This window comes from Blastococcus atacamensis (assembly GCF_002938425.1).
GTDB classification, from domain to species: domain Bacteria; phylum Actinomycetota; class Actinomycetes; order Mycobacteriales; family Geodermatophilaceae; genus Blastococcus; species Blastococcus atacamensis.
Map to the genome: position 1 here is coordinate 1 of NZ_POQU01000021.1, position 44328 is coordinate 44328.

Annotated in this window: 40 protein-coding genes and 1 pseudogene; 28 read left to right on the forward strand and 13 right to left on the reverse strand. The window is 73.6% G+C overall.

From position 1 onward, the window contains the following. The first annotated feature begins 157 nt into the window (after positions 1–157). The 9 genes from C5508_RS07500 (at position 158) to C5508_RS07540 (ending at position 7659) form a co-directional block, all read left to right on the forward strand. Positions 158–1930 (forward strand): chemotaxis protein CheA, encoded by a 1773-nt coding sequence (locus C5508_RS07500; protein ID WP_232796988.1) that lies wholly within the window; start codon positions 158–160, stop codon positions 1928–1930. Position 1931: 1 nt separating this feature from the next. Beyond that, positions 1932–2393 carry a chemotaxis protein CheW gene (locus C5508_RS07505; RefSeq protein ID WP_104524323.1) on the forward strand — a complete coding sequence of 154 codons (462 nt, stop codon included), beginning with the start codon at positions 1932–1934 and terminating at the stop codon, positions 2391–2393. A 222-nt stretch (positions 2394–2615) separates the two neighbouring features. Beyond that, complete coding sequence (locus tag C5508_RS07510; RefSeq protein WP_104524324.1) at positions 2616–3518, forward strand: hypothetical protein; 903 nt, start codon at positions 2616–2618, stop codon at positions 3516–3518. 405 nt (positions 3519–3923) lie between these two features. Further along, positions 3924–5060: a protein-glutamate methylesterase/protein-glutamine glutaminase gene (locus C5508_RS07515; RefSeq protein ID WP_104524325.1), complete on the forward strand. Its 1137-nt coding sequence runs from the start codon at positions 3924–3926 to the stop codon at positions 5058–5060. Then, on the forward strand, positions 5057–5881 hold the full coding sequence (locus tag C5508_RS07520; RefSeq protein WP_104524326.1) for a CheR family methyltransferase: 825 nt from the start codon (positions 5057–5059) through the stop codon (positions 5879–5881). Before C5508_RS07515 ends, C5508_RS07520 begins: the two co-directional genes overlap by 4 nt. Position 5882: 1 nt before the next feature. After that, positions 5883–6266 carry a response regulator gene (locus C5508_RS07525; protein WP_104524327.1) on the forward strand — a complete coding sequence of 128 codons (384 nt, stop codon included), beginning with the start codon at positions 5883–5885 and terminating at the stop codon, positions 6264–6266. Then, positions 6263–6781, forward strand: a complete 519-nt coding sequence (locus C5508_RS07530; RefSeq protein WP_104524328.1) for a chemotaxis protein CheX — start codon at positions 6263–6265, stop codon at positions 6779–6781. Before C5508_RS07525 ends, C5508_RS07530 begins: the two co-directional genes overlap by 4 nt. A gap of 27 nt (positions 6782–6808) precedes the next feature. Then, positions 6809–7171: a response regulator gene (locus tag C5508_RS07535; protein ID WP_104524329.1), complete on the forward strand. Its 363-nt coding sequence runs from the start codon at positions 6809–6811 to the stop codon at positions 7169–7171. Continuing rightward, the gene (locus C5508_RS07540) at positions 7168–7659 is read left to right on the forward strand and encodes a hypothetical protein (protein WP_104524330.1); all 492 of its coding nucleotides are present in this window, start codon (positions 7168–7170) and stop codon (positions 7657–7659) included. Before C5508_RS07535 ends, C5508_RS07540 begins: the two co-directional genes overlap by 4 nt. 128 nt (positions 7660–7787) lie before the next feature. Here the strand turns inward: C5508_RS07540 and C5508_RS07545 are convergent, their stop codons facing one another. Continuing rightward, on the reverse strand, positions 7788–8246 hold the full coding sequence (locus C5508_RS07545) for an ATP-binding protein (protein ID WP_104524331.1): 459 nt from the start codon (positions 8244–8246) through the stop codon (positions 7788–7790). A gap of 215 nt (positions 8247–8461) precedes the next feature. Here C5508_RS07545 and C5508_RS07550 point away from each other — a divergent pair, with 215 nt between their 5' ends. Next, entirely contained in the window at positions 8462–10225 is a 1764-nt protein-coding gene (locus tag C5508_RS07550) for a SpoIIE family protein phosphatase (protein WP_104524332.1), read from the forward strand. A 25-nt stretch (positions 10226–10250) separates the two neighbouring features. On the opposite strand, the gene C5508_RS07555 is transcribed toward C5508_RS07550, so the two are convergent. Continuing rightward, positions 10251–11000 (reverse strand): ZIP family metal transporter, encoded by a 750-nt coding sequence (locus C5508_RS07555; protein ID WP_104524333.1) that lies wholly within the window; start codon positions 10998–11000, stop codon positions 10251–10253. Positions 11001–11265: 265 nt separating this feature from the next. On the opposite strand from C5508_RS07555, the gene C5508_RS07560 reads away from it, so the two are divergent. After that, positions 11266–11607 carry a hypothetical protein gene (locus tag C5508_RS07560; protein WP_104524334.1) on the forward strand — a complete coding sequence of 114 codons (342 nt, stop codon included), beginning with the start codon at positions 11266–11268 and terminating at the stop codon, positions 11605–11607. Positions 11608–11684: 77 nt separating this feature from the next. On the opposite strand, the gene C5508_RS07565 is transcribed toward C5508_RS07560, so the two are convergent. After that, positions 11685–12890: an ATP-binding protein gene (locus tag C5508_RS07565; RefSeq protein ID WP_104524359.1), complete on the reverse strand. Its 1206-nt coding sequence runs from the start codon at positions 12888–12890 to the stop codon at positions 11685–11687. A 250-nt stretch (positions 12891–13140) separates the two neighbouring features. Here C5508_RS07565 and C5508_RS07570 point away from each other — a divergent pair, with 250 nt between their 5' ends. From C5508_RS07570 to C5508_RS19475, 5 genes are all read left to right on the forward strand, one after another. Further along, entirely contained in the window at positions 13141–13512 is a 372-nt protein-coding gene (locus tag C5508_RS07570) for a phage holin family protein (RefSeq protein ID WP_104524335.1), read from the forward strand. Between the two features lie 71 nt (positions 13513–13583). Continuing rightward, a complete protein-coding gene (locus tag C5508_RS07575; RefSeq protein ID WP_104524336.1) occupies positions 13584–18578 on the forward strand; it encodes an NAD-glutamate dehydrogenase in 4995 nt (1664 codons plus the stop codon). 176 nt (positions 18579–18754) lie between these two features. Beyond that, a complete protein-coding gene (locus C5508_RS07580; protein ID WP_104524337.1) occupies positions 18755–20614 on the forward strand; it encodes a glycoside hydrolase family 15 protein in 1860 nt (619 codons plus the stop codon). Continuing rightward, positions 20611–21981 carry a glucose-6-phosphate dehydrogenase gene (locus tag C5508_RS07585; RefSeq protein ID WP_104524338.1) on the forward strand — a complete coding sequence of 457 codons (1371 nt, stop codon included), beginning with the start codon at positions 20611–20613 and terminating at the stop codon, positions 21979–21981. Before C5508_RS07580 ends, C5508_RS07585 begins: the two co-directional genes overlap by 4 nt. A 44-nt stretch (positions 21982–22025) precedes the next feature. Beyond that, the gene (locus C5508_RS19475) at positions 22026–22202 is read left to right on the forward strand and encodes a hypothetical protein (RefSeq protein ID WP_157944021.1); all 177 of its coding nucleotides are present in this window, start codon (positions 22026–22028) and stop codon (positions 22200–22202) included. Positions 22203–22268: 66 nt separating this feature from the next. Here the strand turns inward: C5508_RS19475 and C5508_RS07590 are convergent, their stop codons facing one another. Next, complete coding sequence (locus C5508_RS07590; protein ID WP_104524339.1) at positions 22269–23687, reverse strand: amidase; 1419 nt, start codon at positions 23685–23687, stop codon at positions 22269–22271. Between the two features lie 63 nt (positions 23688–23750). Between C5508_RS07590 and C5508_RS07595 the strand changes: the two genes are divergently transcribed. Beyond that, entirely contained in the window at positions 23751–25442 is a 1692-nt protein-coding gene (locus C5508_RS07595) for a DEAD/DEAH box helicase (RefSeq protein ID WP_104524340.1), read from the forward strand. 1 nt (position 25443) lies between these two features. On the opposite strand, the gene C5508_RS07600 is transcribed toward C5508_RS07595, so the two are convergent. The 3 genes from C5508_RS07600 to C5508_RS07610 all read right to left on the reverse strand — a co-directional run bounded on the left by C5508_RS07600 (position 25444) and on the right by C5508_RS07610 (position 29804). Continuing rightward, complete coding sequence (locus C5508_RS07600; protein ID WP_104524341.1) at positions 25444–28041, reverse strand: SpoIIE family protein phosphatase; 2598 nt, start codon at positions 28039–28041, stop codon at positions 25444–25446. 138 nt (positions 28042–28179) lie between these two features. After that, positions 28180–28923 carry a peroxide stress protein YaaA gene (yaaA, locus tag C5508_RS07605; protein WP_104524342.1) on the reverse strand — a complete coding sequence of 248 codons (744 nt, stop codon included), beginning with the start codon at positions 28921–28923 and terminating at the stop codon, positions 28180–28182. A gap of 80 nt (positions 28924–29003) precedes the next feature. Then, on the reverse strand, positions 29004–29804 hold the full coding sequence (locus C5508_RS07610; protein ID WP_104524343.1) for an exodeoxyribonuclease III: 801 nt from the start codon (positions 29802–29804) through the stop codon (positions 29004–29006). A 149-nt stretch (positions 29805–29953) separates the two neighbouring features. Between C5508_RS07610 and C5508_RS07615 the strand changes: the two genes are divergently transcribed. The 4 genes from C5508_RS07615 (at position 29954) to C5508_RS07630 (ending at position 32602) form a co-directional block, all read left to right on the forward strand. After that, the gene (locus C5508_RS07615) at positions 29954–31495 is read left to right on the forward strand and encodes an LCP family protein (protein WP_104524360.1); all 1542 of its coding nucleotides are present in this window, start codon (positions 29954–29956) and stop codon (positions 31493–31495) included. 63 nt (positions 31496–31558) lie between these two features. Then, positions 31559–32077, forward strand: coding sequence for a GNAT family N-acetyltransferase (locus C5508_RS07620; RefSeq protein ID WP_104524344.1), 519 nt, complete (start codon positions 31559–31561; stop codon positions 32075–32077). A gap of 45 nt (positions 32078–32122) precedes the next feature. Next, positions 32123–32326, forward strand: coding sequence for a hypothetical protein (locus tag C5508_RS07625; protein ID WP_104524345.1), 204 nt, complete (start codon positions 32123–32125; stop codon positions 32324–32326). Positions 32327–32398: 72 nt separating this feature from the next. Next, positions 32399–32602: a hypothetical protein gene (locus tag C5508_RS07630; protein WP_104524346.1), complete on the forward strand. Its 204-nt coding sequence runs from the start codon at positions 32399–32401 to the stop codon at positions 32600–32602. A gap of 79 nt (positions 32603–32681) precedes the next feature. On the opposite strand, the gene C5508_RS07635 is transcribed toward C5508_RS07630, so the two are convergent. From C5508_RS07635 to C5508_RS07655, 5 genes are all read right to left on the reverse strand, one after another. Next, entirely contained in the window at positions 32682–33893 is a 1212-nt protein-coding gene (locus C5508_RS07635) for an acyl-CoA dehydrogenase family protein (RefSeq protein WP_104524347.1), read from the reverse strand. Between the two features lie 134 nt (positions 33894–34027). Continuing rightward, positions 34028–34465: a DUF4383 domain-containing protein gene (locus tag C5508_RS07640; protein WP_104524348.1), complete on the reverse strand. Its 438-nt coding sequence runs from the start codon at positions 34463–34465 to the stop codon at positions 34028–34030. A 181-nt stretch (positions 34466–34646) separates the two neighbouring features. Beyond that, on the reverse strand, positions 34647–36302 hold the full coding sequence (locus C5508_RS07645; RefSeq protein ID WP_104524349.1) for a carbamoyltransferase family protein: 1656 nt from the start codon (positions 36300–36302) through the stop codon (positions 34647–34649). 176 nt (positions 36303–36478) lie between these two features. Beyond that, positions 36479–38191, reverse strand: a complete 1713-nt coding sequence (locus C5508_RS07650) for a RecQ family ATP-dependent DNA helicase (protein ID WP_104524350.1) — start codon at positions 38189–38191, stop codon at positions 36479–36481. A 294-nt stretch (positions 38192–38485) separates the two neighbouring features. Beyond that, entirely contained in the window at positions 38486–39709 is a 1224-nt protein-coding gene (locus tag C5508_RS07655; protein WP_198597950.1) for a DUF2786 domain-containing protein, read from the reverse strand. An 89-nt stretch (positions 39710–39798) separates the two neighbouring features. Here C5508_RS07655 and C5508_RS07660 point away from each other — a divergent pair, with 89 nt between their 5' ends. The 7 genes and pseudogenes from C5508_RS07660 to C5508_RS07685 all read left to right on the forward strand — a co-directional run bounded on the left by C5508_RS07660 (position 39799) and on the right by C5508_RS07685 (position 43967). Continuing rightward, positions 39799–40191: a TOBE domain-containing protein gene (locus C5508_RS07660; protein ID WP_104524352.1), complete on the forward strand. Its 393-nt coding sequence runs from the start codon at positions 39799–39801 to the stop codon at positions 40189–40191. 52 nt (positions 40192–40243) lie between these two features. Next, complete coding sequence (gene modA / locus C5508_RS07665; protein ID WP_104524353.1) at positions 40244–41011, forward strand: molybdate ABC transporter substrate-binding protein; 768 nt, start codon at positions 40244–40246, stop codon at positions 41009–41011. Positions 41012–41021: 10 nt separating this feature from the next. Continuing rightward, a complete protein-coding gene (locus tag C5508_RS07670) occupies positions 41022–41831 on the forward strand; it encodes an ABC transporter permease (protein WP_104524354.1) in 810 nt (269 codons plus the stop codon). Between the two features lie 59 nt (positions 41832–41890). Further along, a pseudogene (locus C5508_RS20690) lies at positions 41891–42298 on the forward strand (ATP-binding cassette domain-containing protein); the annotation flags it as partial. 120 nt (positions 42299–42418) lie between these two features. Next, on the forward strand, positions 42419–42874 hold the full coding sequence (locus C5508_RS20695; protein ID WP_408607758.1) for a TOBE domain-containing protein: 456 nt from the start codon (positions 42419–42421) through the stop codon (positions 42872–42874). A 107-nt stretch (positions 42875–42981) separates the two neighbouring features. Further along, positions 42982–43560 (forward strand): nucleotidyltransferase family protein, encoded by a 579-nt coding sequence (locus C5508_RS07680; RefSeq protein ID WP_104524356.1) that lies wholly within the window; start codon positions 42982–42984, stop codon positions 43558–43560. Beyond that, positions 43557–43967 (forward strand): molybdenum cofactor biosynthesis protein MoaE, encoded by a 411-nt coding sequence (locus C5508_RS07685; RefSeq protein ID WP_104524357.1) that lies wholly within the window; start codon positions 43557–43559, stop codon positions 43965–43967. The genes C5508_RS07680 and C5508_RS07685 overlap by 4 nt, the downstream gene beginning before the upstream one ends. A 9-nt stretch (positions 43968–43976) precedes the next feature. Here C5508_RS07685 and C5508_RS20265 read toward each other — a convergent pair whose 3' ends face one another. Then, positions 43977–44321, reverse strand: coding sequence for an SMP-30/gluconolactonase/LRE family protein (locus C5508_RS20265; protein WP_104524358.1), 345 nt, complete (start codon positions 44319–44321; stop codon positions 43977–43979). Positions 44322–44328 lie beyond the last annotated feature (7 nt).

A 44328-nucleotide genomic window follows, 5' to 3' on the forward strand; every position in this document is an offset into this window, starting at 1 on the left:
GAACACACCAATAAGTGCTGTCCACTGTTATTGGTGTTGGAGTGGTACTATCTTCGTGTTCTGTTGCATTTTGTGTCAGTGGTTGTTACGTTAGTTTTTGTTTCAATTATACGACAACCACCGAGGTATACACTATCCTCTACGTCGGCACAGTCACATGTGTATAAGACGCAGCGACCACCCCGAGGCGGAGGTCGTGCACCCCGACGCCGCCGGTGGCCAGGGCCGCCGCGCCGTCGCCGACAGCACGATCCGCGTGGACGTGGACCTGCTCGACGAGCTGATGCTGCTCGTCGGTGAGCTGGTCCTCACCCGCAATCAGATCGTCCAGTACGTCGGCCGCTCGAACGACACCGATCTGCTGCGCGCCTCCCAGCGGCTGAACCTCATCGCCAGCGAGCTGCAGGAGGGCGTCATGAAGACGCGCATGCAGCCCATCGACCACATCTGGTCCAAGCTGCCCCGCGTCGTCCGCGACCTCGGCCTCCAGCTCGAGAAGGCGATCCGGCTGGACATGGAGGGCCGGGAGACCGAGCTCGACAAGACCCTGCTCGAGGCCGTCAAGGACCCGTTGACCCACCTCGTCCGCAACTCGGTCGACCACGGCATCGAGGCCCCGGAGGACCGCAAGCGAGCCGGTAAGCCGGCCGAGGGCGTCCTCACCCTCCGCGCCCGGCACGAGAGCGGCCAGGTCGTGGTCGAGGTCGCCGACGACGGCGCCGGCATCGACCCGGTCAAGCTCGGTGCCAAGGCCGTGCAGCGCGGCCTGCTCACCCAGGACGCGCTGGCCCGGATGAGCCCGGCCGACATCCTGCAGCTGATCTTCCTCCCCGGGTTCTCCACGGCCGCCGCGGTCACGAACGTCTCCGGCCGCGGTGTCGGCATGGACGTCGTGAAGACCAACATCGAGTCCATCGGCGGCACCATCGAGGTCGAGTCCGACCCGGGCGTGGGCACCGTCTGCCGGCTGCGCATCCCGCTGACGCTGGCGATCGTCCCGGCGCTCACCGTCGAGTGCGCGACCGACCGCTACGCCATCCCGCAGATCAGCCTGCAGGAGCTGGTCAGCTTGGACGCCGAGAAGGCCGCCAACGCCGTCGAGGAGGTCGGCGGTGCGCAGGTCTACCGCCTCCGCGGCGAGCTGCTGCCCCTCGTGCGCCTCACCGACGTCCTGGGTCTCACCTCCGAGCGGCACGACGGCCACGTGGTCATCGCCGTGCTGCGCTCCGAAGGCCGGCGTTTCGGGCTCGTGGTCGACCGCGTCATCAACACCGAGGAGATCGTCGTCAAGGCGGTCGGTGGCCAGCTCAAGGCGATCGGCCTCTACTCCGGCGCCACGGTGCTCGGTGACGGCACGGTCGCTCTCATCCTCGACGTGCAGGCCCTCGCCCGGCGCGCCCTGCGCACCGAGAGCCTGGACCGCCAGGAGTCCCGCGCATCGGTCAGCGAGGCCGCCGCGGCCGAGACCGAGCGCCAGCGTATGCTGCTGGCCTCCATCGGCGGCGGACGTCGCGTGGCCATCCCGCTCGACACGGTCACCCGCCTCGAGCAGGTGCGCACGGACTCGGTCGAGAAGGTCGGCAACCGGGAGGTCGTGCAGTACCGCGGCGCGATCCTGCCGATCGTCCGCCTCGACCGGCACCTGGGCGCCTACGGCGAGACCGACCACGAGGTCCTCGAGGTCATCGTCTACGCCGACCACGGCCGCAGCGTCGCCATCGTCGTCGAGGAGATCCTCGACATCGTCGACGGCGAGGCCGCCGTCCGCAGCGACATCGACGACATGGGCCTGCTCGGCTCGGCCGTCCTCGGCGACCGGGTGACGGAGCTGCTCGACGTCCGTGCCGCCATCCTCGCCGCCGACCCGGCGTTCTACTCGCACCCTTCCTCGACGCCGGCCGGCGTCTCCGACTCCCTGCTGGAGGTCTGACATGACCGCGCCCGCCCGCACCGCCACGAGCACAGCCCCCGCCACCAGCGGGCAGCTGGCCACCTTCCGGCTCGACGGCGACCTGTACGGCGTGGAGGTGGAGCACGTGCAAGAGGTGCTCCGCAGCCAGCAGCTGACCCGGGTGCCCCTGGCTCCGACCGCCGTCGCCGGGCTGATCAACCTGCGCGGCCAGGTCGTCACCGCGATCGAGCTGCGGGAGCGGCTCGGCCGGCCGCCGCGCCCCGAGGGCACCGACGCCGTCGTCATCGTCGTCCGGCTGCACGGGGAGGCGGTCAGCCTGCTGGTCGACTCCATCGCCGACGTCGTCGACGTGGACGCCGGCGACTTCGAGTCCCCGCCGGACACCCTGGAGGGCCAGGCGCGGGACCTGATCCGCGGCGCCTACAAGCTCGACGGGCACCTGCTGCTCGCGCTCGACGTCCAGAAGGCCGTCAGCGCCTGAAAGGACCCCCCTGCCCCCCACCGCTCGCAGGCTCGCGGTGGGTCCCTGCAAGGGGGCCGGAGCTTGGTCACCTTCCGTGATCGATCAGTAGCACAGCTCACCCGAACACGCGGCCGTCACGCCCTCGCTCTCCTGCGAAGGGGTGACGGCCGCGTGGCTTTTCCGTAGCCGGGGCACCAGCATGGGACGACCGCACGGTCCCGGATAGCTGGAGGCGCCGCCATGCCCTACTCGCTGGTCAGTGCCGCCACGCTCGGGTTCGACCTGGTCCGGCTGCCGGCCGGGCGCGCCGTCGCCGAGGTGCTGCTCACCGGCCTGGGAGCCGACGAGTCCGCCCTCGACCGGCTCGCCACCGTCCACCCGGCGCGCGGCCTGGACGCGGAGCGGCGCGGGGTGCGGGCCGTCCGCGGGCGCCGCGCCCGCGAGATGGCGGCCGGCGTGCCGCATCTGCGCTCGGCCGCCGATGCGGGCCGGGGCGCGGGGGACCGGACCGCCCTCCTCGTCGCCCAGCTGGAGCAGGGCACCATCGGTGACGCCCCCACGCTGGAGCGCCTCCTGCGCGAGGACGTCCTGGGCTCCGAGCACCCGCGGCGCTCCGACGTCGACGTCGACGTCTGGGACGAGGCCACCGAGGTCCTGGCGGACGCGGCCGTCGGCTTCTGGGCCGCCGGAGTGCTGCCGCCCCTCGTGCGGCGCGACCTGACCGCCGCCTTCGACCGCGCGCAGGACGCCGGCCCGCTGGCCACCCCCGCCGGCTGGCAGCTGGGCCCGGCCGAGGCCGACCTCATGACCTTCCTCGACGCGGTGCGCGGCCTCGACGACGCCGGACGCACCCGCTGGCGGCTGGCCGTCGACGAGGGGCGCGCCACGCAGCGGCCCTGGGCGACCGCCATGCACGAGGCATCCTGGGCCGCCCACGTCTCCGGGCGCACCCGGGCGCTCGCCGCCGCCCAGCTGCTCGCCGTCCAGGCCTTCCTCGACGGTGGCTTCGACCTGCGTGACGGCGCGGCCGGCGTCTGGAACGCCGTCGCCGGGTGCGTGCAGGCGGCCGTCATGGCCGACCTCCTCGGCGAGGAGTCAGCCGCGGTGCTGGTCGCCCCGCGGGAGTGGGCCCTGCCGGAGTGAGCGAACCGCTGACGTGATCCACCGCTGACCGGCCCCCGGGGACTTCCCGGGGGCCGTCGGCATTTCCGCAGCCATTTGTCGATCATCGGCGGGCGGTCGTCGAATCGGCGAAAGTCGACAATTATCGACGTCGAAAAGATTGCGTCAGACATTTCGCGTGTCGGCTGAAATCCGCCCTTGCGCCGCCGACAATCTCAGGACACCAGCAGCTCGCTCCCGCATCGTCGCGGTCGTGCGGGCCGGGCCATCCGGAGCGCGCTCTGTCGCGTCCTCCCCTCTCGCCCTCCCGCTCACGCGGGCTCGGGACGAAGGCGGAATCGGACGGGGTCGCGCTCAAGCCGGGCGTGCGGGTGCCGATAGAGAGAACGAGCCTGCCCGTCATCGGGGGCAGGGCCAGGAGGACGTGTGAATCCGATCAGGGTGATGGTGGTCGACGACTCGGTCGTCGTCCGCAAGATCGTCACCGATGTGCTCTCCGAGGACCCCGGGATCGAGGTCGTCGGCACCGCCGTCAACGGCAAGGTGGCCGTCGCCAAGCTCGAGCAGCTCAAGCCGGACCTCATCACGATGGACATCGAGATGCCCGAGATGAACGGGATCGAGGCGGTGCGCGCGATCCGAGGCGGTGCCGGGGGTGGTGTGGCGGGACGAGGACTCGGCCGCATCCCGATCATCATGTTCAGCACGCTGACCGAGCGTGGCGCCACCGCGACCCTGGATGCACTCTCCGCCGGTGCCGACGACTACGTCACCAAGCCGGCCAACGTCGGCAGCGTCGCGCAGTCGATGGAGAGCGTGCGCCAGCAGCTGATCCCGAAGATCAAGGGCCTGCTGGGCCGGCCGGTCACGCCCGTCCGCGGTGCGACTCCGCCGCCCCCGCCGCCGAGGCCCGCGGCGCCGCGCACCGGCCCGGGGAAGAAGGCCGCGGTCCTGGTGATCGGCTCCTCCACCGGAGGGCCCGAGGCCCTCACCCGGGTGATCCCGGCGCTGCCGGGCAACCTGCCCGTGCCCGTCCTGCTGGCCCAGCACATGCCGCCCGTCTTCACCCGCCAGTTCGCCCAGCGCCTCGACCGGCTGAGCCCCCTGCGGGTGGTCGAGGCCGTCGACGGCACCCCGCTGATGCCGGGCACGGTGCACCTCGCCCCCGGCGACCACCACCTGGTCGTGCGCGCCAACGCCCGTGCCGCGTTCACGACGTCGCTCAACCAGAACCCGCCGGAGAACTTCTGCCGGCCCGCGGTCGACCCGCTGTTCCGCTCCGCCGTGGCCGCCTACGACGGCGCAGTCCTCGGCGTCGTGCTCACCGGCATGGGTGCCGACGGCCGCAACGGGTGCGGCGAGATCCGCAACGCCGGCGGGACCGTCGTCGTCCAGGACCAGGCGACCTCTGTCGTGTGGGGGATGCCGGGCGCCGTGGCGCAGGCCGGCTACGCCGACGAGGTCCTGGCGCTCGACCGGATCGCCGAGACCATCCAGAGACACCTCGCCGGCGCCGTGCCCCTCAACTCCGCAACAACCATGGCCGTGGGAGGTCGTCGATGAGCCTGACCGCGACCAGTTTCGACTGGGTCCGTGAACTCGTCCGCAAGGAGAGCGCGATCGTTCTCCAACCGGGCAAGGAGTACCTGGTGGAGGCCCGCCTCCTGCCGATCGCCCGGCAGATGGGTCTGCCCGACGTCACCAAGCTGGTGGAGACCGTGCGCGTGCGCCCGGACGCCGAGAACACGCGGCGGATCGTCGAGGCCCTCACCACCAACGAGACGTCCTGGTTCCGGGACGGTGACCCGTTCACCGCCCTCACCTCGACGGTGGTGCCGGCGCTGCTGGCGGCCCGTGGGGCGAACGAGCGCCTGCAGATCTGGTCGGCGGCGAGCTCCAGCGGCCAGGAGCCGTACACCATCGCGATGCTGCTCGACGACGCGCTGCCCAATGCGGCATCCCGTGTCTCGATCACCGCGACCGACCTCTCCCGGGAGATGGTGCAGCGCACCAAGGCCGGGAGGTTCAGCCAGCTCGAGGTCAACCGGGGCCTGCCCGCACCCATGCTCGTCCGGCACTTCCAGCGGGCCGGCACGGAGTGGGAGGTCTCGCCCACCCTGCGGCGGATGGTCACCGCCAGCGAGTGCAACCTGGCTGCGCCGCTGCCGCGGATGGGCCCGTTCGACGTGGTCTACCTGCGCAACGTGCTCATCTACTTCGACCTGCCGACCAAGCAGTTGATCCTCCGCCGCGTGCGGGACCTCATGCGACCCGACGGCTGGCTCTTCCTCGGCGCCGCCGAGACCACCCTCGGCGTCGACGACTCCTGGGAGCGGGTCGTCATCGGCCGCAGCTCCGCCTACCGCCCACTGAAGGGGGCCTGACATGCGTGCCTTGGTGATCGACGACTCGCGCGCCATGCGCCGGATCGTCACCGGCATCCTCACCAATCTCGGCTACGAGGTCCGCGACGCGGGCCACGGCCGTGAGGGGCTGGACGTCCTGGACGAGGGCTGGGTCCCCGACCTGGCCACGATCGACTGGAACATGCCGGTGATGGACGGGCTGCAGTTCGTCTCCGCCGTCCGTTCCAACCCCGCCTGGCGCCGGATGACGATGATGATGGTGACCTCGGAGAGCGAGCACACCCAGATCGTCCGCGCGCTGGCCGCCGGTGCGCACGAGTACATGATCAAGCCGTTCACCGCCGACGCGTTCCGCGACAAGCTCGCGCTGCTCGGCCTGCTCCCGCAGGAGGTCGCACTGTGACCGCGACGCCCGACACCGGACAGCGCCGCCGCACGAGCGACAGCCGACCGGTCATCACCGACCTGATCGACGAGGACACGATCCTGGCCGTCGCCGGCGACGCGTGGATCTCCCTGGTCGGCGAGGACGAGGTCCTCGTGCCGATCCCCGGCGACCTGCCCTTCGACGTCGTCTCCAGCTGGGTCGACGTCGTCGGTCCCTGGACCGGCAGCGTCGTCCTGACCACCGGTCGGGCCACCGCCGAGGCGCTCTCCCGGGCGCTACTGCGGGAGTCCGCTCCCGAGGTCCTCGAGGACGAGGACGTCGAGGACGCCTTCGGCGAGATCGCCAACGTCGTCGGCGGCAGCATCAAGGCGGCCCTCCCCGGGCCGTCCGCCTTGAGCCTGCCGCAGGTCGGCCACGCCCCGCTGGTGCGCAACCCGGCGGATGTCTGCCGCGTCGAGGTCCTCTGGCGCGGCGAGCCGCTCACCCTCTCCGTGCAGGGCGCGCTCCCGCCGCTGCCGGTTTCCCACTGACCCACTGACCGAGAACGAGGTGCCACTGTGAAGATCCTGATCGCCGACGACAGCCGCGTGATGCGGCAGATCGTCATCCGCACCCTGCGTCAGGCCGGGTACGACGACCACGACATCGTCGAGGCCGAGGACGGCGCCGACGCGCTGGCCAAGGCCGGCTCCGAGAGCCCGGACCTGATCCTGTCCGACTGGAACATGCCGAACATGAGCGGCATCGAGTGCCTCCAGGCGCTGCGCGCCCAGGGCTCGAGCGTGCCGTTCGGCTTCGTGACCTCGGAGGGCTCCGCGGAGATGCGGGAGAAGGCCGCCAACGCCGGCGCGCTGTTCCTCATCGCCAAGCCCTTCACCGCCGACACCTTCAACGAGCACCTGGACGGGGTGATCGCATGACCGCCTCCACCGGGGTGCAGATCCCCGCTTCCAAGGACATCCGCGACATGCTGACCGGCCTGGTCGGCAAGCCGGTCTCCGTCGCCCCCGGCGCGCCGGTCACCCCGACGCCGGAACGGCCGGTCTCCGTGGCCGTCTACGTCGACCCGCAGATGAACGTCAACGCCCTGTGCCTGATGGACCTTGGCGCGTCGGCCTACACCGGCTCCGCCCTGGCCCTGCTGCCCCCCGGCGGCGCGCAGGACGCGGTCGAGGAGGACGGCGAGCTGACCGGCATGCAGGTCGAGGCGCTGTACGAGGTGGTGAACGTGCTCTCCGCGCTGTTCAACACCCCGGGTGCCCCGCACTCCAAGCTGCACAAGCTCTACGCCCCCGGCGAGGAAGTGCCCGGCGATCTGGCCGGCATGCTCTCGGCGTTCAACCGGATCGACCTCGCCATCGAGGTGCCCACGTACGGCAAGGGAGCGCTCTCCTTCGTCGTCCCCTGAGAAAGGACCACCCTTCCCCCCACGCCTCGCACGCTCGGCGCGGGCCCCTGAACGGTGGCCGAACCCACGCCACGACCCCCGTCGCACGCCGCGACGGGGGTCGTGGCGTGTTGCACGTGGAACAGCCCTCAGGCGAGCGCGGCCCGGGACTCGTCGGCCTCGGTGGGCAGGCAGGCCCAGACGTGCTTGCACTCCTCGTCCACGTACCAGCCGTGGGCGACCGACAGGCGGGCGACGAGCTGCAGGCCCATGCCGCCCTGGGCCGGGTCGCGGTCGACGGTCGGCGCGGGCATCGAGCCCGGCGCCCGGTCGCTGACGTCGAGCAGCCAGCCCCCGCTGCCGGCCACCACGGTGGCGACGACGGGACGTTCGCCGTGCCGCAGCGCGTTGGAGGCCAGCTCGTCGAAGGCCAGGATGAGCTGCTCGCTGGAGGGGTCGTCCCCCTCCGGCGGGTAGCCGACGCGGCAGAGCCGTGACCGCAGGGCGGCCCGCGCGGCGGGCAGCTCGGCCAGACCGTGCAGCCGCCAGCGCCACATCTCCCCACGGCCGTCGGGCAGAGGGCGCACCGGCCATGCGAGTCGCACCATGCCTCCCCCTCGGCTCAGACGTCGACGCACCTCGTGGTGCCCCGTCCCGAGGCGTGTCAACCCCCCACTCGGGCGCGAAGGGCTCCACATGTGTCGAGAGTCACCACGTCCCCCGGTGGGGTCGGTCGTGAGTCGCGCATTGCTTTCCGGTGTCCGACCAGCCACGCTTGCTCCTCTGCTGCCGTCAGCGCGGCCGATGGGCTGGGGCTGAGGGCATGCGGCGGACGGACACGGCACCGTTGCGTGGTGACCTGCTGCTCGAGGCGGTCGAGGGCATGGACCGCCCGTTGTTCGTCCTCGACGACGACTGGACCTTCGTGTACGTGAACCCGGCCGGTGCGGGGGTGCTCGACCGCAGGGTCGACGAACTCGTCGGCCACGACATCTGGGTGGAGTTCCCCGAGGCGGTCGGCGGGCCGTTCGAGTCGCTGTACCGGGAGGTGCGGCGGTCGGGCCGCGCGGGCAGCACCGAGGCCTGGTTCGGGCCCCTGGAGAAGTGGTTCCGGGCGGATGCCTTCCTCACCGAGGCCGGCCTGGTGATCAGCTACGACGACGTCACCGAGCGCCGCCGGGCCGAGGACGAGCGCGTGGCCGCCGTCGCCGCCCGCGAGCGCGCGGTCGCGGAGGCAGACCGGGCGGCGCGCGCGGCCGAGGAGGCCGGCCGGCACCTCATGCTGCTGGGCGACATCAACCTGGCGATGACCTCGACGTACGACACCGACGAGGCGGTACAGCGTTTTGCCGAGCTGGTGGTCCCGCTGCTGGCCGACTGGTGCATCGTCAGCGTCATCGACCCCGACGGGACGCGCAGGGACGTCGGGCGCGCGCACCGGGACCCGGCCCTGGTGCCGGATCTGCACCGCTACGCCGACCTGCGGGTGACCACCAACCACGCGAGCGCGCCCGTGCCCCGGATGCTGCGCGACCCGCAGCCGGTCGTCTTCCCGGAACTCACCCCCGCGATCGTCGAGTCGATGGTCCCCGAGCCGGCCGCCCGCGCGGTGCTCGCCCCGCTCCGCCCGGCGGCCGCCGCGGGCTTCCCGCTGCTCGCGCGCGGCGAGCTCATTGGCGGTTTCACGCTGATCAACGGCCCGGAGCGGGGGGCGCACGCGCCGACCGAGCTCCGGACTGCGGAGATCGCCTCACGCCGGGCTGCTCTCGCGCTGGACAACGCCCGGCTGTCCTCGCTCAACCAGCAGGTCGCCGAGCGGTTGCAGCTGAGCCTGCTGTCCCCGCCGGTGCAGCCGGACAACCTCGAGCTGGCGGTCCGCTACCGCCCGGCGACCCAGGGCGTCTCGATCGGTGGTGACTGGTACGACGCCTTCCTGCAGCCCGACGGGCACACCGTGCTGGTGATCGGCGACGTGATGGGGCACGACATCGAGGCCGCCGCGGCGATGGGGCAGATCAAGACCCTGGTCCGCGGTATCGCCTACGACCGCCTGGAGGACCCGGCGGGTCTGCTGAGCCGGGTCGACCACGCGCTCGTCGGGCTCGCGGTGCCGGCCATGGCGACGGCGCTGGTGTGCCGGGTGGAGCAGGACGCGGCCGACCGTGCCGCCGGCGTCCGCCGCCTGCTGTGGGCCTCGGCCGGGCATCCCGACCCGATGCTCCTGCTGCCCGACGGGCGGGTCGAGGACCTGGCCGTGCCCGTCGGACCCCCGCTGGGCATCGGCTGGCCCGGCGACCGCTCCGACGGCGACGCCGTGGTCCCCGACGGCAGCACGCTGCTGCTGTTCACCGACGGCCTGTTCGAACGGCGCGGGCTGCCGCTGGACGACGGGCGCGCCCAGGTCCGTGCGCTGCTGGAGTCCTCGGCCGACCTGTCCCTCACGGACCTGTGTGACCGGCTGCTGGCCGAGATGCTGGGCGAGGGCGTCGAGGACGACGTCGCCGTCCTGGCGGTCCGCGCGCACCCGGTGGACGGGAACCGCCCCGCCGAGGCGGGCCCGGAGCTGCTTCCGCCGTCGGTGGGCTGAGGCCCGCTCCGCGGCGGGCCGGCGCTCACACCCGTTCGAGGGCGAAGGCGACCAGGAACCCCAGACTGGTGATGACACCGGTCCAGACGCGGGTGTGCTCGAACGCCTCCGGGATCATGGTGTCGGCGATCATGGTCAGGATGGCGCCCGCGGCCACGGCGGTGATCAGCGCGACGACCTCGGTCGGCGCCCCGCCCAGCGCCAGGAAACCGACCAGCGCCGAGAGGCCGCTGGCCAGCGCGATGCCGCCCCAGACGCCGAAGACGTAGGCCGCCGACCGGCCGTTGCGCTTCATCCCGGCCGCGGAGGACAGCCCCTCGGGGACGTTCGAGATGACCACCGCGGCGAGCACCGGAGCGCTCACGGAGCCGCCGCCGAGCAGGCCGAGGCCGAGCACCACCGATTCGGGCACTCCGTCGAGCAGCGCACCGGTGGCGATGGCCGCACCGCTGCCGGAGTGCTCGTCCTCCGAGGGCTGCTGCTCGCCCGAGCGCTTGCGGTGCCGCCCGCCCCGCCGGGCGAGGGCGATGTTGGCGCCGAGGTAGGCGAGCGCGCCGCCGGCGAACCCGATCGCGGCCGGGACCAGTCCGCCGGTGTCGGCCGCCTCGGCCATGAGGTCGAAGGCAACGGCGGAGACCAGCACGCCCGACCCGAACGCCATGACGGCGGCGATGACGCCCGGCGGGACCCGCACGAACCAGGCGACGAGCGCGCCCAGCACCAGTGCGCCGCCCCCCAGCAGGCCCCACAGCCCTGCTTCCACCCAGGTCGGCACTGGCACCTCCGTCGTCCCGCGCACCATGAGGCGGCCATCGGGTCCTGCCCGACCGAGAAGAGTGCCAACCGCACGGGGCTGCCGCTCACCGGGAGTCAGCCATCTGCCCCTTCGGGATGAAATCCGCTCCCCGAACGCGGGACACCGCAGTCCTGGCGCTGACTCTGCGTCATGTCCCCCGGCATCCTCGATCGCGAACCACCTGCGCCGAGCGTCGTCGATGACGGGGGACGGCGGGCGCGCGACCAGAGATGAGGACCATCAGATGAGCAACACCGGACGTTCCTTCGCCCGCACGGGCGTCATGATCGCAGTGGCGGCGAGCGCCCTGCTGACCACCGCGCTGCCGGCCTCCGCGGCCCCGGCCGACAAGGTGACGATCTGCCACGCCACGGGCTCGGCCACGAACCCGTACGTGGTCATCACGCCGTCGGCCGCGGGCGTCTACAACGGCCACTACCTCCAGCACGACGACCTCGGCCAGGGCGACATCATCCCGGAGTTCACCTACAAGGGCGTCACCTACGCCGCGAAGAACGGCGGGCAGGCCGCGATCGACAACGGCTGCGTGGCGCCGTCCTACGTGGACGACGACCCCACCTCCTGATAGGGGCGCGCGCCCATGGCGCGCCACCGACGCACTCGGCGGGAGCGGATTCGCTCCCGCCGAGTGCGTTCGTCGTCTCAGTCCGGGTGGCGCAGCAGGTAGCGGCCGAAGTGGGGCACGGTGAACGCGATCTGGCCGCGCTCGGCGGAGTAGACCAGGCCCTTCTTGATCAGCGAGTCGCGGGCGGGGGAGAGCGACGCCGGCTTGCGGCCCAGCGACACCGCCACCTCGGAGGTGGCGACGGCCGCGCCACCGGGCCCGCCGAGCTCGGCCATCGCGTGCATGTACTCGCGCTCGGCCGGCGTCGCCCGGTCGTAGCGGGAGCCGAAGAAGCCGACGGCGAGCTCCGTCTCGGCCACCGGCGCGGCCATCGCCACGTCGGCGGCGGTGATGGGGGAGGAGGCGGCGAGGTCCCAGGTGACCTTGCCGTAGGCCTGCACGAAGTAGGGATAGCCGTCGGCGGCGTCGTAGAGCGCGTCGAGCGCCTCCTGCTCGAACTCCACGCCCTCCCGCTCGGCGGGTGCGATCAGCGCGCGGTCGGCGGCCTCGCGCTCGAGCCGGTCGATGCGGAGGTAGCGGAAGAGCCGCTCGGAGTAGCTCTTCGAGGCGCTGAGGACGGCCGGCAGGTGGGGGAGCCCGGCACCGACGACGATCAGCGGGGCGCCCTGCTGGGAGAGCTCGTGGCAGGCCGCGCAGACGGCGGAGACGTCGTCGGGCTGGATGTCCTGCATCTCGTCGATGAACAGGGCGATCCCGCTGCCGATGTCGGCGGCCACCCCGGCGGCGTCGCTCAGCAGCTCGACCAGGTCGATCTCCATGTCGCCGGAGTCCGCGCGCCCGCTGGCGGCGGGCACGTCGATGCCGGGCTGCCAGCGGTCCCGGACCTTCGCGACCGTGCCTCCATCCCCGCCCGCCCCCCGCAGCGCGAAGGCCTTGACCACGCCGAGGACCTCGGCCACCGATTCCTGGTCGCCGTGCCGGGGGCCCAGTTCTCGCAGCGCCATGTGCAGCGCCGAGCTCACCGGGCGGCGCAGGGACTGGTCCGGGCGGGCCTCGATCTTGCCGGTGCCCCACCCCCGCGAGATGGCCGCGGATCGCAGCTGGTTGAGCAGCACCGTCTTGCCCACCCCGCGCAGCCCGGTGAGCACCAGCGACCGCTCCGGACGCCCGTGCGCGATCCGTTCCAGGACGACGTCGAAAGCCGAGAGCTCGCTGTCCCGGCCGGCCAGCTCGGGGGGCCGCTGACCAGCGCCGGGGGCGTACGGGTTCCGCACGGGGTCCATGTCGACCACCGTATGGGGTTGTCTAGCCGTCGCCGTAGAGATCGATAGAACGGACCGGCGCGTGTCGCCGCAGAGGGTCGACCGGACGCGGAGCCGTGATGCGGCCAGAGGCTCGGCGCGCCCGGTCGAGCCGGGCGGCCCGCGCCGAACGGCGTCGAGTGCTGTCTGGGCACGTCTAGAACTTGCGCTAGAAAGAGTCAGACGGCGTGAGATCCCGCAGCGAGAGGGGAGGCCCCGCTAGCGTCGCCCCATGATCAGGTTCCTGCTCAAGGTCGTCCTGCTCGGAGCGGTCTTCTTCGTCCTCACCAGGTACGACGTGCTGCCGGGGCTCGACGTCGTCGAGAACCCGGACGGGCCGCTCGGCGTATACGGCACCTACCTCTGGATCGCGCTCATCTTCGGCATCGTGAACGCGGTCGTCGGGCCCCTCCTGCGACTGCTCTCCCTGCCGTTCGTGGTTCTCACGCTGGGGCTGTTCCTGCTGGTGATCAACGCGGCGCTGCTCGGCCTGACCGCGGCGCTCACGACCCGACTGGAGATCGACGGCATCGGCACCGCGATCCTCGGTGGCCTGATCCTCGCGGTGGCCGGCTGGGTGGCCGACCAGCTGCTCGACCGCTGATCCCGGCCCGGGCCGGGCGGCTCGCCGCCTCGCCGTGACGGACGTCTCAGCGGGCAGTAGCGTGGCCTCTCATGGCCAGTGACACCGGTGTGTTTCCGGCGACCCCGGAGCGCGACCGGCACGGCGGATCCGCGGGCAGCTCCCTGACCGAGCTGGCCGCCCTGGAGGCCGCCCGCGACGAGAAGCGGCGACTGCTCGACCGGGCGGCGGAGGTCGCCGCCGCCGGACTGGACCCGGCGGGGGCGCTGCCGGCCGGGTGCCGAACCGAGGACCTGCCCGCCTTCCTGCGGCGCTACTACTGGAGCGAGCCGGCCCAGGAGGTCGTGAGGCACCCGCCCGAACACCTGGCCGCCCTGGCGCTCGGCCACCTCGCCCTGGCCGAGGTCCGGCCCCCCGGTGCCGCGACCGTCGACGTGCACCACGCCGGGGAGCGCGCCCGCGCCGTGGTCCGGCTGGTCACCGACGACATGCCGCATCTGGTCGACTCGGTCACCGCGGAGGTGGTCCGCCAGGGCTTCGCGCTGGAGCACATCGTGCACCCGGTGCTCGTGCTCCGGCGCGACCTGCGCGGCCGGATCACCGCTTTCTGCGACAGCGCCGATGCCTCGGCCTGCGGTGTCGACGCGGTCGCCGAGTCGTGGATGGCCGTCGTCCTGGACGGGCCGCTGGACGACGAGGCGGCCGAGGACCTCGTGGCCGGGCTGCGCACCGTGCTCGACGACGTCCGGGCCGTCTGCGAGGACACCGTCCGGCTGCGCGAGCGGGTGCGTGAACTCGCTGCCCGGCTCGACCAGATGTCGCCCGCGCCGTCCGGGGCCACCGACCCCTCCGACGACCCGGCGGAGGCCGCGGCGCTGCTGCGCTGGCTGGCCGACGGGAACTTCCTGCTGCTCGGCGCCCGGGAGGTGGAGCTGTCCGGGGACCCGAAGGCCGGGGTCCGCGCGGTTCCCGGCACGGGCCTGGGCGTGCTGCGCAGCGACACCGACATGACCGGCGGGGGCGCCACCCCGGAGGCCGTCCAGGCCCCCTCGGGCCACCTGGTCAGCGTCACCAAGGCCGACAGCCGCGCCTCCGTGCACCGGCGGGCCTGGCTGGACCTGGTCGCCGTCACCGCTCCGGCCGACCCCTCGGGCATCCGGCGGCAGTACCGCTTCGTCGGGCTGTTCCCGTCGGTCGCCTACTCCAGCAGCGTGCTGGACGTGCCGCTCGTGCGGCGCCGCGTCGCCGAGGTGATCGCCCGCTCCGGCGTGCCGGCCGACAGCCACACCGGCAAGGAGTTGCTCGACGTCCTGGAGACCTATCCCCGCGACGAGCTGATGCAGGTCGGCGCGGACGAGCTCCTGCCGGTGGCGATGGGCGTCCTGCACCTGCAGGAGCGCCGCCAGACCCGGCTGTTCCTGCGCCAGGACCCGACCGGCCGGTTCTGGTCGGCGCTGGTCTACCTCCCGCGCGACCGGTACACCACCGAGGTCCGCCTGACGATGCAGCAGCTGCTGCTCGAGCGCCTCGGCGGCAACAGCATCGAGTTCACCGCTCGCTCGACCGAGTCGGTGCTCGCCCGCCTGCACTTCGTCATCCGCTTGCCGGTCGGCCGTCGGGGCGCACCCCGCCGGGTCGCCGTCGACGTCGACGCGCTGCAGGGGGAGCTCGCCGCGGCGGCCCGTAGCTGGGGCGACGAGCTCTCCGAGGCGCTGGCCGCGCGCTACGGCGCGGACGCGGAGACGGTGTTCGCGCGGGTCGCCGACGCGTTCCCCGCCGCCTACCAGGAGGACTTCCCCGCCGAACGGGCCGTCGAGGACCTCGCACGCCTCGAGGGGCTGGAACCGGGTGGCCTGGCGCTACGGCTCTGGACCCCGGCCGGTGCCGCGCCGGGGGAGCGCCGGCTGTCGGTGTACCGGGTCGGTGAGCGGCTGCTGCTGTCGCGCATCCTGCCGATGCTGCAGAACATGGGCGTCGACGTCGTCGACGAACGGCCCTACGAGCTGGACCGGATCGGCGCTCCGCCCACCTGGATCTACGACTTCGGCGTCGCGGTCCCGCAGCTGGAGCTGCCGCTGCTGCGATCGTTGCCCGAGCGGTTCACCGAGGCCGTCGGGGCGGTCTGGCGCGGGGAGGCCGAGGACGACGGTCTCGGCGCGCTGGTCATGCTGGCCGGGCTCAACTGGCGGCAGGTCGCCGTGGTGCGGGCCTACGTGCAGTGGCTGCGCCAGGCGGGCCTGCCGTTCGGCCAGGCCTACGTCGAGCAGACCCTGGCCGCCCACCCCGGCGTCGTCGCCCGGCTGGTCGCGCTCTTCGAGACCCGGTTCTCCCCGGGACGGGTCAACGGCCGGGAGGGCCGGCAGGCCGACCTGGTGGAGGCGCTGCGCCGCTCCATCGGCGAGGTGGCCTCGCTCGACGCCGACCGGGTGCTGAGCTCGCTGCTCGCGGCGGTGACCGCCACGCAGCGGACCACGTACTACGCCATGTCCACCCCGGCCCGGCCCGCGCTGGCGCTCAAGCTGGACCCGGCCGAGGTGCCCGACCTGCCCGACCCGCGCCCGAAGCACGAGGTGTGGGTGAGCTCGCCGCGCGTCATGGGCGTGCACCTCCGGTTCGGCAAGGTCGCCCGCGGTGGGCTGCGCTGGTCCGACCGCCGCGAGGACCTGCGGACCGAGATCCTGGGCCTGGTCAAGGCGCAGATGGTGAAGAACACCGTGATCGTGCCGACCGGGGCCAAGGGCGGTTTCGTCGTCAAGCGCCCACCGGGCGAGGGCGCCTCGCGCGACGAGGTGCTCGCCGAGGCCCAGGCCTGCTACAAGCTCTTCATCGGCTCGCTGCTGGCGCTCACCGACAACCTGGGAAACGGCGAGGTGGTGCCCCCGGCCAAGGTCGTCCGGCACGACGGCGACGACTCCTACCTGGTGGTCGCCGCCGACAAGGGGACGGCGACCTTCTCCGACCTGGCCAACTCCGTGGCGCTGGAGCGCGGCTTCTGGCTCGGCGACGCCTTCGCCTCCGGCGGCTCGGTGGGCTACGACCACAAGGCCATGGGCATCACCGCCCGCGGCGCCTGGGAGTCGGTGACCCGCCACTTCCGCGAACTCGACCTGGACGTGCAGCGCCAGGACTTCACCGTCGTCGGCGTGGGCGACATGTCCGGCGACGTGTTCGGCAACGGGATGCTGCTGTCCGAGCACATCCGGCTGGTCGCCGCCTTCGACCACCGGCACGTCTTCGTCGACCCGTCGCCGGACGCGGCCGCCTCGTTCCGCGAACGGCAGCGCCTGTTCGCCCTGCCGCGGTCGAGCTGGGAGGACTACGACCCGCGGCTCATCAGCGCCGGCGGCGGGGTGTGGCCGCGCACGGCCAAGGCCATCCCCGTCTCCGAGCAGATGCGCTCGGCCCTGGGCATCGACCGCGGCGGCACGTCGATGAGCCCGATCGAGCTCATGCGGGCGATCCTCCTGGCGCCGGTGGACCTGCTGTTCAACGGCGGCATCGGCACCTACGTCAAGGCCGCCTCGGAGAGCCATCTCGAGGTCGGCGACAAGGCCAACGACGCGCTGCGCGTCGATGGCGGGCAGCTGCGCGTCCGGGTCGTCGGCGAGGGCGGCAACCTGGGGCTCACCCAGCGCGGCCGCATCGATTACGCGCTGGCCGGCGGCAAGGTCAACACCGACGCCATCGACAACTCCGCCGGTGTGGACACCTCCGACCACGAGGTGAACATCAAGATCGCGCTGAACCGGCCGGTCGCCGACGGCGCCATCGACGCCGAGGGGCGTGCGGCGCTGCTGGGCGAGATGACCGACGACGTCGCCGTCGCCGTCCTGACCGACAACCACGCGCAGAACGCGACCCTGGCCGTGGAGACCGTGTCGGCGCGCAGCCTGCTCGACTCCCACGAGCGCTTCATCCGCTCCCTGGAGCGCTCCGGCCGGCTGAACCGCGCGGTGGAGTTCCTGCCCGACGACCGCCGCCTGGCCGAGCGGCGTCGCGACGGGCAGGCGCTCACCAGCCCCGAGCTGTCGGTGCTGCTGGCCTACGCGAAGCTCCAGGCGGGTGATGCGGTGCTGCAGTCGACGCTGCCCGACGACCCGGCGCTGGAGGCGCTGCTGGTCGACTACTTCCCGGCCCCGCTGCGCGAGCGCTTCCCCGACGCGGTCACCGGTCACCCTCTGCGGCGGGAGATCATCGGGACCGTCCTGACCAACCGGGCGGTCAACATCGCCGGTGTCACCGGGCTGTTCCGGCTGGTCGAGGAGACCGGTGTGCCCCTGCCGACCGTGGTCCGGGCGCACGCCGTCGCCCGGGAGGTGTTCGGCATCGACCGGATCTGGGACGCCGTGCGTCCGCTGGACAACCGGGTCCCGGCCGCCGTGCAGGTCGAGGCCCGCACCGAGGCCACGCGGCTGGCCGAGCGGGCCACCCGCTGGTTGCTGCGCCAGCCCGACCTCACCTCCGAGGAACCGCCGCCGCTGGCCGAGGTGACCGGGCGCTTCGCCGACTCCGTCGCCGAGGTGCAGGCGGGGCTGCCCGGCTGGCTGATGGGTCGGGAGGCCGAGGCGTACGCCGCCCGCGCCGCCCGGCTCCGCGAGGCCGGTCTGCCCGATGAGCTCGCCGCCCGGGTGTCGGTGGCCCCGCTGCTGCCGGCGGCGCTCGACCTCGCCGTCGTCGCCGAGCGCACGGGTGCTCCGGTGGCGCTGGCCGGCCAGGTGATGCAGCGGCTGTCCGAACGGCTGGGGCTGGCACCGCTGCGCGACCAGGTGACCGCGCTGCCCCGGGACCGGCGCTGGCCCTCCATGGCGCGGGCCTCGCTGCGCGACGACCTGGCGATGGAGCAGTCGTCGCTGACCGAGGACGTGCTGGGCCTGCGCACGTCGGACGTCGAGTCCCCGGCGGAGCTGGTGACGCGCTGGGAGGAGGGCTGGGACACCGCCCAGCGCCGTGCCGCCGGGCAGCTCGCCGACATCACGTCCGGGGAGCGGCAGGAGCTGGCGGAGCTGCTGGTCGCCGTGCGCACGCTGCGCGGGCTGCGCAAGCGCCGCCAAGCACGCCGCATCGCCCGCCCCACCGAGGAGAAGTAGCGCGCCGGCCGGGGCGCGGTCCCGGCGCCATCGGGTTCCCGCCACCAGGGTCGGCCCACCGTCACGGCCGGCGGTCGGTGCCCGTGAGAGTCATCGAACCGTCATGTCGAGCGGGGTTGGCAGATCCCTCCGTGGGCACGGTCCGGGCGACAGTGACCGCCGACCGAGGGGATGTCGTGCCGCTGCGCCCCCTGACCCGCACCGACGGCTACCTGCCCATCGAGGACCACGGCCTGATCGGTGACGGCGTCACCTGCGCGCTCGTGGCGCGGGACGGCGCCATCCCGTGGCTGTGCCTGCCCACCTTCGACGGCGAGCCCTTCGTCGCCGGGCTGCTGGACGCGGAGCGGGGCGGCACCTTCGCGGTCACCCCGGTCGGGCTGCGGGAGGCGGCCCAGCGGTACCTGCCCGACACCGGGGTCCTGGTCACCGAGCTCCACGCGGCCGACGGCGTCCTGGAGCTGACCGACTGCCTGCCGCTCCGTGCGGGTGCTGACCTGGCCGAGCCGGTGCCGGCCGGGCGCGGCGAGCTCCTGCGCACGGCCCGCGTGCTCTCGGGCACGGTGGAGGTGGACATCCGGCTCGCGCCCAGGGACGGTGTGCAGGTGCGCTCGGAGTTGGGCGCCTGGCGGATCCGCTGGCCGGCCCGCCCCGACCTCGACCTGCTGCTGTGGTGCTCCTCGCCGCTGACGCTCACCGGCGACGGTGCGATCGCCGGGAAGGCCAGGCTGCGGGAGGGGGAGCGGCTCACCGTCACGCTGCAGTGGTCGGGGCAGACGCACACGCGGGCCCGCAGCGAGCCGGAGGCGCTGGTCGACCAGACCGCCGCGTCCTGGCGGGCGTGGGCGGACCGCCTGACCTACTCCGGGCCGCAGGCCGACCTGGTGCGTCGCTCGGCGCTCACCCTCAAGTTGCTCGACCACGTGCCGACCGGCGCGGTGATGGCGGCCGCGACGTCTTCCCTGCCGGAGGGCATCGGCGGGGAGCGGAACTGGGACTACCGGTACACCTGGGTGCGCGATGCCGCGTTCACCGGCTACGCGCTGCGCCGGATCGGCATGGAGGAGGAGTCGCACGCCTTCCTGACCTGGACCCTGCGCAACGTGGAGCGCAGGGGCGGGGTGGACATCATGTACGCCCTGGACGGCGAGCCGCCGGCGACCGAGTGGCTGGACGCCACGCTGTCGGGGTACCGCGGCTCCGGCCCGGTCCGGTGGGGGAACGGGGCGGCGCGGCAGGTGCAGAACGACGTCTACGGCGAACTCCTCGACGTGGCCTACCAGTGGATGCGTGCCGGAGGTGAGGTCAGCGAGCCGTTGTGGCTGGCCCTGCGGACGCTCGCGGAGCAGGCGATCGCGCACTGGCAGACGCCGGACAACGGGATCTGGGAGGTCCGCAGTGCCGGGCGGCCCTTCACCTACTCGGTGGCGATGTGCCACGTCGCCGTCGACCGGGCGCTGCGGATGGCGAACCTGCTGGGCCTGCCGCACCCCCGGGAACGCTGGCAGGCGGAGGCCGACCGCATCCACCGCACGCTGCTCGAGGAGGCGTGGGACCCCGACCGGGGCACGTTCACCGAGCACCTGACCCCGCCCGGCACCGGTGACCGGGGCGGCCTGGACGGCTCGCTGCTGAGTCTGCCGATGCGGCGGATCATCCCGGCCGACGACCCGCGCATGGTCGCCACGACGGAGGCCGTCCGGCGGTACCTCGACGCCGGGGACGGCCTGCTCTACCGCTACCTGCACACCGAGTCGCCGGACGGCCTGGAGGGGACCGAGGGTGCCTTCCTGCTCTGCAGCTTCTGGCTGGTGGACAACTTCGCGGGGCAGGGCAGGCTCGACGAGGCGCAGGCGCTGTACGACTCGCTGTGCGGCCGGGCCACCGAGCTCGGCCTGCTCGCGGAGGAGATCGACCCGGCGACCGGGTCGTTCCTCGGCAACTTCCCACAGGCGTTCAGCCACGTGGGCGTCATCAGCAGCGGCTGGAACCTCGGTCGGGCGCTGGCCGCCCGGGATGGAGCCCGCACCCGATGAACCGATCGTTCGTCGTCCTCGGCGGCACCGGCGACCTCACCGGCCGGCTGCTGCTGCCCGGGCTGGCCGAGCTCGTGGCCGCCGGCGTGCTCGCCGAGCCGGTGACCGTGCTGGCCGTGAGCCAGGAGGACTGGTCCGACGAGGAGTACCGCGACTGGGCCCGCGCACGGCTCTCCGAGCACGCAGGCCACGTGCCCGAGGCGGCCCGCGAGCGGCTGGCCGGGTGGCTGGGCTACCGGCACGGCGACGTCACGGTTCCCGCGGACCTGCGCGCCGCGCTCGAGCGGGCCGGCGGGGTGCCGGTGGTCTACCTGGCGCTGCCGAACACCGTCTTCCTGCCCACGCTCGAGGCTCTGGCGGAGGCCGGGGTGCCCGACGGCGCCGTGATCGCCGTCGAGAAGCCGTTCGGCCGGAACCTGGCCGACGCCCGGCAGCTGAACGAGGTCCTGCACCGGCTGGTACCCGAGGACCGGGTCTTCCGCACCGACCACTTCCTCGCCATGCAGACGGTCCTCAACATCCTCGGGCTGAGGTTCGCCAACCGGGTGTTCGAACCCGTGTGGAACGCGCAGCACCTCGAGCGGGTGGACATCGTGTTCGACGAGACCTTGGGCCTCGAGGGCCGGGCCGGCTACTACGACACCGCCGGCGCGCTACGGGACATGCTGCAGAACCACCTGCTGCAGATGCTGGCGGTGGTGGCGATGGAGCCCCCGGCCGCGCTCGACGCCCGCAGCCTGGCCGCCCGCAAGGCCGACGTGCTGCGGGCGGTCCGCCCGCCGCGGGACATGCGGCGGGACACCGTGCGCGGCCGGTACACCGCGGGCACCGTCGGCGACCGGGAGCTGCCGGACTACACCGCCGAGCAGGGCGTGCAGGCCGACCGCGGCACCGAGACCTACGCCGAGTACACGGTCGAGGTCGACAACTGGCGCTGGGCGGGCGTTCCCTTCCGTCTCCGCTCGGGCAAGGCGCTGGGCGCCGACCGGCACGAGATCGTGCTGCGGTTCAAGCCGGTGCCGCACCTGGCCTTCGACCCCGGGACCGACGGCGGGGGAGCGGAGTCGGACGTGCTGCGGCTGCGGCTGGACCCGGACGGGATCAGCCTGGAGCTCAACCTCAACGGGGCCGGCGATCCCTTCGGCCTGGAGCGTCGCTCGTTGGACGTCGATCTGCCGCCGGCCCGACTGTCCGCCTACGGGTTGCTGCTGGAGGAGCTGCTGGCGGGGAGGGCGGCTCTGTCGATCAGCGACGTCGAGGCCGAGGAGTCGTGGCGGATCGTCGAGCCGATCCTCGCCGCCTGGGCGGCCGGCGAGGTGCCTCTGCTGGAGTATCCGGCCGGTTCCGACGGCCCGGCCTGCGGCTGATGCGCTGCATCGTCCCGTCTACCGGCGTCTCGGTGCAGCGCTAGATGGATGCAGACGGCGGGAGAGGGGGGCCGGAGGTCGTCGCCGTGCTCGGCTCGACGCCGCTGCTCGGGTGCGGATGGGAGACGAACGGCCATCTCGCCGACGCCTTCGACCCGATGGACCTCGGCGGCGTGGAGCCGAGCCTCAGGCGCTCGCACGGGGCACGTCGGCTGCGCTGAGCCGGCCAGGCGGTATGGCGGCGTATCGCTCGGTCTAGCGTCAGGACTAGAGAGTCCCAGATGCGGTCAGAGGAGCGGTCGGCGCTCGCCGAAACGGGTGGCCTGCTCGAAGGCGTGCCCCACCTCGAGCACCCGTCGGTCGGCGCGCGGCGGGCCGACCACCTGCAGCCCCACCGGCAGCCCGTCCGGGGTGAACCCGCCCGGCACCGACAGGGCCGGGCAGCCGGTCGCCGAGACGATGGTGCAGGACCGCATCCACGCCAGGTAGTCCTCCTGCGGCACCCCGGCGATCTCGGTTGGGTACTCCAGCTCCACCGGGAACGGCAGGACCTGCGTCGTCGGGCAGACCAGGACGTCGTAGCGGGAGAAGAACTCGACCATCCGCTCGTAGAGCTTCGTGTGCTGCTGCTCGGCGCGGGCGAGGTCGGCGCCGGTCAACCGCGCGCCGAGCGCGGCGTTCCAGCGGATCGTCTCCTTGACCTGGTCGGGGGAGCGCCGGACCAGATCGGTGAACGCGGCGTCGAAGAGCCAGGCCCGCAGCGTGCCGAACACGTCGTCGGCGCCGTCCAGGTCCGGGCAGGCCTCCTCCACGACCGCGCCGAGGCCCTCGAACACCGGCAGGGACGCCGCCAGCACTGCGGTTATCGCCGGATCGACCGCCACCCGGCCGCCGAGGTCCGGCGCCCAGGCCACCCGCAGCCCGTCCAGCCGCTCGGGCAGCGGAGCGGCGAACCCCGACGGGTCGTCGGACAGCGACAGCGGCGCCCGGGCGTCGGGACCGGCCAGCACCGACAGCTGCAGCGCCACATCGGCGACGGTCCGCCCCAGCGGGCCCTGCACCGACAGCGTCGACCAGCCCATCGGCGTCGGCCAGGTCGGCACCCGGCCGGGGGTGGGCCGCAGCCCGACGACGTTGCAGAACGCCGCGGGATTCCGCAACGAGCCGCCCATGTCGCTGCCCTCGGCCAGCGGCACCAGCCCCGCGGCGAGGGCCGCCGTGGCGCCACCGCTGGACCCGCCCGCCGACAGGCCGTGCCGGTACGGGTTGTGGGTGGCGCCGAACAGCGGGTTCACCGTGTGCGAGCCGGCGGCGAACTCCGGCACGTTGGTCTTGCCGATCCGGATGGCGCCCGCGTCCTTCAGCCGGGCCACCACCAGCTCGTCGCGCAGCGGCACCGTGTCGCGGTGCAGCGGCGAACCCCACGTCGTGCGCATCCCGCCGGTGACGTGGGTGTCCTTGTGCGCCACCGGCAGCCCGTGCAGTGGTCCGAGCGGCTCCCCGGCGGCCTGCGCGGCGTCGGCCGCGTCGGCGGCGGCGCGGGCGCCGTCGGCGTCCAGGGTCACGACGGCGTTCAGCGCGGGATCGAGCCGCTCGATGCGCGCCAGGTGGGCTTCCAGCAGCTCGCGCGCGGACACCTCCCGGCGGCGCACCAGGCCGGCCAGCTCGGTCGCGGGACGCGTGCACAGCTCCTCGACGTCGGTCATCCCTGCAGCGTCGCAGAAGCCCGGGTGCGCGCGACCCGGGAGGCCGGTGAACGATGGAGGGCGATGACCGACGATCGAGCCACCCCCGGCGACACCCCGCACGACGCCAGCTTCGAGACCCTCGGCCTGCGCCCGGAGCTGCTGAACGCGCTGTCGGCCCTCGGCTACGAGGAGCCCACGCCCATCCAGCAGGAGGCGATCCCGCCGCTGACCGCGGGCCGCGACCTGCTCGGCCAGGCAGCCACGGGCACCGGGAAGACGGCGGCGTTCTCCCTGCCGGTGCTCCAGCAGCTGTCCGCCCACCGCCGCGACAAGCCGCCCGTGGCGCTGGTCCTCGTGCCCACCCGCGAGCTCGCCGTCCAGGTGTCCGAGGCACTGCACCGCTACGGCAAGGACCTGGGCGCCCGCGTGCTCCCGGTCTACGGCGGCGCGCCGATCGTGCGGCAGCTCCGCTCGCTGGAGTCCGGCGTCGACGTCGTCGTCGCCACGCCCGGCCGGGCGCTGGACCTGCTCAATCGGGGCGCGCTGCACCTGGGGGAGATCGCCACCGTCGTGCTGGACGAGGCCGACGAGATGCTCGACATGGGCTTCGCCGAGGACCTCGAGGCGATCCTGGACGAGACCCCGGAGCAGCGGCAGACCGTGCTGTTCTCGGCCACCATGCCGCGGCGGCTGGACGCGCTGGCCCGCCGGCACCTGAACGACCCGGTGCGGATCACCATCGCCCGGGAGAAGGCGTCGGCGGGGGAGTCCCCCCGGGTCCGGCAGACCGCCTACGTGGTGCCGCGCGGGGCGAAGCCGGCCGCGCTGGGCCGGATCCTCGACGTCGAGGCGCCGACCGCGGCGATCGTCTTCTGCCGCACCCGCGAGGAGGTCGACACCCTCACCGACACGCTCAACGGCCGGGGGTACCGGGCCGAGCCGCTGCACGGCGGGATGAGCCAGGAGCAGCGCGACAAGGTGATGGGCCGGCTCCGCGCCGGGACGGCGGACCTGCTCGTCGCCACCGACGTCGCCGCTCGCGGCCTGGACATCGAGCAGCTGACCCACGTCGTGAACTACGACGTCCCGTCGGCACCCGAGTCCTACGTGCACCGCATCGGCCGGGTGGGCCGGGCCGGTCGCGAGGGCGTCGCCATCACCCTGGCCGAGCCCCGGGAGCACCGGATGCTCAAGACGATCGAGAAGGTGGCCGGGGCGCTGATCACGGTCGAGAAGGTGCCGACCGTCGCCGACCTGCGCGCCCGCCGTCTGGACCTCACCCGGGGCGCCCTGCGCGAGAGCCTGCTGACCGACGACCTGGACCGGTTCCGCGTGGTCGTGGAGAGCCTGGCCGACGAGTTCGACCTCATGGAGGTGGCGCTCGCCGCTGTGAAGCTCGCGCACGAGGCCGGGGGAGGGACCGACGACGACGAGGAGATCCCGCAGGTCAGCTTCCGGCCGGACTCCGGGGGCCGCCCCGATGCCCGTGGCGGCAGCCGGGGGGACGCCGGCCGGGCGCCGCGGCGCAGCTCGGGTCCGGCGGGCCGGCTGTTCGTCGGGCTGGGCCGTGAGGCCGGGATCCGCCCCGGTGACCTGGTCGGCGCGATCACCGGGGAGACCGGGCTGACCGGGCGCGACGTCGGCTCGATCGAGATCCACCAGCGCTTCGCCCTCGTCGAGGTGCCCGAGGCAGCGGCCGACGAGGTCGTGCAGGCCCTGCGGGCGACCATGATCAAGGGCCGCAAGGCAACGGTCCGGCGGGACCGCACCTGAATCAGGCGGCGGGGTCCGGCGGCACGGTGGAAGGCACGCGCCGCGGACCGGCCTCCGCCGGACGGGGCCGGTCCTGGGGGTGCAGCCGCACGGCGACGAGCGCGACGTCGTCCTCGGGCCGGCCGTGCACCAGTCGCTCCAGCAGCTCGTCGAGCATCTCCTGGAGCGGCCGGCCGGCGAGCTCGAGAAGCGCCTCGCGCAGCCGGTGGATGCCGTCGTCGAGGTCGGAGTCGCGGCGCTCCACCAGGCCGTCGGTGTAGAGCAGCACCGTCGAGCCGCGGTCGAGCGTGATCACCGACTCGCGGCGCCGGCTGGTCGGGTCGACGCCCAGCAGCAGGTCCCCGCTCCACTCCGCAAGCTCGGCGACGCTGCCGTCGGGGTTGATGACCAGCGGCGGCAGGTGACCGGCGTTGGCCCAGCGCATGCGGGTGAGACCCCGCGCGAGCTCGTCGGGGGTCTGCTCGAAGCGGGCCACCGCGGCGGTCGCCAGGGTCTGCATCTGCAGGGTGGTCATCGAGGTGTCCAGGCCGCGGAGCACCTCGACCGGCCCGGCGTCGCTGTAGGTGGCGATCCCGCGCAGGAGGCCGCGCAGCTGCCCCATCGCGGCCGCGGCCTCGGTGTCGTGCCCGACGACGTCGCCGATCACCAGCATCGTGGTGCCGCCTGGCTGCAGGAACGCGTCGTACCAGTCGCCGCCGACCCGGGCCGCCTCGGCGGCGGGCAGGTAGCGCACGGCGATCTCGGCGTGGTCGGGTTCCGGCGGCTCGGTGAGCAGGCTGCGCTGGAGGCCCTCCGCGAGCTGCTGCTGGGCGCTGTAGAGCCGGAGGTTGTCCAGCGCCAGGCCCGCGCGGTCGGCTACCTCCTGCGCCGTGGCCAGGTCCGCCTCCCGCACCGGGGTGCCGTCGGCGTAGAACACGGTGAGCAGGCCGACCGTCCGGTTGCGGCCGCGCAGCGGGAGCACGACGGCCTCGCGGGGGGCCAGCCGCAGCAGCACCTCGCGGATCTCGCCGGCGGGGAACATCTCCCGGACCTCGCGACCGGCCCTGCGGATCACCTCGGAGGTGCGCAGCGCGACCGCCGCGGGGGAGTCCGGCGGCATGGAGTCCAGCCGGAGCTCGGTGTAGCGCTCGAGGTCGGGCAGCATCTCCGGATCGGCGTGCCAGCACCCGACGTCCCGCGGGCGGCCGTCGGTGTCGACGACGGTCACGATGCAGAAGTCGGCGAGCGCCGGGACGACCAGCTGGGGAAGCTTGGCGGTCGCGGCCAGCGGGTCCAGCGCACCGGCCAGCTCGGCGCTGACCTCGGCCAGCAGGGCCAGCCGGCGGGTGGCGTCGGCTGCCTGCTCCTCGACGCGGCGGCGCTCGGTGACCTCGAGGAAGTAGACCGACAGCCCATCGGGGGTCGGCCAGGCCCGCAGCTCGAACCAGCCGTTCAGCGGCGGGTAGTAGGCGTCGAGGGCCCTCGGCTCACCGGTTCGTACCGCCTCGCGGAAGCTGTGTTCGAAGACACTGTCGACGGCGTCGGGGAACGCCTCCCACAGCTCCCGGCCGAGCAGATCGTCGCGCGAGGACTGCAGCAGCCGCTCGGCGACGGCGTTGACGTAGGTGAATCGCCACTCCCGGTCGAGGCTGTAGAAGCCCGCCGGCATGGCCTCGAGCACGCGGGTGACCAGCGTGGCCGCCTCTCGCTCGCCGGTCACGTCGTAGGCGGTGCCGACCACGCGGGCGGTGTGCCCGCCGGACCCGGGCACGGCGCGACCCCGCGCGTGGATCCAGCGCGTCTCGCCGCTGGGCCACACCACCCGGTAGGTGGCGTCGTACTCGCCGCTGGTCTCGATCGCCTGCTGCAGCGCCTCGCTGACCCACGGCAGGTCGTCGGGGTGCAGGCGCGAGTTGAACGCCTCCAGCGTGCGCCCGAAGCTGCCCTCCTCGAACCCGAACATCGTGTCGAGCTGGTCGTCCCACGTCAGGGCGCCGGTCTCGGGGTCCAGGTCCCAGGTGCCGACGCCGCCGGCTTCGGCGGCCAGCTCCCACCGGACGCGGTCGTCCTCGTAGCGCCGCAGGAGGGCCGACAGCTGGAGCTCGGTCATCACCGATCCGGCGAGCTGCTGCAGCGTGGCGACCTCTGAGGGCGCCCACGGCCGCGGTTCGGGGTCGAAGACGCACAGCGCGCCGATCGTCCGTCCGTCCGTGTCGGTGAGCGCGGTGCCGAGGTAGGCCCCCACCACGCCTGCCTGCACCGCGGGCAGGTGGCTCACGCGATCGTCGGACCGGGCGTCGGCGACCACGAGGGGCTCACCGACCGGGAGCGCCGCCGTGACCGTGCACAGCGACTCCTCCAGGGGGCCGCGGGTGCCCACGGCGGCTGCACCCGTGCCGGCGGCCACGTGCTGGACGTCGGTCAGCAGGGACACCTGGCTGCCCGCCGTCCCGAGGAGACGGGCGGCCAGGTCGGCCAGCCGGCCCAGACCCGAGGGGTGGCCGTCGGGGAGGACGCGGCGCGCAGCCTCGGCCCGGGAGGGGTCCAGGCGGAGTCGGGCCGCCGCGCGGTCGGCTGCGGTGGGTCCCGCTGCGACCGTGCGGTCCGTGGATCGGTCCACCGATGCCCTTCTGCCCGGCCGTCGCCGGAAGCCCCCGACCGGTCACCTCGCTGTTCGAGTGGCAGGTCTGGACAAGTTATGTCACGGACGGCCCGTTGCGTGCAACCAACTACCGGGAATGGGAGCCACGTCTCCGGTTCAGGCCGGCACGACGAGGGTCAGCGCGGACCCGCCATCATGTTCCACGTGCAACCCCGCGCGCCCGAGGAGGGAGCGCAGCCGCCGGACGTCGGGAGGCTCGGCCCGGGTGGTCGCCAGGAGCCGGGCGAGGCGGCCCTTGTGCGCCTTGTTGAAGTGGCTGACGACGGCGCGCGTGCCGTCGGGCCGTTCGCTGAGCACCGACACCGTCACCGCGTCGGGAGCCGGGGCCAGTGCGGCGTAGGACCCGCTGCGCAGGTCGACGACCAGGTCCCCGACCGCGCCGAGCACCGGACCCAGGACCGGCTTCCACAGGGTGCGCAGGCTCGGCAGCCCGGGCAGGGCCGAGCCCGCCGAGAGCCGATAGGCGGGGATCGGGTCGTCGGCGGTCACCAGACCGAACAGAGCCGACCCCACGGCCAGCCGCTGGTCGGCGCGGGCCCGCTGCGCCCGGGTGAGCGAGCCGACGTCCAGGGCGTCGTAGAGGACGCCGGTGTACCGCTGGACGGCGGGCAGGGTGCCGGCGGTGAACAACGCGGCGTTGCGGGCGATCTCCTCGTCCTGCTGGGGGGAGATGCCCAGCGCGGCCCGCGAGGCGGGGACGTCGCCGGCGAGCTCCACCAGCGACTCGGCGATCCTGGTGCGCACGCCGGTCAGCTCCGGGGCCGACAGCGCACCCAGGTCGAGCGGGGCGCCGTCGCCACCCGGGGCCTTGCTCTCCGACGGGGGGAGGAGGACCAGCACGGGGTGAGGCTCCTTCCGGTCGGCCGGCCCCCGTGCAGGGTCCCGCCGCGAGCGTGCGAGTGGGTGGGGGCAGGGGGGTCCTACTGCAGGTCGACGACCACCGGCGCGTGGTCGCTGGCGCCCTTGCCCTTGCGCTCCTCCCGGTCGATGAAGGCGTGCTCCACCCGGCCGGCCAGTGCGGGCGAGCCGAGGACGAAGTCGATCCGCATGCCCTCGCGACGCGGGAAGCGCAGCTGCGTGTAGTCCCAGTAGGTGTAGACGCCCGGTCCGGGGGTGTGCGGGCGCACGACGTCGGCGTACCCGGCGTCCACGATCGCCCGGAACGCGGCGCGCTCCGGCGGGGAGACGTGGGTCGAGTGCGCGAAGACCGCCATGTCCCACACGTCGTCGTTCTCGGGGGCGATGTTCCAGTCACCGACCAGCGCCACGGGAGCAGCGGGGTTCTCGGCCAGCCAGCTCGCCGCGTTCCCCCGCAGGGCGGCGAGCCAGTCGAGCTTGTACTGCAGGTGCGGGTCGGCCAGCGTCCGGCCGTTGGGCACGTACAGGCTCCACACCCGGACGCCACCGCAGACGGCGCCCAGCGCCCGCGCCTCGGCCGTGGGGTCCTGGCCCTCCTTGGACGACCAGGTCGGCATGCCGTCGAAGCCCATCCGGACGTCGTCCAGCCCGACGCGGGAGAGGACCGCGACCCCGTTCCACTGCGAGTGGCCCACGTGGGCGACCTGGTAGCCGAGGGCGGTGAAACGGGCCTCGGGGAACTGGTCGTCGCGGCACTTGGTCTCCTGCAGGGCCAGCACGTCGACGTCGTGCCGCTCCAGGAAGGCCGCCACCCGGTCGACGCGGGTACGGATCGAGTTCACGTTCCAGGTCGCCAGGCGCACGGGACCCGAGCTTACGGAGCGGTCTCCGGCCGGCGTGCGGGGCGGCGGCCCGTCGTGTCCCTGGATCGGGCGGTCCCGGGGCCCCGGAGTCGTCGTCGGCGCCCCCACCTGCCCGGACGGTGCGATCATGGCCACGTGAGCGGGTGGCGATGGGTGACGAGGTGACCGCCGGTCCGGCTCCGGTCGCGCCCGAGCACGGCGGCGGTCGGATGTCCGGGCACGGCACGCGCCGTGCCTCGCGCAGCTTCGGGTCGGCACTGGGCTGGACCGCCCTGGGCACGGTCGTGCCCGGCGTGGGCTACCTCGCGGCCGGCCGGCGATGGCTGGGCGGGATCGTGCTCGGTCTCTTCCTGCTGCTGGTCGGCGCGGTGGTCTGGCTGGTCACCGGTGGACGCCGGGTCGCCGCCCGGACCGCGGTGGACACCGACGTGCTGCAGTGGGCGACCGTCGGTATCGGTGCCCTCGCCCTGCTCTGGGTGGTCGTCGTCGTGACCGGCTACCGGATGCTGCTCCCGCGCCGGACCTCCCGCGGGCGCCAGGTGATCGGCGGTCTGGTCGTCGCGCTCCTGGTGGCGGGGATCGCCGGCCCGGCCGTGTTCGCCGGCCAGCTCGTGGCCACCTCGCGCGACCTGATCGACGGCGTCTTCGCCGACGACCGGCAGTCGGCGACCGTGCCCGACAGCCCCGATCCCTTCGGCAGCAAGGAGCGGGTCAACGTCCTGCTCCTGGGCGGCGACGGCGGCGAGGGCCGTGAGGGCGTGCGCACCGACACGGTGATCGTGGCCAGCACCGACACCGAGACCGGTGAGACCACGCTGTTCAGCCTGCCCCGCAACCTGGAGGACCTGCCCTTTCCGGCCGACAGCCCGCTGCGGGAGGTCTACCCCGAGGGCTTCGACGCCGGCAGCGAGAGCGAGAGCCTGCTCAACGCCGTCTACCGGAACGGCCCGGCGGAGCACCCCGACATCCTCGGCCCGACCGACGACCCCGGCGCGGACTTCCTCAAGCTGGGGGTCGGCGAGGCGCTCGGCCTCCCGATCGACTACTACGTCCTGGTCAACCTCGAGGGCTTCAGCCGGCTGGTCGACGCCCTCGGCGGGATCACGGTCAACGTCAACTACTACGTCCCGATCAACGGCGACCCCGGGACCAGGGAACTGCCCGACGACTACATCGAGCCCGGCCCCGACCAGGAGATGGACGGGTACACCGCGCTGCAGTTCGCCCGCGGCCGGTTCGGCCTCACCGACTACGACCGCATGGCCCGCCAGCGCTGCACCATCGACGCGATCGTGGACGCCGCCGACCCGGTGACCCTGCTGCAGCGGTACCAGGAGCTGGCGGCGACCACCCAGGACATCGTGAGCACCGACATCCCGCGCTCGGTCCTCGACGACTTCGTCGACCTGGCCTTCCTGGTGAAGGACGCCGAGCTGCGCAGCGTCGTCTTCGACGAGCAGGTCATCGACCCGGCCTATCCGGACTACGACCGCATGCGGGAGCTGGTCGAGGAAGCCATCGCGCCACCGGTCGCGCCCGAGCCCGCTCCGGAGACCTCGCCCGAGCCCGCGCCGGGTACCGAGCCGCCGGCCCCGAGCCCCGTGACCGACGTCGGGGACGCGTGCGCCTACGACCCCGTGCGCGCCGCCGAGGCACGCGCCCAGGGCGAGCCGCCGACCCGCCAGGGCTGACCTCGCTCCGACGCCGCCCGGGGCGGCGTCGGGGCGTGCCGGGGCGGGGCGGAGAATGACCGCGTGCCCGCCGCAGTCGTCCGTCCCGTCCCCGCTGTCGACGACGTCCTGCGGGCGGAGATGCTGGCGTGCTGGACCGACGTCTCCAACGCCGGTGGAGCCGTGGGGTTCGTGCCTCCGGTCACCCCGGACGACGTCGCCCCGCTGCTGGACCGGCTCCTCGAGGGCGTCCGGTCGGGGCGCGACGTGCTGTGCGTGCTCACCGTCGACGGGCGGACGGCGGGGTTCGCCGCGCTGGTCGGCTCGGCCGGTCCGCTGCGCCGGCACTGGGGGACCGTCCTGCGGGTCCAGGTCCACCCGTCCCGCCAGGGGGAGGGCCTGGGGCGGGTGCTCATGGACGGCGTGCACGAGATCGCCCGCAGCCGGGGGTGGGAGTTCCTCCACCTCACTGCGCGCGGCGGTACCGGGCTGGACGCCTTCTACCGCCGGCTGGGCTACCGAGAGGTGGGCCGTCTGCCGGGTGCGATCCGGGTGGCGCCCGGGGACGACCGGGACGAGATCTCGCTGGTGCGGGCGCTCTAGACCCGAGCGGTCGGGCCGCCCCGACCCTCTGGCACCGTGGACCCCATGTCCGCCCCGGAGCCGTCGCCCACCGCCCGCCGCGAGCGCCTCGTGGGGCTGCTCGTGCTCGGCATCGCCGTCGTGCTGCTGGTTTCCTCGCCGACGTGGTTCGCCAGCGACCGGGTCGGCGTGGGGGTGGGCCAGGTCGTGCTGGCCGTCGTCCTCGCCGGGGTCGGCGCCCTGCTGCTGCGCCGGGCCCCGCGGAGCTGAGCTCTCCGATTGCGGGCCGGTGTGACCAGCAGCACACTCGCGTCCGTCGGAGCGGCTGGAGGAAGGGGCTCGATGAAGCTGGCCAAGCAGGAACTGGTGCGCGTGCTGCGCACGGAGGGCGACAACGACACGGCCGACGCGGTCGAGGGCGGCGGGTTGCCCGACGAGCTCGACACGGAGCGGGACGCCGAGGGGCTGGCCGCGATCGGCCTGGACCGGACGACCCTGATGAGCAAGCTGGCCGGCGGATCCCTGGGGACCACGCTCACCCCCTGATTCCGCGAGGTCTCGCGGCGGCCCCGGTGCGGGGGCCCGCCGCGAGCCTGCGACTGGTGGGGGGCAGCGGGATCCTTCTTCAGCCGGCGAAGGGGCGCTCGCGCGCCAGCTCCTCCTTGGCCACGCCGCGGATGTGCACGGCGTCGGGGCCGTCGACGATCCGGAGGGTGCGGGCGCTGGCGTAGAAGCGGGCCAGGACGGTGTCGTTGCTGACGCCGGCGCCGCCGTGCACCTGGATCGCGCGGTCGATGACGTCGAGGGCCACCTTTGGCGCGGCGACCTTGATCGCCGAGATCTCGGTCTTGGCGCCCTTCGCCCCGTACTTGTCGATCAGGTCGGCCGTCTTCAGCACGTAGAGGCGGGCCTGGTCGATCTCGATCCGCGAGAGGGCGATCGCCTCGCGCACGGTGCCCTGGTCGGCCAGCGGGCGGCCGAAGGCGACGCGGCTCTTGCTGCGCTCCACCATCAGCGCCAGGGCGCGCTCGGCCATGCCGATGGCGCGCATGCAGTGGTGGATCCGGCCGGGGCCCAGGCGGGCCTGGGCGATCATGAAGCCGTCGCCCTCGCCGGACAGGATGTTGCCGACCGGCACCCGGACGTCGGTGAAGCGCAGCTCGGAGTGGCCGTGCTGGTCCTGGTACCCGAACACGGGCAGGTGCCGGATGATCTCCAGGCCCGGGGTGTCCCGGGGCACCAGCACCATCGACTGCTGCCGGTGCGGCGGGCCGTCGGGGTCGGTCTTGCCCATGACGATGAAGATCTGGCAGCGCGGATCGGCGGCGCCGGAGGTCCACCACTTGCGGCCGTTGATCACGTACTCGTCGCCGTCGCGCACGATCGAGGTCTGGATGTTGCGCGCGTCGGAGCTGGCGACGTCGGGCTCGGTCATCGCGAAGCCGGAGCGGATCTCGCCCTCCAGCAGCGGGTTGAGCCAGCGCTCCTTGTGCTCGGGCGTCCCGAACAGCATGAGCGTCTCCATGTTGCCGGTGTCCGGCGCGCCCACGTTCATGGACTCCGGGGCGATGGTCGGCGACCAGCCGGTGATCTCGGCGACCGAGGCGTACTCGAGGTTGGACAGCCCGCCGACCTCGTGGTGGAAGAGGTTCCACAGCCCACGCCTGCGGGCCTCGGCCTTGAGCTCCTCGAGGACGGGCGGGTGCTCGTGGTTGTCGTGACCCTGCTCGGCCCGCCACTGGTCGTACACGGCCTCGGCGGGGAACACGTGCTCGCGCATGAAGTCCCAAGCGCGGGCGCAGACGTCCTCGGCCTTGGCGGAGAGAGCGAAGTCCATGCCCGCCAACGTAGCGCCGGACGTGATCGGCGTCGCAGCGGGGGTCGACCGTCCGGGGGCAGGAACGGCACGAGCCGGGCCCCGGCCGTCCCCTCGGGGACGGCCGGAGCCCGGCTCGGCGGGTGCGTGAGGCGTTACACGCGACGGTTGTCGACGGCGTTGCGGACCGGCAGCAGGGCGATCACGAGGCCGACGATCGCCGTGGCGATGTGCAGAACGTTGTCGGCGGTGTTGATGCTGAGGAAGTCCCAGTCCTTGCCCATGGCGATGAGGCCGTAGACGAACGCGGCGCCGTAGCCGATCGCGAGCAGCCACCCGTAGGTGCGGGCACCGGCCAGCGTGCGGGACAGCGCCAGGCCCGCGAGGCCGATCAGGATGTGCACGACGTTGTGCATCCCGTTGATCTCGAAACCGAGGATCGTCTCATTGGTGTTGTGGGCGAAGAAGTCGTCGAAACCGGTGATGAAGAAGCCGACGATCCCGACCAGTAGGTAGATCGCGCCGAAGGCGAGCCCGAGGATCTCGGGAACGGTCTTGCCCCGGCCTGTGGCGTTGTGACCCGTAGCGGCCATGGTGTCCTCCCAAGGTGGTGGTCCCGTCAGGTCCTGACGGGGGCTGGCAGGCCCTGTACCCCTGTCTGAGCAGGAGTAACGGTCGTCCCCCGATAGAGCGACGGTCGTTGCCGTTCTGTCATCTGGGCGGAGGAGCCGCCGGGCCCTCGTCCCCGTGTTCGGGACCGAGGGCCCGGACGGTTCAGTCCTTTCCCCCGCGCGGCGTGGGCTTCGCCCGGCGGACGACGAACGGGCCGATCGCCAGCAGGTCCACCGGTGCCGAGCCGAAGCACTCCAGCGCATCCCGCGGGTCGTCGACCATCGGACGGCCGGCGGTGTTCAGGCTGGTGTTGACCACCACCGGGATCCCGGTGCGCCGCTCGAAGGCGGAGATCATGCGGTGCACCAGGGGAGAGGTCTCCGGGTCGATGGTCTGGATCCGCGCGGTGCCGTCGACGTGGGTGACGGTGGGGATGCGGTCCTTCCACTCCGGGGCGACGTCGTGGACGAAGAGCATGTACGGCGAGGGGATCGGCCCGCGGCTGAAGATCTCCGGCGCCTTCTCCAAGAGCACCATGGGTGCGACGGGACGGAACTGCTCCCGGCCCTTCACGTCGTTCATGCGCTCCAGGTTCGCCTCGTGGCCCGGGTGCGCCATGAGCGACCGGTGCCCCAGCGCGCGCGGGCCGTACTCGCTGCGGCCCTGGAACCAGGCGACGATGCCGTTGTCGGCGAGCACCTCGGCCACGGCCTCGGCGACGTCGTCGGGGCGCTCGTAGTCGATCGCCGCCGTCTGCAGGACCTGCTCGATCTCGTCGTCGCTCCAGCCCCGGCCCAGCGCGGCGCCGGGCATCGGCTGGGTGTCCTCACCGAGCTCGCGGGCCACGTGCAGCGCGGCGCCCAGGGCCGTCCCCGCGTCACCGGCGGCCGGCTGCACCCAGACCTCCTCGAACGGGCTCTCGGCCAGGATGCGGGTGTTGGCCACGCAGTTGAGCGCGGTGCCGCCGGCCATGGTGAGCGTGCGGTCGCCGGTCTGCTCGTACACCCACCGGGCCAGGTCGACGAGCACCTCCTCGAGGCGCTGCTGCACGCTGGCGGCGAGGTCGGCGTGGGCCTCGGTCCACTGGTCGCCCTTGCCCAGCCGCGGCGCGAACTCGGCGAAGTCGATCTTCTCGGTGCGGAAGCCGCCGTCGTCGGTGGCCCGGATCAGCTCGGACAGGTCGCCGACGAAGCGCGGCTTGCCGTAGCTGGCCATCGCCATGACCTTGAACTCGTCGGAGCTGCGCAGGAAGCCGAGGTGGTCGGTGAGGTCCTCGTACATCAGCCCGAGCGAGTGCGGCAGCGACTGGCCCGCCAGCACCTCCAGCTGTCCGTCGACGTAGCGGCCCGCGAGGTGGCTGTGCGCCTCGCCGCGGCCGTCGAGCACCAGCACCGCGTTGTCGCGCTGCGGGGCGGCAAGCCCGGCCGAGGCGGCGTGGGCCACGTGGTGCTTCACGAACCGGACCTTGGCGGGGTCGAGGCCGGGCAGCGCGTGGGCGAGGAAGTCCGGCGCCATCTCCGCGTACTTCTTGCGCATGACGTCGCCGTCGTCGAAGAGGCCGGTCTCCTCCGGCGTCGTCATCAGCTCGGGGTCGAAGGAGTACGCGACGGCGTCCAGCTCCTCCGGGCGGATGCCGGCCTCCTTCAGGCACCACGCGGCCGACAGCTCGGGTAGCTCCCAGGCGCTCCAGGGGAGAGGGCGCTTGCCGTGCTTGCGCCGGCTGAACCGCTCCTCCTCCGCGGCTGCGACGACCTTCCCGTCGACGACCAGCGCCGCCGCGGGGTCGTGGTAGATCGCGTTGATTCCGAGGACCTTCACGCTGTTGCTCCTCCCGGCCGGGCGGAGAGGGTGTGCCCGGGTGTCGTGTTGATCATGAGGCGGCCTGGTGCGTCGCGCAGGTCGAGCCGGTCCCACTGGGCCGACGTCACCGGAACTGGGCGCACCAGGGGTCGTGGTGTGCCGAGATCGCGGGATCTCGGCACGGAAGGGCCGGCTCAGCCGCGGATGCGGAGCAGGTCGTGCTCGAGGACGGCGGCCAGGCCGAGCGTCTTGTAACCGACCTCGTCGAACAGCACCGTGACCCGGTCGTCCCCCACCCGCATGACCGCGCCCGTGCCCCACTCGCCGTGCTCGACCGCCGACCCCACGGGGAAGGGCGTCACGTGGCCGGCGTCGTCGGTCTGGGCGTGGGCAGTGCCGGCCGAGCAGTTGTCGCAGTTCCCGCACGGCTGGTCCAGCTGCTCGCCGAAGTAGCCGAGCAGGAACTGCCGGCGGCACTCGGTGGTCTCGGCGTAGCCGCGCATCATCTCCACCCGTGACTGGTCCACCTTCTCGTGGTGCTCGGCGAGCCGGCGGGCGTGCTCGGCCGCCTCGCCCGGCGTCGGCGCCCCGTCCGCGGGGAAGGCGGCGCCCTCCTCGTCGAGCACCACGGCCGACACCTGTTCCAGCAGGTTCAGGTCGCGCACCAGTGGGGTCGCTGCCCGGCCGGTCTCCTCCCGCAACGCCGTGACGTCGACGCCGTCGTCCATCCCGACGGCCGCCGCGGCCTGCACCAGCCCGGCCACCTGCTGCAGCTCCTCCTCGGCGGGCGTTCCGGCCGCGAAGAACCGGCGCAGCCCGAGGTCCTCCTGGCGGTAGACCAGAACGGCGAGCGCGGGCTCGCCGTCCCGGCCCGCCCGGCCGATCTCCTGGTAGTAGCTGTCGATCGAGTCGGCCGGCTCGGCGTGGACCACGAAACGGGTGCCGGGCTTGTCGATGCCCATGCCGAACGCCGTGGTGGCGACGACGACGTCGAGCTCGTCGGCCATCCAGGCCCGCTGGGTGTCCTCGCGATCGGCCTTGTTCAGGCCCGCGTGGTAGTGCCGGGCGCGGAGGCCGTGGTCGGCGAGCTGCTCGGCGAGCTGCTCGGTGCCCTTCCGCGTGGCGCTGTAGACGATGCCGGGTCCGCGGCCGTCGCCGATCTCGGCGAGGACCCGGTCGAGCACGCCCTGCTCCTTGCCGCGCGCATCGGCGTGGTGGTCCACCTCGAGCCGGATCTCGGGCCGGTCGAACCCTGCGACGACGATCTCCGCGTCGCGCATGCCGAGCTGCTCGACGATCTCGGCGCGGACCGGGGGTGCCGCGGTGGCGGTGAGGGCCAGGACGGTCGGGTGGCCCAGCTGCTCGACCACGCCGCCCAGCCGCAGGTATTCGGGACGGAAGTCGTGCCCCCAGGCGGAGACGCAGTGCGCCTCGTCGACGACGAACAGCGCGGGCTGTGCCTCGGCGATGGCGTCGACCACCTCGGGCTTGGTCAGCTGCTCGGGGGCCAGGAAGAGGAAGCGGACCGTTCCGTCCCGCAGGCCCTCCAGGGCCTCCCGCTGGTCGCCGGCCGACATGGTCGAGTTGAGCTGGGCGGGGCGGCCGGCCTGCTCCCCGAGCTCGGAGAGCCGGTCGACCTGGTCGCGCTGGAGGGCGATGAGCGGTGAGACCACCAGGACCGGACCGTCCAGCAGCCGGCCCGCGACCTGGTAGACCGCGGTCTTGCCGGCTCCGGAGGGGAGGACGGCGAGGGTGTCGTGCCCGCCGACCACCGACTGCATGGCCTTCTCCTGCCCCGGACGGAACTTGTCGTAGCCGAGGACCTCCCGGGCGAACTCGCGGATGCGGCGGGTGCGGACTGCTGCGGTCGCGCCAGCGGGGTTGTCCCGCTCGGAGAGGGAAGGCACCCGGTGCCTCTCCCCGACGCCGCGGATTGGCAAACCGGTTCGGCGACGCGGGTCGGTGCCCGCACCTTGGAGCAGGAGACCCGGCCGGCCCCGAACGCCGCCTCGATCCGCGGAAGTCCACGCAGGGCCCGCGCGACGCGGACGTGCTCAGGGGCCGCGCCGGGCCCCGTGCCGCGCTGCCACGCGAGCCAGTGACCGCGGGACCGCATGCCGTCCGTTGAGCGGGCCGCCCGGCTGCGGCTCGGTCTCGCGGCGGCGTGACGGCGGCCGGGGGCACGTTCCCGCGGGAACGCCTCAGCCCAGTGCGCCGCGCTCCCCGGAACAACCGACGGACGCGCCGCGCGGGTGGACATCGGCGCGCTCGGCGGCCGCTCGACCGGCGTACCAGCCGCTCGCGTCGACCGAGGAACGGCTCCGACCGGCGCGGACCTGCGGGAAGAGGTCGCTGACGACCTTCTCCACAGCCTCCTGCCGGGACCGCAGCACCGGCAGCAGGTCCATGCCGCGCGCGGCGGCCGCCTCGGCCGTCGCGTGCCGACGCGCGGTGGTGAGCCGCTCCCCGATGCGGTGCGCGTAGCCGAGCAGGAAGGCGCGGCGGAAGGTGCGGGCGGCGACCCTGCGCTTCTCGGCCCGCTCCGCGGCGGCCAGGGCCTGGGTGACCTGCAGCAGGAGGGAGGTGAAGAGCAGCTCGACGGCGTCCAGATCGGCCCGGACGCCCACCAGGTTGGCGATGCCCAGGCCCTGGTACCAGACCAGCCGCACGCCGTTGGCGTCGGCGACCGCGCCGAGCAGCTGCATCTTGGCCCGCACGTACGGATCGGCGACGTGCACCCGACGGGTGTCCACGTCGATGCCTGCGGGGGAGGCGTCCGCCAGCAGTGCCGCGTCGACCGCGTGGCGGGTCATCAGCTCCTGGGCCTTGGCCGTCAGCGCCTCGGCCTCCTCCGCGAACTCGGTCGACTCCGCCTTGGCCAGCAGGCCGCGAATCCGGCGCAGGGCGCGGTCGTCGGCGGCCATCGGCCGCTCCGGACGCGCTCGCGCGGCGCCCCACCGTGACGGCGGCGGTACCAGCGCCTCGATCCGCACCGTCGAGCGCAGCGCCCCGAGGAGCTGGAGGGCGATCCGCCATCCTTCGACCGGCGGCCGTCGTGCGGCCCTCTGCCAGGCGGCGACCCCGCCGGCGTCGTCCGCGCTCAGCGCGCCGAGGTCGCGCAGCTGGTCGATCCAGCTCTCCGGCGCCCGAGCTGCGGCATCCGTGCGCCGGGCGTGCTCGGCGATGAGCGCCACGACCAGCGGTACGGACCCGGCACCGGCCTGCCGGCGGGCGACGTGCGAGACGTCGGCCGGCTGCCAACCCCGCTCCCACGCCGCGTCGAGGGCGTCGAGCAGGGTGCGCGTGACGAGCCCGCCGGGGTCGACGTCGGGGAAGTGGTGCGCGAGCCCCGGCGCCAGCTGGGCGGCCGACTCGGCGTCGGGCCGGTGCCGGAGCAGTTCCTCGAGCCAGGCGTCGTCGATCACGCCGGCCATGCTGCACCGTCCCCGTGTCGCGCAGCTGCGCCCGCTGTGGACGGCCGAGCGACGTCCACAGATCCCTCTAGGGTCTGGTCGTGGCCGCCACCTACCGCATCGCCGAGGCGGCGACCCTGCTCGGCGTCAGCGACGACACCGTGCGGCGGTGGATCGACAGCGGCCGGCTCACGGTGCGACGCGAGAGCGGCGGCCCGGCGGTCGTCGACGGCGCCGACCTGGCCCGGCTCGCCACCCGGCTGCGCGAGGCGCCCGAGCCCGGCACCACGCCGTCCTCGGCCCGCAACCGGCTGACCGGCATCGTCACCAACGTCGTCCGGGACACCGTCATGGCACAGGTGGAGATCCAGGCGGGCCCCTTCCGCGTCGTGTCGCTCATGTCGCGCGAGGCGGCCGACGAGCTCGGGCTGGAAGTCGGCGTCCGCGCCGTCGCGACCGTCAAGGCGACCCAGGTCAGCATCGACGTCCCCTGATCCGGGGAGATGTCCGCACCCGCGGAGCCCACTGGGCGCTAGGGTTCCGCGCATGCGGAAGACCGCCTGCGGGGTGGCCGCAGTGCTCCCGGCGCTGCTGGCCGGCTGCGGCGCGTCCGGCGCCGGTCCCGGCGGTGACGGGCCGACGGGCACCCTCACCGTCTTCGCCGCGGCGTCGCTGACCGATGCCTTTCCCGAGCTGGGGAAGCGGCTGGAGGAGGACAACCCCGGCTTGACGGTCCAGTTCAGCTTCGCCGGCAGCTCCGCGCTGGCGACCCAGATCTCGCAGGGCGCGCCCGCCGACGTGTTCGCCTCGGCCGACCAGGCGCAGATGGCGGTGGTCGCGAGCGCCGGCCGGACCGACGGGGAGCCGCAGGTCTTCGCCCGCAACGCTCCGCGGATCGCCGTCCCGGAGGGCAACCCGGCGGCGGTGACCGGGCTCGCCGACTTCGCCCGCGAGGAGCTGGCGCTGGCCGTCTGCGCGCCGGACGTCCCCTGCGGAGCGGCCGCCGAGGCCGTGTTCGCCGCCGCCGGGGTGCCCCCGCGGCCGGACACCCTGGAGGAGGACGTGCGCGCCGCGCTGACCAAGGTGGAGCTGGGCGAGGTGGATGCCGCCCTGGTCTACGCCTCCGACGTCGCCGCGGCCGGGGGCGCCGTCGAGGGCATCGCCTTCCCCGAGGCCGAGCAGGTGGTCAACGACTACCCGGTCTGCGTCCTCGACGGCGCCCGCAACGCGGCCGCGGCCCGCGCCTTCGTCGACCTGGTCCTGTCGGCCGAGGGACGCCGCGTCCTCACCGACGCGGGACTCCGGGCGCCGTGAGCAGCGTCCGGTGAGGAGCCGGGCCCGCGAGGGGGCGCGGGTGCCGGCGCCCCTGCTGGTCCCCGCCGTGCTGGGCGTGCTGTTCCTGGCGCTCCCACTGGTCGGGCTGCTGGTCCGCACCCCCTGGTCCCAGCTCGGCCCGCAGCTCGCCGCTCCCGGCGTGGGGCAGGCGCTGCGCCTGTCGCTCGTCTCGGCCACCCTGGCGACCCTCCTCTCGCTGCTGATGGGGGTTCCCCTGGCCTGGGTGCTGGCCCGCTCCCGTGCGCGCGGCCGCACCGTGCTGCGGGCGCTGGTCACCGTGCCGCTGGTGCTGCCCCCGGTGGTGGGCGGCGTCGCGCTGTTCCTGGTGCTCGGGCGCCAGGGCCTCGTGGGTAGCTGGCTGGACGACGCCTTCGGGATCACGATCCCCTTCTCCACGACCGCAGTGGTCATCGCCGAGACCTTCGTGGCCATGCCGTTCCTGGTCATCAGCGTCGAGGGGGCGCTGCGGGCGGCCGACGCCCGGTTCGAGGACGTCGCGGCCACCCTCGGCGCCGGCCGGTGGACGACGTTCCGCCGCGTGACCCTGCCGATGGTGGCGCCGGGCATCGCGGCGGGCGCGGTGCTCTGCTGGGCCCGCGCCCTGGGCGAGTTCGGCGCGACCATCACCTTCGCGGGCAACTTCCCGGGGACGACGCAGACGATGCCGCTGGCGGTCTACCTGGCGCTGCAGCGCGACCCGGACGCCGCGATCGTGCTGTCGGTGCTCCTGCTGGGGGTCTCGCTGGCCACCCTGCTGCTGCTCCGCGACCGCTGGCTCGGCCGGGCGGGCGTCCCGTGAGCCTGCGCGCCGCCGTGTCCGTCCGACGCGGCACGCTCGACCTCCAGCTGGACGTCGAGGTCGCCGACGGCGAGGTGCTGGCCGTGCTCGGACCCAACGGCGCGGGCAAGTCCACGCTGCTCCGGGTGCTGGCGGGCCTGCTGCTCCCGGACTCCGGCGTCGTCGTCGTCGACGGCGCCACCTGGGACGACGACGGCACGCACCTGCCCGCCTCCCGCCGGTCGCTGGGCATGGTCTTCCAGGACGCGCTGCTCTTCCCGCACCTGAGCGTCGCGGACAACGTCGCCTTCGGGCTGCGCACGCGCGGCACCGGCCGGACGGCGGCCCGGGCGGCGGCGGACGACCGGCTGGCCCGCGTCGGGCTGGAGGGCATGGGGGGCCGGCGGCCCGCCGAGCTCTCCGGCGGTCAGGCGCAGCGGGCCGCCCTGGCCCGGGCGCTGGTGGGGGAGCCGGCGCTGCTGCTCCTCGACGAGCCGCTCTCGGCGCTGGATGCCCGCACCCGGCTGACCGTGCGGGCCGAGCTGCGTCGGCACCTCGCCGAGTTCCGCGGCAGCACCGTGCTGGTCACCCACGACCCGGTGGACGCGATGGCGCTGGCCGACCGCGTCGTCGTCGTCGAGGACGGGCGGGTGGTCCAGGCCGGTACGCCGCACGAGGTCGCCCGCTGTCCGCGCACCGACTACGTGGCCCGGCTGGGAGGGCTCGCGCTGCTGCCCGGCACGGGGGAGGGGCGCACGGTCCGGGTGGAGAACGGGGGCGTCGTGGCGGTCGCGGAGGAGGCCCGCGGCCCGGTGTTCGCCGCGATCCGCCCCGAATCGGTGGCGCTCTACCTGTCCCGGCCCGACGGCAGCCCGCGCAACGTCTGGCCGGTCACCCTGGCCGGCGCGACGCCGCACGGCGCCACGGTGCGCTGCGACCTGTCCGGGGAGGTACCCCTGGTGGCCGACGTCACCGCCACCGCGTTCGCGGAGCTCGGGCTCACCCCCGGGGCTCCGGCCTGGGCGGTCGTGAAGGCCTCCGAGGTCACCGTCTACGAGCGCTGACGATCAGGTCGGCTGATCGTTCCGGGTCCTGGCTCACCGTCGACCGTGAGCCAGGACCCACTGTGATCAGGAGACCTGATCATCGGTGCCCCTGAGAGGGTGGGGGCATGAGCTGCGCCGCCGTCGTCCTCGCCGCCGGGGGCGGCCGCCGCTACGGGATGCCCAAGGCGCTGGTCGAGTACGAGGGCGGCCTGCTGGTCGAGCGGGCGGTCGCGACGGCGCGGGCGGCCTGCGACGTCGTGCTCGTCGTCTTGGGCGCGCAGGCGGTGGACGTCTGGCGCACCGCGGACCTGACCGGCGCCACGGTGCTGGCGAACAAGGACTGGGAGACCGGCATGGCCTCGTCACTGCGCGCCGGCCTGGACGGCTTGCGCGGCTTCCCCGGCACGGTGGACGCCGCGCTGGTCACGCTCGTGGACATGCCCGGCATGACGCCAGAGGCGCTGCGCGCGGTCGCCACGCACTCAGCTCCCGGCGCGCTGGCGGTGGCCACGTACGACGGCGTCCGCGGCCACCCGGTGCTCATCGGCCGCGAGCACTGGGCGGGGGTGCTGGAGACCCTGGCCGGGGACGAGGGCGCCCGCCGCTACCTCGCCGCGCACGATGTCACCGAGGTCGACTGCACCGGCCTGGCCGATCCGGTGGACCTGGACGTGCCTCCGCCGGGAGTACCTTCGGCGCCGTGATCGCACAGGTCGTGGACACGCCACTGTCCGTCGCCGAGCACGAGGACGCCGTCGCCGACAAGGCGGCCGGGGCGGTCGTCTCCTTCGCGGGCGTCGTCCGCGACCACGACGGCGGCCGCTCGGTCACCGAGCTGGAGTACGTCGGGCACCCGACCGCGGCCGAGGTGATCACCGAGCTCGCCGAGGAGTTCGCCGCCCGGCCGGGCATCCACGCCGTGGCGGTCAGCCACCGCATCGGCCTGCTCGGCATCGGCGACGTCGCGCTGGCCTGCGCCGTCAGCGCATCGCACCGCGGCGAGGCATTCACGGCCTGCGCGGAGCTCGTCGACGAGGTGAAGGCGCGGCTGCCGATCTGGAAGCGGCAGGTCTTCACCGACGGCGAGGAGGAGTGGGTCGCCTGCCCCTGAGGACGGCGTTCAGCCGGCGAACTCCCTGGCCGGCAGCCCGCGCACGCCGACGTCGGCCCGGAACAGGCAGCCGGCCAGCGGGTCGTCGGGGTCCAGACCCTGGCGCGACGTGGTGATGAACAGCTGGTCGAGGCCCGGCCCGCCGAGCGTGCAGGCGGTCACCTGCACCGTGGGCACCTCGACCACCGCGTCGCGGCGGCCCTCGGCGTCGTACCGGTGCACCGCCCCGCCCCCGTAGAGGGCCTGGCGGTGAGACAGATCTGACGCTGCGGACGAAGAGGAAAGAGTAGAGAGCTGCGGGCGCAGGAGCAGAAAAAAAAAAACTAAAAAAACAAAGAAAAGATAAGAGAAGATTCAAAAA

What these genes read in the sequence shown, in the direction of transcription:
- C5508_RS07500 (WP_232796988.1), top strand. Translation starts at nt 158, where the DNA reads ATGTGTATAAGACGCAGCGACCACCCCGAGGCGGAGGTCGTGCACCCC.
- C5508_RS07505 (WP_104524323.1), top strand. Translation starts at nt 1,932, where the DNA reads ATGACCGCGCCCGCCCGCACCGCCACGAGCACAGCCCCCGCCACCAGC.
- C5508_RS07510 (WP_104524324.1), top strand. Translation starts at nt 2,616, where the DNA reads ATGCCCTACTCGCTGGTCAGTGCCGCCACGCTCGGGTTCGACCTGGTC.
- C5508_RS07520 (WP_104524326.1), top strand. Translation starts at nt 5,057, where the DNA reads ATGAGCCTGACCGCGACCAGTTTCGACTGGGTCCGTGAACTCGTCCGC.
- C5508_RS07525 (WP_104524327.1), top strand. Translation starts at nt 5,883, where the DNA reads ATGCGTGCCTTGGTGATCGACGACTCGCGCGCCATGCGCCGGATCGTC.
- C5508_RS07540 (WP_104524330.1), top strand. Translation starts at nt 7,168, where the DNA reads ATGACCGCCTCCACCGGGGTGCAGATCCCCGCTTCCAAGGACATCCGC.
- C5508_RS07545 (WP_104524331.1), bottom strand. Translation starts at nt 8,246, where the DNA reads ATGGTGCGACTCGCATGGCCGGTGCGCCCTCTGCCCGACGGCCGTGGG.
- C5508_RS07550 (WP_104524332.1), top strand. Translation starts at nt 8,462, where the DNA reads ATGCGGCGGACGGACACGGCACCGTTGCGTGGTGACCTGCTGCTCGAG.
- C5508_RS07560 (WP_104524334.1), top strand. Translation starts at nt 11,266, where the DNA reads ATGAGCAACACCGGACGTTCCTTCGCCCGCACGGGCGTCATGATCGCA.
- C5508_RS07565 (WP_104524359.1), bottom strand. Translation starts at nt 12,890, where the DNA reads ATGGACCCCGTGCGGAACCCGTACGCCCCCGGCGCTGGTCAGCGGCCC.
- C5508_RS07570 (WP_104524335.1), top strand. Translation starts at nt 13,141, where the DNA reads ATGATCAGGTTCCTGCTCAAGGTCGTCCTGCTCGGAGCGGTCTTCTTC.
- C5508_RS07575 (WP_104524336.1), top strand. Translation starts at nt 13,584, where the DNA reads ATGGCCAGTGACACCGGTGTGTTTCCGGCGACCCCGGAGCGCGACCGG.
- C5508_RS07585 (WP_104524338.1), top strand. Translation starts at nt 20,611, where the DNA reads ATGAACCGATCGTTCGTCGTCCTCGGCGGCACCGGCGACCTCACCGGC.
- C5508_RS19475 (WP_157944021.1), top strand. Translation starts at nt 22,026, where the DNA reads ATGGATGCAGACGGCGGGAGAGGGGGGCCGGAGGTCGTCGCCGTGCTC.
- C5508_RS07590 (WP_104524339.1), bottom strand. Translation starts at nt 23,687, where the DNA reads ATGACCGACGTCGAGGAGCTGTGCACGCGTCCCGCGACCGAGCTGGCC.
- C5508_RS07595 (WP_104524340.1), top strand. Translation starts at nt 23,751, where the DNA reads ATGACCGACGATCGAGCCACCCCCGGCGACACCCCGCACGACGCCAGC.
- C5508_RS07615 (WP_104524360.1), top strand. Translation starts at nt 29,954, where the DNA reads ATGGGTGACGAGGTGACCGCCGGTCCGGCTCCGGTCGCGCCCGAGCAC.
- C5508_RS07625 (WP_104524345.1), top strand. Translation starts at nt 32,123, where the DNA reads ATGTCCGCCCCGGAGCCGTCGCCCACCGCCCGCCGCGAGCGCCTCGTG.
- C5508_RS07630 (WP_104524346.1), top strand. Translation starts at nt 32,399, where the DNA reads ATGAAGCTGGCCAAGCAGGAACTGGTGCGCGTGCTGCGCACGGAGGGC.
- C5508_RS07635 (WP_104524347.1), bottom strand. Translation starts at nt 33,893, where the DNA reads ATGGACTTCGCTCTCTCCGCCAAGGCCGAGGACGTCTGCGCCCGCGCT.
- C5508_RS07640 (WP_104524348.1), bottom strand. Translation starts at nt 34,465, where the DNA reads ATGGCCGCTACGGGTCACAACGCCACAGGCCGGGGCAAGACCGTTCCC.
- modA (WP_104524353.1), top strand. Translation starts at nt 40,244, where the DNA reads ATGCGGAAGACCGCCTGCGGGGTGGCCGCAGTGCTCCCGGCGCTGCTG.
- C5508_RS20695 (WP_408607758.1), top strand. Translation starts at nt 42,419, where the DNA reads ATGGCGCTGGCCGACCGCGTCGTCGTCGTCGAGGACGGGCGGGTGGTC.
- C5508_RS07680 (WP_104524356.1), top strand. Translation starts at nt 42,982, where the DNA reads ATGAGCTGCGCCGCCGTCGTCCTCGCCGCCGGGGGCGGCCGCCGCTAC.